This is a genomic window from Delftia sp. PE138 (genome assembly GCF_018320755.1).
Lineage (GTDB): Bacteria > Pseudomonadota > Gammaproteobacteria > Burkholderiales > Burkholderiaceae_C > Comamonas > Comamonas tsuruhatensis.
On record NZ_JABEPN010000001.1, the window covers coordinates 1,571,684 to 1,628,829 of the forward strand.

General features: G+C 69.7%; 45 protein-coding genes (2 of these 45 running past the window's edge). 13 read left to right on the forward strand and 32 right to left on the reverse strand.

What is annotated here, in order from left to right; genetic code table 11:
* The 14 genes from HFGMBDPB_RS07085 to HFGMBDPB_RS07150 form a co-directional block, all read right to left on the reverse strand.
* Positions 1–1,004 carry the 5' portion of an AbrB family transcriptional regulator gene (locus HFGMBDPB_RS07085; RefSeq protein ID WP_212645119.1) on the reverse strand. Its footprint begins 91 nt before the window's first position, so the window shows 1,004 of its 1,095 coding nt (coding positions 1–1,004); the start codon lies at positions 1,002–1,004; its stop codon lies off the left edge, out of view.
* Between the two features lie 72 nt (positions 1,005–1,076).
* Entirely contained in the window at positions 1,077–1,649 is a 573-nt protein-coding gene (locus HFGMBDPB_RS07090; protein WP_212645120.1) for a hemerythrin domain-containing protein, read from the reverse strand.
* Between the two features lie 52 nt (positions 1,650–1,701).
* Positions 1,702–2,355, reverse strand: coding sequence for a DUF4276 family protein (locus HFGMBDPB_RS07095; RefSeq protein WP_026062994.1), 654 nt, complete (start codon positions 2,353–2,355; stop codon positions 1,702–1,704).
* A 2-nt stretch (positions 2,356–2,357) separates the two neighbouring features.
* A complete protein-coding gene (locus HFGMBDPB_RS07100; protein ID WP_017407750.1) occupies positions 2,358–3,590 on the reverse strand; it encodes an AAA family ATPase in 1,233 nt (410 codons plus the stop codon).
* A gap of 102 nt (positions 3,591–3,692) precedes the next feature.
* Complete coding sequence (locus tag HFGMBDPB_RS07105) at positions 3,693–7,286, reverse strand: ribonucleotide reductase barrel domain-containing protein (RefSeq protein ID WP_212645121.1); 3,594 nt, start codon at positions 7,284–7,286, stop codon at positions 3,693–3,695.
* A gap of 55 nt (positions 7,287–7,341) precedes the next feature.
* Positions 7,342–8,019 (reverse strand): carbonic anhydrase, encoded by a 678-nt coding sequence (locus tag HFGMBDPB_RS07110; RefSeq protein WP_212645122.1) that lies wholly within the window; start codon positions 8,017–8,019, stop codon positions 7,342–7,344.
* 14 nt (positions 8,020–8,033) lie between these two features.
* A complete protein-coding gene (locus tag HFGMBDPB_RS07115) occupies positions 8,034–8,855 on the reverse strand; it encodes a peptidylprolyl isomerase (RefSeq protein WP_212645260.1) in 822 nt (273 codons plus the stop codon).
* A gap of 112 nt (positions 8,856–8,967) precedes the next feature.
* Positions 8,968–9,705: a respiratory nitrate reductase subunit gamma gene (gene narI / locus HFGMBDPB_RS07120; RefSeq protein ID WP_017405247.1), complete on the reverse strand. Its 738-nt coding sequence runs from the start codon at positions 9,703–9,705 to the stop codon at positions 8,968–8,970.
* Positions 9,702–10,415 carry a nitrate reductase molybdenum cofactor assembly chaperone gene (gene narJ, locus HFGMBDPB_RS07125; RefSeq protein WP_212645123.1) on the reverse strand — a complete coding sequence of 238 codons (714 nt, stop codon included), beginning with the start codon at positions 10,413–10,415 and terminating at the stop codon, positions 9,702–9,704. Before narJ ends, narI begins: the two co-directional genes overlap by 4 nt.
* 11 nt (positions 10,416–10,426) lie before the next feature.
* Positions 10,427–11,968: a nitrate reductase subunit beta gene (narH, locus tag HFGMBDPB_RS07130; RefSeq protein ID WP_212645124.1), complete on the reverse strand. Its 1,542-nt coding sequence runs from the start codon at positions 11,966–11,968 to the stop codon at positions 10,427–10,429.
* An 18-nt stretch (positions 11,969–11,986) separates the two neighbouring features.
* Positions 11,987–15,841, reverse strand: coding sequence for a nitrate reductase subunit alpha (locus HFGMBDPB_RS07135; protein ID WP_016446635.1), 3,855 nt, complete (start codon positions 15,839–15,841; stop codon positions 11,987–11,989).
* A gap of 47 nt (positions 15,842–15,888) precedes the next feature.
* Positions 15,889–17,349, reverse strand: a complete 1,461-nt coding sequence (locus HFGMBDPB_RS07140; RefSeq protein WP_043820416.1) for an MFS transporter — start codon at positions 17,347–17,349, stop codon at positions 15,889–15,891.
* Positions 17,350–17,365: 16 nt separating this feature from the next.
* On the reverse strand, positions 17,366–18,688 hold the full coding sequence (locus HFGMBDPB_RS07145) for an MFS transporter (protein WP_212645125.1): 1,323 nt from the start codon (positions 18,686–18,688) through the stop codon (positions 17,366–17,368).
* A gap of 156 nt (positions 18,689–18,844) precedes the next feature.
* Positions 18,845–19,807 (reverse strand): helix-turn-helix transcriptional regulator, encoded by a 963-nt coding sequence (locus HFGMBDPB_RS07150; RefSeq protein ID WP_212645126.1) that lies wholly within the window; start codon positions 19,805–19,807, stop codon positions 18,845–18,847.
* Between the two features lie 130 nt (positions 19,808–19,937).
* Between HFGMBDPB_RS07150 and HFGMBDPB_RS07155 the strand changes: the two genes are divergently transcribed.
* Genes HFGMBDPB_RS07155 through HFGMBDPB_RS07165 form a run of 3 tightly spaced genes read left to right on the forward strand, consistent with a single transcriptional unit; the run spans position 19,938 to position 24,276 of the window.
* Complete coding sequence (locus tag HFGMBDPB_RS07155; protein ID WP_212645127.1) at positions 19,938–21,932, forward strand: TonB-dependent receptor; 1,995 nt, start codon at positions 19,938–19,940, stop codon at positions 21,930–21,932.
* 26 nt (positions 21,933–21,958) lie between these two features.
* Positions 21,959–23,038 (forward strand): class I SAM-dependent methyltransferase, encoded by a 1,080-nt coding sequence (locus tag HFGMBDPB_RS07160; RefSeq protein ID WP_212645128.1) that lies wholly within the window; start codon positions 21,959–21,961, stop codon positions 23,036–23,038.
* Entirely contained in the window at positions 23,035–24,276 is a 1,242-nt protein-coding gene (locus HFGMBDPB_RS07165) for an MFS transporter (RefSeq protein WP_212645129.1), read from the forward strand. Before HFGMBDPB_RS07160 ends, HFGMBDPB_RS07165 begins: the two co-directional genes overlap by 4 nt.
* Before the next feature lie 4 nt (positions 24,277–24,280).
* Here HFGMBDPB_RS07165 and HFGMBDPB_RS07170 read toward each other — a convergent pair whose 3' ends face one another.
* Positions 24,281–24,952 carry a response regulator gene (locus HFGMBDPB_RS07170; RefSeq protein WP_012203037.1) on the reverse strand — a complete coding sequence of 224 codons (672 nt, stop codon included), beginning with the start codon at positions 24,950–24,952 and terminating at the stop codon, positions 24,281–24,283.
* Positions 24,953–24,980: 28 nt separating this feature from the next.
* Positions 24,981–26,879 (reverse strand): type IV pili methyl-accepting chemotaxis transducer N-terminal domain-containing protein, encoded by a 1,899-nt coding sequence (locus HFGMBDPB_RS07175; protein ID WP_212645130.1) that lies wholly within the window; start codon positions 26,877–26,879, stop codon positions 24,981–24,983.
* Between the two features lie 161 nt (positions 26,880–27,040).
* On the opposite strand from HFGMBDPB_RS07175, the gene HFGMBDPB_RS07180 reads away from it, so the two are divergent.
* A complete protein-coding gene (locus HFGMBDPB_RS07180) occupies positions 27,041–27,925 on the forward strand; it encodes a ChaN family lipoprotein (RefSeq protein ID WP_212645131.1) in 885 nt (294 codons plus the stop codon).
* 3 nt (positions 27,926–27,928) lie between these two features.
* On the opposite strand, the gene HFGMBDPB_RS07185 is transcribed toward HFGMBDPB_RS07180, so the two are convergent.
* Positions 27,929–29,884 (reverse strand): putative bifunctional diguanylate cyclase/phosphodiesterase, encoded by a 1,956-nt coding sequence (locus HFGMBDPB_RS07185; protein ID WP_016451962.1) that lies wholly within the window; start codon positions 29,882–29,884, stop codon positions 27,929–27,931.
* A 73-nt stretch (positions 29,885–29,957) separates the two neighbouring features.
* Between HFGMBDPB_RS07185 and purU the strand changes: the two genes are divergently transcribed.
* The 3 genes from purU to HFGMBDPB_RS07200 all read left to right on the forward strand — a co-directional run bounded on the left by purU (position 29,958) and on the right by HFGMBDPB_RS07200 (position 33,412).
* A complete protein-coding gene (gene purU, locus HFGMBDPB_RS07190; RefSeq protein ID WP_013804418.1) occupies positions 29,958–30,806 on the forward strand; it encodes a formyltetrahydrofolate deformylase in 849 nt (282 codons plus the stop codon).
* Between the two features lie 19 nt (positions 30,807–30,825).
* Entirely contained in the window at positions 30,826–31,749 is a 924-nt protein-coding gene (locus HFGMBDPB_RS07195; protein ID WP_016451963.1) for a LysR substrate-binding domain-containing protein, read from the forward strand.
* Between the two features lie 151 nt (positions 31,750–31,900).
* On the forward strand, positions 31,901–33,412 hold the full coding sequence (locus HFGMBDPB_RS07200) for an FAD-linked oxidase C-terminal domain-containing protein (protein WP_212645261.1): 1,512 nt from the start codon (positions 31,901–31,903) through the stop codon (positions 33,410–33,412).
* 59 nt (positions 33,413–33,471) lie between these two features.
* Here HFGMBDPB_RS07200 and HFGMBDPB_RS29885 read toward each other — a convergent pair whose 3' ends face one another.
* A complete protein-coding gene (locus tag HFGMBDPB_RS29885; protein WP_061287217.1) occupies positions 33,472–34,494 on the reverse strand; it encodes a hypothetical protein in 1,023 nt (340 codons plus the stop codon).
* 119 nt (positions 34,495–34,613) lie between these two features.
* Between HFGMBDPB_RS29885 and HFGMBDPB_RS07210 the strand changes: the two genes are divergently transcribed.
* Positions 34,614–35,036: a hypothetical protein gene (locus HFGMBDPB_RS07210; protein WP_016446649.1), complete on the forward strand. Its 423-nt coding sequence runs from the start codon at positions 34,614–34,616 to the stop codon at positions 35,034–35,036.
* Between the two features lie 69 nt (positions 35,037–35,105).
* Here HFGMBDPB_RS07210 and HFGMBDPB_RS07215 read toward each other — a convergent pair whose 3' ends face one another.
* The 7 genes from HFGMBDPB_RS07215 to HFGMBDPB_RS07245 form a co-directional block, all read right to left on the reverse strand.
* Entirely contained in the window at positions 35,106–35,456 is a 351-nt protein-coding gene (locus HFGMBDPB_RS07215) for a DUF4148 domain-containing protein (RefSeq protein WP_016446650.1), read from the reverse strand.
* Positions 35,457–35,642: 186 nt separating this feature from the next.
* Complete coding sequence (locus tag HFGMBDPB_RS07220; RefSeq protein WP_212645132.1) at positions 35,643–36,395, reverse strand: carbon-nitrogen hydrolase family protein; 753 nt, start codon at positions 36,393–36,395, stop codon at positions 35,643–35,645.
* Positions 36,392–37,879: a purine-cytosine permease family protein gene (locus tag HFGMBDPB_RS07225; RefSeq protein ID WP_212645133.1), complete on the reverse strand. Its 1,488-nt coding sequence runs from the start codon at positions 37,877–37,879 to the stop codon at positions 36,392–36,394. The genes HFGMBDPB_RS07220 and HFGMBDPB_RS07225 overlap by 4 nt, the downstream gene beginning before the upstream one ends.
* A gap of 200 nt (positions 37,880–38,079) precedes the next feature.
* Entirely contained in the window at positions 38,080–41,253 is a 3,174-nt protein-coding gene (locus HFGMBDPB_RS07230; protein ID WP_212645134.1) for a CusA/CzcA family heavy metal efflux RND transporter, read from the reverse strand.
* Between the two features lie 23 nt (positions 41,254–41,276).
* Positions 41,277–42,650, reverse strand: coding sequence for an efflux RND transporter periplasmic adaptor subunit (locus HFGMBDPB_RS07235; RefSeq protein ID WP_212645135.1), 1,374 nt, complete (start codon positions 42,648–42,650; stop codon positions 41,277–41,279).
* Positions 42,651–42,680: 30 nt separating this feature from the next.
* Positions 42,681–43,982 carry a TolC family protein gene (locus HFGMBDPB_RS07240; protein ID WP_154835959.1) on the reverse strand — a complete coding sequence of 434 codons (1,302 nt, stop codon included), beginning with the start codon at positions 43,980–43,982 and terminating at the stop codon, positions 42,681–42,683.
* Between the two features lie 176 nt (positions 43,983–44,158).
* Positions 44,159–44,557 (reverse strand): hypothetical protein, encoded by a 399-nt coding sequence (locus HFGMBDPB_RS07245; protein WP_016446656.1) that lies wholly within the window; start codon positions 44,555–44,557, stop codon positions 44,159–44,161.
* A 165-nt stretch (positions 44,558–44,722) separates the two neighbouring features.
* On the opposite strand from HFGMBDPB_RS07245, the gene HFGMBDPB_RS07250 reads away from it, so the two are divergent.
* From HFGMBDPB_RS07250 to HFGMBDPB_RS07260, 3 genes are read left to right on the forward strand one after another with little or no spacing between them, the layout of a single operon-like run.
* Positions 44,723–45,412, forward strand: a complete 690-nt coding sequence (locus tag HFGMBDPB_RS07250) for a heavy metal response regulator transcription factor (protein WP_026062596.1) — start codon at positions 44,723–44,725, stop codon at positions 45,410–45,412.
* Positions 45,409–46,788: a heavy metal sensor histidine kinase gene (locus tag HFGMBDPB_RS07255; RefSeq protein WP_043789226.1), complete on the forward strand. Its 1,380-nt coding sequence runs from the start codon at positions 45,409–45,411 to the stop codon at positions 46,786–46,788. Before HFGMBDPB_RS07250 ends, HFGMBDPB_RS07255 begins: the two co-directional genes overlap by 4 nt.
* Positions 46,789–46,823: 35 nt before the next feature.
* Complete coding sequence (locus HFGMBDPB_RS07260; RefSeq protein WP_212645136.1) at positions 46,824–47,252, forward strand: hypothetical protein; 429 nt, start codon at positions 46,824–46,826, stop codon at positions 47,250–47,252.
* A gap of 7 nt (positions 47,253–47,259) precedes the next feature.
* Here HFGMBDPB_RS07260 and HFGMBDPB_RS07265 read toward each other — a convergent pair whose 3' ends face one another.
* From HFGMBDPB_RS07265 to HFGMBDPB_RS07290, 6 genes are read right to left on the reverse strand one after another with little or no spacing between them, the layout of a single operon-like run.
* Entirely contained in the window at positions 47,260–47,697 is a 438-nt protein-coding gene (locus HFGMBDPB_RS07265) for a PaaI family thioesterase (protein ID WP_016451973.1), read from the reverse strand.
* Positions 47,694–47,918, reverse strand: a complete 225-nt coding sequence (locus HFGMBDPB_RS07270) for an acyl-CoA carboxylase biotin carboxyl carrier protein subunit (protein ID WP_012203026.1) — start codon at positions 47,916–47,918, stop codon at positions 47,694–47,696. Before HFGMBDPB_RS07270 ends, HFGMBDPB_RS07265 begins: the two co-directional genes overlap by 4 nt.
* Before the next feature lie 11 nt (positions 47,919–47,929).
* Positions 47,930–49,291 carry an acetyl-CoA carboxylase biotin carboxylase subunit gene (locus tag HFGMBDPB_RS07275; protein WP_212645137.1) on the reverse strand — a complete coding sequence of 454 codons (1,362 nt, stop codon included), beginning with the start codon at positions 49,289–49,291 and terminating at the stop codon, positions 47,930–47,932.
* Positions 49,288–51,396, reverse strand: coding sequence for an acetate--CoA ligase family protein (locus HFGMBDPB_RS07280; protein ID WP_212645138.1), 2,109 nt, complete (start codon positions 51,394–51,396; stop codon positions 49,288–49,290). Before HFGMBDPB_RS07280 ends, HFGMBDPB_RS07275 begins: the two co-directional genes overlap by 4 nt.
* A gap of 10 nt (positions 51,397–51,406) precedes the next feature.
* Complete coding sequence (locus HFGMBDPB_RS07285) at positions 51,407–52,426, reverse strand: tripartite tricarboxylate transporter substrate binding protein (RefSeq protein ID WP_016451976.1); 1,020 nt, start codon at positions 52,424–52,426, stop codon at positions 51,407–51,409.
* A gap of 28 nt (positions 52,427–52,454) precedes the next feature.
* Positions 52,455–54,002 (reverse strand): acyl-CoA carboxylase subunit beta, encoded by a 1,548-nt coding sequence (locus tag HFGMBDPB_RS07290; RefSeq protein ID WP_012203030.1) that lies wholly within the window; start codon positions 54,000–54,002, stop codon positions 52,455–52,457.
* A 222-nt stretch (positions 54,003–54,224) separates the two neighbouring features.
* Here HFGMBDPB_RS07290 and HFGMBDPB_RS07295 point away from each other — a divergent pair, with 222 nt between their 5' ends.
* A complete protein-coding gene (locus tag HFGMBDPB_RS07295) occupies positions 54,225–55,907 on the forward strand; it encodes a sigma-54 interaction domain-containing protein (RefSeq protein ID WP_017406245.1) in 1,683 nt (560 codons plus the stop codon).
* Positions 55,908–56,034: 127 nt separating this feature from the next.
* Positions 56,035–57,036, forward strand: a complete 1,002-nt coding sequence (locus tag HFGMBDPB_RS07300; RefSeq protein ID WP_212645139.1) for an arsenic resistance protein — start codon at positions 56,035–56,037, stop codon at positions 57,034–57,036.
* On the opposite strand, the gene HFGMBDPB_RS07305 is transcribed toward HFGMBDPB_RS07300, so the two are convergent.
* On the reverse strand, positions 57,012–57,146 hold the final stretch of the coding sequence (locus tag HFGMBDPB_RS07305; RefSeq protein WP_126311206.1) for a siderophore ABC transporter substrate-binding protein. 810 nt of this gene lie beyond the right edge of the window; 135 of the gene's 945 nt are visible here — the last part of the coding sequence; its start codon lies beyond the right edge, outside the window; the stop codon is at positions 57,012–57,014. The genes HFGMBDPB_RS07300 and HFGMBDPB_RS07305 overlap by 25 nt on opposite strands.

Here is a 57,146-nt window from a genome sequence, read left to right on the forward strand (position 1 = left end):
TGGAAGGCCGTGACCACGGGCACGCCCAGCTGCAGCACCTTGGCGGTGATGGCCATCTCGGTGATGCCGCCCGGCGAAGTACCCAGCAGCAGCGTGACCCAGGGCAGGTCCACGGCCAGGTGCAGCAGCCAGGCGAAGCTCGCGCAGATCGCCATGAGCCCCACGGTGCCCACGGCCACGGAGCCCAGCCAGCGCGGCGCGGTGTGCAGGAATTCGCGCTTGAAGCGCACGCCCAGGCTGATGCCGATCACCAGCTGCGCCGCATTGACCAGGGCCTGGGGCACGGCCGACAGTTCCTGGCCGCACATGGTCAGCAGCATGGACACCAGCAGCGCTCCCAGGAACCAGGGGTTGGCGCGCCTTAGCCGGTCCATGGCCCAGGCGCCCAGGCCCGTGAGCACGGCCAGCAGCGCCAGCCCCGGCCATTCGACGATGCGGATGCTGGGCGGCGTCAGCCCCTCCAGCCCGTGCAGGCCGCTCCACTGCAGCGCGAACGGAATGCTCACGGTGACGATGACCAGGCGCAGGCTGTGGCTGGCCGCCACCAGGTCGGTGCGCGCGTTCTCGCGCTCGGCCAGCAGCGTCATCTCCGACGCCGCGCCAATGGCGCCAGCGAAATAGGTGGTGGCGCGCATCTCGCCCGCCGGTATCTGCGGCATGCGCGGCGCATGCACGCGGTACAGCCAGGCGCCGAAGCCCCAGCCCAGCAGCAGCGCCCAGACGATGGCCACGGCAATCGCCCACCACAGCCCCGCGATCAACTGCACCACGGCCGGCGTGAAGTACAGGCCCAGCGAGGCGCCGATGATCCACTGCCCGCCGTTGCGCAGCCGGCCCGAACTGGCCGTGGGCGCGCCCAGGATGGAGGCCAGCGAGGTGGCGATCAGCGGCCCCAGCATCCAGGGCAGCGGCGTGCGCAGCCACAGGCACAGCTGGGCGGCGGCAAGGGCGCCCAGCAGGGTCAGTGCGATGCGAAGCAGGAAAATGGGGCGGCGCTCGGGCATGACAGGCGAGGCGGGGTCAGGTCCAAAGCCTGCGAGTATCGCCGCGCCGGCTCCCGCGCGCTGCCGGCGGCGCTATCTCCGTGACAGGTCCGCGCCCCGCCGCACCGCCATCTCGCGGCCCATGTCCGCCTGCGCTGCCTCTGGCAGCAGGCCGCGCGCCGGCGGGTAGGCCAGCCGCTCTTCATTCTCGACATGGCTGGCATAGCAGGCCGCGAAGCGTTCGAACACCGCCTCGTCAGCCGCGCCAAAGCCCTGGGACCGCCCCTCGGCCATGTCCAGCAGTGGCTGGCGCGCCAGCGCCCAGTCGGCGCTCATCAGGCCGTGCTCGTGCTGCAGGCGCTGCACCAGGGCCACGGTCTGCGCATCGCCCTGCTCCAGCAGCGGCGGGAAGACATGCAGCTCCTCGTCCTCATGGTGCAGCGGCGCCGCCTGGTCGAAGTAGCGCAGGATGTCGCGCGCCGCCTGGCGTGCGCTGTCGTCGCAACCTTTGGTCCGGAGATGCACGCACAGCCGGTCCAGCAGCGCCAGCATGCGCAGCACGCGCTCGTGGCAGGCTTCGAGCATCTCGAAGGGCTGGTCGAAGCCCACGGCCGGTGCGCTCCAGCCTGGAAGCGTGGAGGTTCGCTGTGCAGGATCGTGGTTCATTTTTTGTCCAGCAAGACTCTCGACAAAGACAGGGTAGCGCAACGCCTGCGCTTCATCCCTGCCCGGCAGTCAGCCGCCGCAAGCCATCGCGGAATTTGCCAAAGCTTGGCGATTCATTGCGCTCCACATCCAGGTGCGGGCCTATGTTCCTGGCCCACTCATGCTTGATCTGCCCCGGCAACGGCCAGCCGGCATGTTTGATGGCGGCGTGGCCGCCCGGATGGATTGCGTCGGCCAGCAGTTCCCAGGTGCCGCAAACGCTGTCTTGCCGGTAGCGGGCCAGCACATCCTTTTTTGCTTTGGGGTAGGCGGCAATCAGCGCCTGGCGATCGCCGAGGTACCAAGCCTCCATCTCCTCGATGGCGAGGCGAAACAGGGTTCGGGGCGCGGGGTCACATTGCTGGAGTATCGCGTCCAGTTCGCCAAGAAATTGCCTGCAGTCGCGTGTGTCGCTGTCAAGAACCACCACGACGGCATCAATGCCGTGCGTCTTGCCATGCGCTCGCAGAATCCCCGGCAGCCTGTCAAGCAAGGTCATCTTGACGGGATCGCCTTTCTTGCCGAGTCCTTTGGGGATGCGGCCGATCCCCTTGAAATCGTGGATTCGCCAGGTGTGCGGCTGGCCTTGTTCGCCAATGATCTGCGGCAGCAACGTTTCGACCAGCCGTGCGCCTGAACCATCCTCCACCAGCACCTCGATATGCATGCTCACCTCGCGTCCAGGTAGTCGCTGTACCAGAGCCCCCCCAGAGGCAGGCCCTCTTCCACGAGGTTGCGAACCAGTTCAATGTCGGAGGCGCGGCGGATGGCAGAGAAGCCGTCCTCACCCTTCTCCAGAATCCAGACCTCCTTGGGCGAGAGCGCATCCACAAAGTAAGGCTGGTGCGTGGTGACAAAGACCTGCGGAGCCCCTTTCTTGCCGGTGGCGTGGCTGCGCAGTTCGTTGGCCAAGGCTTCCAGCAAGCGGTGATACAGGCCGTTCTCCGGTTCTTCTATGCAGATGAACGGTGGCGGCTCGGGGTCTTCCATCAACAGCAGGTAGGCGAAGATTTTCAAGGTGCCATCGGACATCTGGGACGCATAGAACGGATCGGCAAACGCACCGTCGTTGAATCTCAGCAGCACGCGCTTGTCGTCCGTGACCTTGGTGTCGATGCTCGTCACCCCGGGGATCTTGGTGGCGATGCGGTCCAGGATGACCTGGAAGCGCGCCTTGTGCTCGCGCTCCATGTACTGGACCACGTTACCGATGTTGTCGCCATGCACATTGAGGTGGCGCTGCACTCCCGCCGGCTGGATGGTCCGCGCGGCATCGGGGTGGAAATAGGACAGGTACCAGCCCTTGAGGAAGTCCCGAAAGCGCTTGATGCGCGGGTGCTCTTTCAGGGTTCCCAGCGTGGCAATGCCAAGTTGGCGCAGATCTGTCAGCTCAACGTCTTCCTGGGCACGGTCTTCTTCGTCGCTCTCTGCCTCGACTGCCTCTTCCCCGGCCCAGACCTTGCCAATCCCGTGATTCAAGCGCAGAAACGGATAAGGCCTGCCGTGCTTCTGGCCTTTGCGGCGCTGTTTCAGGACTTCGGATTCCACAAACGGCCGGCCGCTCGCATCCATGTTGATGGCCAGCTCGTAGGTGATGGGGCGCTCGCCCGGCCCCTCGCGGTAGTAGATGTCGAACTGAATCGCTTCATTGACGCCAAGAGCGCGCATGCGCTCGAAGCCACCGCGCAGCTTGTCGTCACAGGCGGTCTCCACATCCGTGTTCAGGCAGTCAGCCACAAAGCCAAAGGCATCGAACAGCGTGCTTTTGCCCACCCCGTTCTTGCCGATGACCACCGTGAAAGGGGTCAGCGGATCACCTTTTTGATCGGTCGAAAGCTTGCCCAGCGTGATGTCACGCAGCGCCTTGTAATTGCGGACCCTGAAACCTTCGATCTGTGCCATCTCAACAACCTCTCCCGCGAATGCGACATCACCGCCACGGCGACCTGTGCAAGCCATTCCACAAAGGACTGCAGATTATGGTGCACGGGGCCACGGTAACTTTCACCCGCAGCTCCCCAGGTTGCCGCAGGCCGTGCAGTACTCGCAGCCGTCCTTGCGGATCACGGCATGGGCGCCGCATTCCTCGCATTTGCGGCCGGCCATGACCATGGGGTCGGTGGCCAGGGCCTCGGGCTCGGGCAGCGGCGATGGGGCGGGCGGTGCGCCGCTGCCGCGCCGGGCCAGGATGTTCTGCACCGCATAGGCGATGGCGGCCACCTCGGAGTCGTGCCACATGGGCACGCGCGCGCCGTCTTCGCGCTGGTGGGTGCCCAGGCGCACGGGACCCCGGTCCCAGGCCACCTTGCGCATGTCGCTGAGGGCGCGCTCCAGGAAGCCGCCGCGCGCGGCCAGTGACAGCAGGCGCATGCTGGAGGTCACCCACTGCTGGGATTCGCCGCTCTGGCCCACGGGCATGAAGAATTCGATGGCGCGGTCCACCGTGCGGCCATCGGGCACCACCACGGGCAGGAAGGAGACGACCAGGTACAGGCGCTTGGGGCCTTGCTGGGTCCAGTACTCGATCTTCTCGGCCACGGCGTCCAGCGCGCCCTGCGGGCGGCTTTCTATCACGGTGCGCAGCGGGTCGGGTGCGGAAGCCGCCGCTCCCGCCGGCGCGGGGGAGGCCGGCTTTTCAGCAGATTCGGGCGCATGGGTCTCGAGCACGGCGCCCAGGATGGTGTTGGGCCGGTAGGTGGCCAGGCCCTTGAGGCCGGCCTTCCAGGCCTGGCGGTACAGGTCCTTGAAGTCCTCGTAGGGATAGTCGGCGGCCACGTTGACGGTCTTGGAGATCGCCGTGTCCACGAAGGGCTGCACGGCCTGCATCATGGCGATGTGGCAGGCCGCAGGCATCTGCAGCGCGCTGACGAAGTACTCGGGCAGCTGCTGCACGTCGCCGCCCAGCGAGCGGTACAGGCGCCAAGCATGGTCCTCGACCGCGTACTCGGCGCTGCCGCCATCGGCCGTGCGTTTCTTGCGCTTGTAGGTCCAGGAGAACGGCGGCTCTATGCCGTTGGAGGCGTTGTCGGCAAAGGCCAGGCTGACCGTGCCCGTGGGCGCGATGGACAGCAGGTGGCTGTTGCGTATGCCGTGCGTGCGTATGCGCTGGCGCAGCGCATCGGGCAGGCGGCTGGCGAAGGTGCCTTCGGCCAGGTAGCCATCGGCGTCGAACTTGGGGAAGGCCCCCTTCTCGCGCGCCAGTTCCACCGAGGCGCCATAGGCCGCATCGCGCATGCGCTCGGCAATGCGCGCGGCCATGGCCCGGCCCTCGGGCGCGTCGTAGCGCAGGCGCAGCATGGCCAGCGCATTGCCCATGCCGGTGAAGCCCACGCCGATGCGCCGCTTGGCCTCGCTTTCCTCGCGCTGCTGCGGCAGCGGCCACCAGGTCAGCTCCAGCACGTTGTCCAGCGCACGCACCTGCACGCCCACGGCGCGCTCGAAGGCCTCGAAGTCGAACACAGGCTCGCCCGCGAAGCCGAACGGATGGCGCACGAAGCGCGTGAGGATGACGGGGCCGAGGTCGCAGCATCCGTAGGAGGGAAGCGGCTGTTCGCCGCAGTTGTGCACATACAGGCCATTGGCGTCGAAGGCGTGGCAGTCTGCCACCGTGACGTCATAGACCATTTCCTCGCCGTCGCTCTCCAACGCCTGGACGGTGGCAGTGAAGCGCTCACGGTTCGGGGTGCGCCGGTACTGGGCCAGGGCCTGCTCCAGCCGTTCGGCCTTGTCGGTATCCGCAAGGCCTATGCGGTCGGCAAAGATGCCAAGGTTGTCGCCGCTGATGACCAGTTCATGCTGTGCCTGGGTTGCATAGTCGCGCTGGCCGCCTTTGCCGTCGGGCATGGCGCGCAGTTGGGCTGGCCGACGGTTCTCATAAATCGTCGACGCCATGCCCTGGCGCAGCAGCATGCGCTGCACGGTACGCAGCAACTCAGAATCGCTCTGGGACAGGCGCAGGCTCACGCCCTTGTCCTGTGTGCCCTGGACCGATCCATCGGCATCAAACAGGCCGCGCAGCAGCCCTGCGGAAAATGCAGAAGAGGCCGCTTCCATGGACTTGGTGATGCACTTGCGCCCTGGCTCCATCCCCATGCCAAGCGCCAGATCGCGCAATGCGGCACTGGCCATGCGCGACTCGCCACGTCCCGCCACTGGCCGCTGGAATCCACGGAAATCCGCGCGGTGGCGCAAGCTGGCTGCTGCAGCCTCAGCGGCCTGCATGATGCCTGCCGCGCCCGTGGCGGCATAGGCCACCGCACTGCCGGCGTTGCCTGCAACCTGGCGCAGCTCGGGCGCCCATACGCTGATCACGGCCTTGTCGGCCTTGAGGGTTCCATCGCCTATCAGCAGGCCCAACAGGTAGCCTTCGGCCTCGGTGCCCTGCCCATCCCAGCCTTGAAACGCACGGTGGTTGTGCAGCAGTACCTCATCGCCTGCCTGCAGTTGGGCGGCCGGAGTCCATTCAGCCTGCAACGCATAGCGCGTACGGCGAGCGACACGCCGCACCAGATGGTCTGCGGTCAGGCGCAGCACCTGGCCCTCGCGTGTGGTCAGCCGCAGCACCGGCTTGCGGCCGGTGGCAAAGAAGCCCGCGCTTTCGGTGGCATAAACCTGGCCGTCGACCACGGCGCCAAATGTCTTTCCGACGAGGTCTGCAACCTGGGCTGGTCCCGACTCGGTGAGTACCCAGGTATCTGCCGTGACGCAAGGATTCGTCGCCGCGATCTCCTCGCAGTAGCGCAGGTTGTTGTCGTCGTTGATGTGGTCCAGGAAGAGGATGCCGGGCTCGGCGAAGTCGTAGGCCGAGCGCATGATGGTGTCCCACAGCGTGCGTGCGGGCAGGGTCTGGTAGACCCACTGGCCGTCGGCGCGCTGGTGGGCACCCTGCTCCAGCAAGGCGGTGCCGGGGCGGGCTCTGTGCACCAGGTGCCAGGGCTGGTCTTCGGCCACGGCCTGCATGAAGGCGTCGCTGACGCCGACCGAGACGTTGAAGTTGTTCCAGCGGCCCGGCGTGCGCTTGGCGGTGATGAATTCGAGCACGTCGGGGTGGTCGATGCGCAGCACGCCCATCTGGGCGCCGCGCCGCGCGCCCGCGCTTTCCACGGTGGCGCAGGACTGGTCGAAGACGTTGATGTAGCTGCACGGGCCCGAGGCCAGCGAGGCGGTGGCGCGCACCTCGGCGCCGCGGGGGCGGATGCGCGAGAAGTCGTAGCCCACGCCGCCGCCACGGCGCATGGTTTCGGCGGCTTCGCGCAGGGCTTCGTAGATGCCGGGGTAGCCGCCGTCGTCCACGCCCTGGATGCAGTCGCCCACGGGCTGCACGAAGCAGTTGATCAGCGTGGCCTGCAAGTCGGTGCCGGCCGCGCTCATGATGCGCCCCGCGCCTATGGCGCCGGCCTGCAGGTTGGCCAGGAACAGGGCCTCGCATTCGGCGCGGCGCGCCTCGGGCTCGACCGAGGCCAGGGCGCGGGCCACGCGGGCGTAGAGCTCGCCCACGCCGGTCTCGCCGTCCTTGAGGTATTTCTCGCGCAGCACATCGAGGCTGATGGGCTGCAGATCCGCCGCGTCCTGCGCGCGGCCCAGGTTTTCGCGATGCATTGGCATGGCTCCCGTGTTGACTTGCCTGCCGCCGTCCCTGGCACTTGCTCGGGCCTCAGTCGACAAGCACTTGTCCATCATGCTCCACGTAGGGCGGGTACGGCCCGGTGCCGCTGTGCGGAGCTTGAGATGCCGCAACAAAGCGGCCGGTCTGGACATCGAAGACATGGACTTCGCCATCTTCGATGACATAGTGCCATCCGTGCAGGCTGAGCTGCCTGGCCTCTACCCGCGATCGCACCATGGGATAGTCCATCAACCGTTCGAGCTGCAGCACGACGGCGCGCTGCTCGGTGCGGCGCAGCGCCTCGGGGCCAGCCTGCACGGGCAGCACGGCCTCGCGGCCCAGGTCCAGCCAGCGCTGCAGGTTGCGTGCCTCGGGCGAGACTTCTCCATACAGGGCCTTGATGGCCCCGCAGTGGCTGTGGCCGCAGACCACGATGCGGCTGACCTGCAGGTTGAGCACGGCAAATTCGATGGCCGCCGCCGTGCCGTGGTGGCCGTGCGATCCGTCGTACGGCGGCACGAAGGCGCCCACGTTGCGCACCAGGAACAGCTCGCCCGGCGGCGCCCCCGTGAGCAGGTAGGGAACCAGGCGCGAGTCCGAGCAGCCGATGAACAGCGTGGTCGGATGCTGGCCCTCTTCGACCAGGGTGCGGAACTGCGCGCGGTACTGCGGGAAGGCGTGCTCGTGGAAGCGCCGCAGGCGCTGCAGCAGTTCGTCGTCGGGCATGGGCACGTCCCCCGCTATTGCACCAGCGGCGAGTCGGCCGCAGCGATGCGCACGCCCACCACCTCGGACTGGCCGGCCAGCAGCTGCAGGTACTGGTGGAGCGCGCTCACCCAGGTCTGCTGGTGCAGGGCCTGGGCGACGGCCGGGCGCGCCTGCTGCCAGTCGGGCAGAACGCCCGTCTCGCGCGCGCAGACCTCGACCACGTGCAGGCCGAAGCGGCTGAGCACCAGGCGCGACAGCACGCCGATTTCCTGGGAGGCAAAGACATCGCGCGCGAATTCGGGCGCGCAATCGCTGCGGCCCAGCCAGCCCAGTTCGCCGCCGTGCTGGCCGCTGGGGCAGTTGGACCATTGGCGCGCGGCCTCGGCAAAGCGCAGGCCGGCGTCGTCGGCACAGCGCAGCTCGATCAGCAGGGCCTCGGCCCGCTGGGTGAGGGCACGCACGTCCACGCCGGGCGTGACGGCAAACAGCACGTGGCTCAGGCGCACGCGCTCGCCCTGGGCGAAGCGCGCGGGGTTGGCATCGAAGTGGCGGCGGCAGGCGTCCTCGCCGGGCTCGGGCAGGTGCAGCGATTGCTCCAGCAGCTGCTCTATGGCCTGGGAGGCGCGCTCGCTGATGACGCCGTCGTCGCCGGCCGCATCATCGGCGCCCAGCAGGCCTTCGCGCTGGGCCGCCTGGCGCAGCAGCTCGGTGCAGGCGCGCTGGCGCAGTTCGCGCTCGGGCGGACGCTGTCCGGGTGCGTGCAGCGGCGTGTGGTTGATGCGGGCCACCTCGGCACCGGCCTCGCCCACGGGCTGGAAGGCCGGCACTTCGGGAATCGCCGGGAGATCCCCCATCGGGGCAGAAGAAGAAGAAGAAGAAGAAGAAGAAGAAGAAGAAGGGGTTGAAGACGCGCAGCCGCAGTGGCCGCCGCCCGATCCGTTGCATCCATGTTCCATGTCGATCTCCTCAATGGCCGGGCTTGGCGTCACGGCGTGCCGACGATGCGGGCAGGCCCAGGCGGCGCGAGCGCACCAGCTGGTAGGGGCGCAGCAGGTAGACCAGGGTGCCGAAGCCGCTCCAGACGTGGACCAGGCGCGTGAAGGGGAAGACCAGGAAGATGCTCATGCCCAGGAACATGTGGGCCTTGAACACCCAGCCGGCCTCGGCCAGCAGTTCGGCCGCGCCGCCACGGAAGGTGACGATGCGCTGCGCCCATTCGGCCAGGGCCATCATCATGGAGCCGTCCATGTGCCTTGCCGACAGCGGGATGGTGGCCAGGCCCAGCAGCAGCTGCAGCCACAGCAGCCAGAGGATGGCGATGTCGCTGAACCTGGAGTGGGCGCGGATGCGCACGTCCGACAGCCGGCGGTGCAGCAAGATGGTGAGGCCGATGAAGCCCAGCGTGCCCGCGATGCCGCCGCTGACCATGGCCAGCAGCTGCTTGGCGCCTGCGGCCATGAATGGCTCGTAGACGAAGTGCGGCGTGAGCATGCCCACGGTGTGGCCGAAGAACAGGAACAGCACGCCGATGTGGAACAGGTTGCTGCCCCAGCGCAGGCTGCCGCTGCGCAGCAGCTGCGATGAATCGCTCTTCCAGGTGTACTGGTCGCGGTCGAATCGCAGCCAGCTGCCGATGAAGAACACGGCCAGGCAGATGTAGGGGTAGAGGCCGAAGAGCAGGTGGTCTATCCAGGAGGGGGTCATGTCAGGCTCCTTTGGCGGGGTACTTGGGCTTGGGGCGCCGCCGTGCGGCGCACGAAATGCACGGGCTGCTCGGCGCCGGGACGGGATTTGCCCTGGCTGCTGCAGCCGTCGAAGGCGGCGGGTTCGGCCCAGGCCTCGTCCATGGCGGGCTCGGGGCGGATTTCCACGCGCTCGGCCCTGTGGCCGGTGATCTCCAGCACGGCCGCGATCACGCTGGCGTAGGGGCTGTCGCGCCGCGCCAGCGCCGTGAACAGGGCGTTGAGGATGTGGGCCATCTCGCCCAGGAATTCACGGGCGATGGCCGGCGGCTGGGTGGAGGCGAACTCCAGCACCACGGCCAGGTGGTCGGGCAGTTCGTCGGCCTCGAAGGCCAGGCCCGCGCGCTCGTAGGTCTGCTGCAGGTCGATCAGCGCCGGGCCCCGGTCGGCCGAGTCGCCGTGCACATGCTCGAACAGGTGCAGCGAGGTCTGGTGGCCCCGGTCGAAGGTGTCCACGTAGCGGGCCTCGGCCTCGAAGGGGTCCATGGCCTGCAGCTGCTCGGCCAGCTGCTGCAACTCGCGCAGCCGCGCGGGCGCCACGGATTGCTCCAGGCGCAGGGCGTCGATCAGGCCCGGCAGCAGGGCGCGCAGCTCGGCGCCGGGGTAGCCGATGAGGCAGGCCAGCGCGCGCAGCGTCAGGCGCACGGGGGTGGAAGTGTTGTGATTGAACATGGCGGCAGTCCTCACATTTGCGCGCGGATGGGGATGGTGCGCGGCTTCTTGCCGCCGAACAGGCTGGCGTCGGTGCTGCCGTCGGAGCAGCCGTTGCCGAACGAGAAGCCGCAGCCGCCGCGCAAATCGAACGCGCTTTCGGCGTATTCGCGGTGGGCCGAGGGGATGACGAAGCGGTCCTCGTAGTTGGCGATTGCCATGGTCTGGTACATGTCCTCGACCTCGTGCACCGTCAGTCCCGCGTACTGGAGCACGGCCAGGTTCTGTTCCTGGTCCACGTGCTTGCTGCGCTGGTACGCGCGCATGGCCAGCATGCGCTCGAGCGCGCGCACCACGGGCGTGGTGTCGCCGGCGGTGAGCAGGTTGGCCAGGTACTGCACGGGGATGCGCAGCTGCGAGACATCGGGCAGGTCGCCATTGATGGGGCTGCGGCCGACACTGTCGAGATGCCCGGCGTTCGCCGCCGAGGTGATGGGCGACAGCGGCGGCACATACCAGACCATGGGCAGGGTGCGGTACTCGGGGTGCAGCGGCAGGGCCACCTTCCAGTCCACGGCCATCTTGTAGACGGGGCTGGACTGCGCGGCCTCGATCCAGGCGTCGGGGATGCCGTCGATGCGGGCCTGGCGGATGACCTCGGGGTCATTGGGGTCCAGGAAGATGTCCAGCTGCGCCTGGTAGAGGTCGCGGTCGCGCTCCACGCTGGCCGCTTCCTCGATGCGGTCGGCGTCGTACAGCAGCACGCCCAGGTAGCGGATGCGGCCCACGCAGGTTTCGGAGCAGACGGTGGGCTGGCCGGCCTCGATGCGCGGGTAGCAGAAGATGCATTTTTCGGCCTTGCCGCTTTGCCAGTTGTAGTAGATCTTCTTGTAGGGGCAGCCCGAGACGCACATGCGCCAGCCGCGGCACTTGTCCTGGTCGATGAGGACGATGCCGTCCTCCTCGCGCTTGTAGATCGAGCCCGAGGGGCAGGACGCCACGCAGGCCGGGTTCAGGCAGTGCTCGCACAGGCGCGGCAGGTACATCATGAAGGTGTTCTCGAACTGGCCGTAGATGTCCTTCTGGATCTGCTCGAAGTTCACGTCATGGCTGCGCTTGCTGAATTCGCCGCCCAGGATTTCCTCCCAGTTCGGACCCCATTCGATCTTCTCCATGCGCTGGCCCGAGATCAGGCTGCGCGCGCGCGCCGTGGGCGCGGCCTTGCTTTCCCTGGCCGACTGCAGGTGCTCGTAGTCGTAGGTGAAGGGTTCGTAGTAGTTGTCGATCTGGGGCAGGTTGGGGTTGGCGAAGATGCGCATCAACAGGCTCCACTTGCCGCCCTGGCGGGGCGCGATGGAGCCGTCCGTGCGGCGCATCCAGCCGCCGTTCCACTTGGCCTGGTTTTCCCACTCGCGCGGGTAGCCGATGCCGGGCTTGGTCTCGACGTTGTTGAACCAGGCGTATTCGACGCCGGGGCGGCTGGTCCAGACGTTCTTGCAGGTGACGGAGCAGGTGTGGCAGCCGATGCACTTGTCCAGGTTCAGCACCATGCCGATCTGTGCGCGGATTTTCATCGTGTTTCTCCTTGTTGTTCAGGCATGGGCGGCTGCGCCGGCCTCGGCTTCGTCATCCAGCCAGTCGATGCGGCGCATCTTTCGGACCAGGACGAACTCGTCGCGGTTGGTGCCGATGGTTCCGTAGTAGTTGAAGCCGTAGCTGTACTGCGCGTAGCCGCCGATCATGTGGGTGGGCTTGAGCACGATGCGCGTGACCGAGTTGTGGATGCCGCCGCGCGTGCCGGTGATCTCCGAGCCCGGCGTGTTGATGGTCTTCTCCTGCGCGTGGTACATCATCACCATGCCCGGCTTGACGCGCTGGCTGACCACGGCCCGCGCCGCGATGGCGCCGTTGGCGTTGTACAGCTCCACCCAGTCGTTGTCGGCGATGCCGGCGCTCTTGGCGTCGTCCTCGCTGAGCCAGACGATGGGGCCGCCACGCGCCAGCGTGAGCATCATCAGGTTGTCGCCATAGGTGGAGTGGATGCCCCACTTCTGGTGCGGCGTGATGAAGTTCAGCGCGATCTCGGGGTGGCCGTTGGGCTTTTGGCCCTGCACTTCCTGCAGCGCCTTCATGTGCACGGGCGGGCGGTAGCTGACGAAGCCCTCGCCGAAGTCGCGCATCCACGGATGGTCCTGGTAGAACTGCTGGCGGCCGGTGAGGGTGCGCCATGGGATCAGCTCATGCACGTTGGTGTAGCAGGCGTTGTAGCTGACCTTCTCGCTTTCCAGGCCCGACCAGGTGGGCGAGCTGATGATCTTGCGCGGCTGGGCCTGGATGTCGCGAAAGCGGATCTTCTCGTCCTCGCGGTGCAGGGCCAGGTGGGCGTGCTCGCGCCCCGTCTGCTTCGACAGCGCCTCCCAGGCCTTGACGGCCACGTGGCCGTTGGTCTCGGGCGCCAGCATCATCACCACCTCGGTGGCGTCGATGTCGGTGACGATGCGCGGGCGGCCCTGGCTCACGCCTTCCTCGCGCACCAGGCCGTTGAGCTCGCCCAGCTGCTCCACCTCGGTCTCGGTGTTCCAGCCGATGCCCTTGCCGCCGTTGCCCAGCCTGTCCATCAGCGGGCCCAGGGCCGTGAAGCGCTTGTAGAGGTTGGGATAGTCGCGCTCGACCACGGCAATCTGCGGCGCGGTCTTGCCGGGGATCAGGGCGCACTCGCCCTTCTTCCAGTCGCGCACGCCATCGGGCTGGGCCAGCTCGGCGGGGGTGTCGTGCATCAGCGGCGTGAGCACCACGTCCTTTTCCACGCCCAGGTGGCCCACGCAGACCTCGCTGAAGGACTTGGCGAAGCCCTTGTAGATCTCCCAGTCGCTCCTGGCCTGCCAGGCCGGGTCCACGGCCGCCGACAGCGGATGGATGAAGGGGTGCATGTCGCTGGTGTTGAGGTCGTTCTTCTCATACCAGGTGGCCGTGGGCAGGACGATGTCCGAGTACAGGCAGGTGGTGCTCATGCGGAAGTCCAGCGTGACCAGCAGGTCCAGCTTGCCTTCGGGCGCCTTGTCGTGCCAGCGCACTTCCTGCGGCTTGGCCGAATGGCCGGCGCCGGGCCGCCCCAAGCCGGCCGCCCCCTGGGGGGAGGCGCGCAGCGCATCGGGGGGGTCTTGTTCTCCAAGGTCTTTTCCTTGCACGCCATGGGTGGTGCCCAGCAGGTGCTTGAGGAAGTACTCATGGCCCTTGCCCGAGCTGCCCAGGATGTTGGAGCGCCACACGAACATGTTGCGCGGCCAGTTGGCCGGGTGGTCGGGGTCCTCGCAGCTCATGGACAGCGAGCCGTCCTGCAGGGACTGCACCACGTGGTCCTTCACGTCCAGGCCCTGGGCCTGGGCGTCGCGCACCAGCTGCAGCGGGTTGGCCTGCAGCTGCGGGGCGCTGGGCAGCCAGCCCATGCGCTCGGCGCGCACGTTGTAGTCGATCATGGCGCCGCCGTACTGGCTGCGGTCGGCCAGCGGGGACAGCACCTCTTCCACGCCCAGCTTCTCGTAGCGCCACTGGTCGGTGTGGGCGTAGAAGAAGCTGGTGGAGTTCATCTGGCGCGGCGGGCGCAGCCAGTCCAGCGCAAAGGCCAGCGCGGTCCAGCCGGTCTGCGGGCGCAGCTTTTCCTGGCCCACGTAGTGCGCCCAGCCGCCGCCGCTCTGGCCTATGCAGCCGCACAGCATCAGCATGTTGATGATGCCGCGGTAGTTCATGTCGCAGTGGTACCAGTGGTTCATGGCCGCGCCGATGATGACCATGGACTTGCCGCGCGTCTTCTCGGCGTTGTCGGCGAACTGGCGCGCAATGGCGATCACCTGGTCACGCGGCACGCCGGTGATCTTTTCCTGCCAGGCCGGGGTGTAGGGCGCATCGGCGTCATAGCCGCCATCAGCGCCCTCGCCTTCCAGGCCACGGTGGATGCCGTAGTTGCCCGCCAGCAGGTCGAACACGGTGGCCACGATGGCCTCCTCGCCGTCCAGCACCATGCGCGAGACGGGCACGCGGCGCAGCAGCACATCCGTGCCCTGCTCGTTGGCGTCGAACCCCGGCGACTGCAGGCCGCCGAAGTAGGGGAAGGCCACGTCGGCCACTTCACTGTCCACGCCCTGGCCGTCCAGCACCGAGAGCTTGAGCTGCACGTCGTTGCCCGTGCGCGCCTCCTTGGATTCGAGGTTCCACAGGCCCTCGTCGGCGCGGCCGGCCTCGCCCCAGCGAAAGCCGATGGAGCCGTTGGGCAGGGCCACGCCGCCGTCCTCGCCGTAGGCCACGGTCTTCCACTCGGGGTTGCTGTCCTGGCCCAGGTGGCCGTCGAAGTCGCTGGCGCGCACATAGCGCTCGGGAACCAGGGCCGTGCGGCCGTCGGGCAGTTGCTGGCGCTTGAGGCGGATCAGCAGCGGCAGGTCGGTGTAGCGGCGCGCATAGTCCTCGAAATAGGCCGGGCGGCCGCGCTCGCCGAAGTAGAACTCCTTGAGGATGACGTGGCCCATGGCCATGGCCACGGCCGCGTCCGTGCCCTGCTTGGGGTGCATCCACAGGTCGGCCAGCTTGGCGACCTCGGAGTAGTCGGGCGTGACGGCCACGACCTTGGCGCCCTTGTAGCGGACCTCGGTGAAGAAGTGGGCGTCGGGGGTGCGCGTCTGGGGCACGTTGGAGCCCCAGGCGATGATGAAGTTGGAGTTGTACCAGTCCGCGCTCTCCGGCACGTCGGTCTGCTCGCCCCAGGTCTGGGGGCTGGCCGGCGGCAGGTCGCAGTACCAGTCGTAGAAGCTCATGCACACGCCGCCGATCAGGCTCAGGTAGCGGCTGCCTGCGGCATACGAGATCATGGACATGGCCGGAATCGGCGAGAAGCCGATGATGCGGTCCGGCCCGTGCTTCTTGATGGTGTAGACGTTGGCCGCCGCGATCATGCGGTTGACCTCGTCCCAGCTGCTGCGCACGAAGCCGCCCAGGCCGCGCTGCTTTTGCCACTCGCTGCGCGCATCCTCGTTCTCGACGATGGCGGCCCAGGCATCGACCGGGCTCCTGGCCACGGCCAGGGCAGCGCGCCAGTGCTTGAGCAGCCGGCCGCGCACCATGGGGTATTTGACGCGGTTGGCGCTGTACAGGTACCAGCTGTAGCTGGCGCCGCGCGCGCAGCCGCGCGGCTCGTGGTTGGGCAGGTCGGCGCGCGTGCGCGGGTAGTCGGTCTGCTGGGTCTCCCAGGTCACGATGCCGCCCTTGACGTAGATCTTCCACGAGCACGAGCCCGTGCAGTTCACGCCGTGCGTGGAGCGCACCACCTTGTCATGCGCCCAGCGGTCGCGGTAGGCGTCTTCCCAGGTGCGGTCCTCGCCCGTCACCTGGCCATGGCCGTTGGAGAATTCCTGCCGGGGCAGGGAGAAGTAGGAAAGCTTGTCCAGAAAATGGCTCATCGCGGGACTCCTTGTTGTTCGTTGCGGTGCGGTCTGCGGCCCAAGGCTCAGCAGGGCATCTCGGCGTTCCTGCGCGCGTAGTACCACCAGGTCACGCCCACGCACAGCACATAGAAGGCGGCAAACACCCACAGCGCCAGCTCGGGCCCGCCCGTGGCGGCGATGGAGCTGCCGTAGCTCTTGGGGATGAAGAAGCCGCCGTAGGCTCCCAGCGCGCCCGCAAAGCCCAGGGCGGCCGCGCCTTCGGTATTGCCCTCCTTGAGGGCATGGGCCTGGGCTTCCTCGCTGGGATGGGCGCCGAGCTCGCGCTGCTTGAGGGCCAGGAAAATCGCCGGGATCATGCTGAAGGTCGATCCGTTGCCGATGCCCGTGGTCAGGAACAGCACCAGGAACATCAGGAAGAAGCCCATGAAGCTGCCCTCGGCGGGACCGAAGCCCAGCGCGTAGCCGCCGCTGCCCTTGGGCAGGAAATACAGCACGCCCACCACGGCCACGGCCATGACGAGGAAGTTCCAGAACGTCACGCGCGCGCCGCCCGCCTTGTCGGCCAGCCAGCCGCCAAAGGGCCGCGACAGCGCGCCCAGCAGCGGGCCCAGCCAGGCATAGGCCAGCGGATTGACCGCCGGGAACTGGCTCTTGATCAGCAGCGGAAAGCCGGCGGCAAAGCCGATGAACGAGCCGAAGGTGCCCAGGTACAGCAGGCACATCACCCAGTTGTGCTTGCGCCGGAAGATGGCGGCCTGGGCCGCGAAGCTGGCCTTGGCGTCGGCGATGTCGTTCATGCCGAACCAGGCGGCCAGCGAGGCGATGGCGATCCACGGCACCCAGATGAAGGCCGCGTTCTGCGCCCACACCCGGGTGGTCTCGCCGGCCTTGGTGATGGTCTGCGCATCGCCGCCGAAGACGCCGAAGATGCCGGCCGTGATCACCAGCGGGCTCAGGAACTGCACCACCGACACGCCCAGGTTGCCCAGGCCCGCGTTCACGCCCAGGGCCGAGCCCTTGCGCTCCTTGGGAAAGAAGAAGCTGATGTTGGCCATGCTGGAGCTGAAGTTGCCCCCGCCCAGGCCGCACAGCAGGGCCAGAATCAGCATGGTCGGATAGCCGGTGCTGGCGTCCTGCACGGCGTAGCCGATGCCGATGGCCGGGATCAGCAGCGAGGCCGTGGACAGCGCCGTCCAGCGGCGCCCGCCCATCAGCGGCACCATGAAGGAATAGAAGATGCGCAGCGTGGCGCCCGACAGCGCAGGCGCCGCCGCCAGCCAGAACAGCTGGTTGGTGGAGTAGGTGAAGCCCAGCGCGGGCAGGTTCACGGCCACCACGCTCCAGACCTGCCAGATGGCAAAGGCCAGGAACAGGGCGGGCACCGAGATCCAGAGGTTGATCCTGGCGATGGCCTCGCCCTCGCGCTCCCAGAACTGTTTGTCCTCGGGGCGCCAGAGGGTCAGCACGCTGCCGGGGCGGCTGCGCGCGGATGCCTTTGCGGCGGTCTTGGTGTTCGCATGCATGTGCAACTCCTGCGGTTCAGCGCGCGGTCGGCTGCACATCGCTGTGGCCGCCGTGGCTGTTGAGCACGTCGGTGCGGCGCACCTCGGTGAAATACATCCAGATCAGCGACACCCAGACCACGCCGTACAGCAGCATGAAGGCGCTGGAGCGGATGCCCGTCCAGTCCAGCAGCACGCCGAACAGGATGGGCAGGATGAAGCCGCCCAGGCCGCCGGCCAGGCCCACGATGCCGCTGATGGCGCCGATGTTTCCGGGGTAGTCGTCGCTGATGTACTTGAAGACGCTGGCCTTGCCGAAGGCCATGGCAATGCCCAGCACGAACATCAGCGCGGTGAAGGCATAGACGTTCAGGCCCAGGTGAAAGCGGGTGCTGCCCTCGGTGGTGAGTACCGTGAAATCCGTCTGCGGATAGGACAGCAGGAACAGGCAGATCCAGCACACCCACAGCACCCACCAGGTCACGCTGTGCGCGCCGTACTTGTCCGACAGCCAGCCGCCGATGGCGCGCAGCACGCCGCCCGGCAGCGAAAAGCAGGCCGCCAGCAGGGCCGCCACGCGGATGTCCAGGCCGTACTCGCCCACGTAGTACTGCACCATCCACAGGCTCAGCGCCACATAGCCGCCGAAGACGATGCTGTAGTACTGGCAGTACTTGAGCACGCGCGGGTCCTTGAGCGCCTTCAACTGGTCGCTGAAGCGCACGTTGCTGGGCACCAGGTGGGCCGGGTCGCTGTGGCTGAACAGCCAGAACAGCACCAGCGCGCCCAGCATGATGGCCGCATAGGCATGCGGCACGGCGGCCCAGCCGAAGGCCACCAGGATCACCGGCGCCACGAACTTGTTGACCGCCGCGCCCGAGTTGCCCGCGCCGTAGATGCCCATGGCCATGCCCTGGCGCTCCTTGGGAAACCAGCGCGCCACATAGGGCGTGCCCACCGAGAACGAGCCGCCCGCCAGGCCCACGAACAGGCCGATGGTCAGGAAGTGCCAGTACTCGGTGGCATAGCCCATCACCCAGATCGCGGGCACGGTGACGGCCATCAGCACCGCCATCACGATGCGCCCGCCGAAGCGGTCGGTCCAGATGCCCAGCGGCACGCGCACCAGCGAGCCCGTGAGCACGGGCATGGCCGTGAGCAGGCCGAACTGCGTGGCGTTCAGATCCAGCATCTTCTTGATGGGGATGCCGATGATGCCGAACATCATCCAGACCATGAAGCAGACCGTGAAGGCCAGGGTGCTGACGGCCAGGACCGACCAGGCCTGGCGGTCGTGGCGTGTGCCTGTGCTGGTGCTCTTTCGGGGGTCGCCCTGTGCGGTGGGCGCTGTGTTTGCCATTTTGTTTTCCTCGTGGGGGCTATGGCATCCATGGTCCCGCGCGAGGGCCGCGCCGCACATCCGCCAGCCGTACGCTCGGACAAGGCGGAAGAACTAGGAGCGCGCAGGCGGGCCTAGTTCCAAAGAACTATCGAGGACAAAAAGGCTTGACGCAGATCAGGAGCGGCGGCCGAAGACCGATTTCGGGCTGCGCCCGTAGAACCGCGTGAACGCGGCACTGAAGTTCGACGGATGGGCATAGCCCACCTGCCAGCCGGCCTGGGCGACCTGGCAGCCGGTCTCCAGCAACGCCCAGGCGCGGCGCATGCGCAGCTCCAGCAGCAGGGCCTGGGGCGTGGTGCCGAAGACGGCGCTAAATCCCTGCTTGAGCCGGTGCTCGCCCAGGCCCACGGCGGCGCTCAGGTAGGCCAGGGTCAGCGCGCGGTCCATCTGGGTGGACAGCAGTTCGCGCGCCTGCTCCAGCCGGGCCAGTTCGTCGGCCGACCAGCGCGGTGCCGCCTTGGCCGGCTGCGGCGCAGGCGCGAGATGCCGCAGCTCCAGCGCGGCCAGGCTCAGCATGGCGATGTGGCGGTCCAGCGCATCGGTGGGCTGGTGTCCGGGCGGCTGGGCCAGGCGCCGCGCCAGCGCCAGGCTGGCCGGCAGGCTGGCACGGTGGTCCAAGGGCCGCACGCCGGCCGCGCCGTCCACCTGGGTCAGGCGCTGCGAGAGTTCAGGCCCCAGATAGCGGTCCAGCGCCGCGCCCGACAGCAGCAGGCGCAGCTGGCGCACGGTCTGGCCTGCCGCATAGCGGCGCTCGCCCTGGCTGCCGCGAAAGGCTGCCAGCGTGGTCCGCCCTGCGCCGAAGCGCAGCGCCGCGCCCGTGCGCGCCACAAAGCCCGATTGCCCGGCCAGCCCCAGCGTGATGACCAGGGTGCGGCCCTGGTCCGAGGCATCGGCCTGCACGCTGTCCTCCACCAGGTCGCGCAGCGGGCAGTAGTGCGAGCGCGCCAGCACGATGCCGTCGCCCAGCGTGAAGCGCTCCGCATGGCAGTCGCCCAGCTCGGCGGGCAGGGCATGCCGCGTCCAGCCCGGCGCACAGGGCTGGGGCAAGGCAAGCGAGGAAGGGATGCGGGAGGTCATGTGAGAGGGATGGATGCGCGCTTCGCATAGGAAACGCTCCGGCGCGCATACGTTTTCAAATGATAGCGATTCTCATCTTCCATAGCATCGGTCTCCAACGAGATTCCCTTTTGGAGAGGACGAGAAAACCATGGCATTCCCCCTTCGCTGGCCGGCCGCGCTGGCCCTGGTCCCCTTCACGGTGGCGGCCCAGGGCCAGGCGCCCGAAGCGGCCCTGCCCGAGATCACGGTCACGGTGAACAAGCAGGCCGAGAGCCTGGACGCCGTGCCCGCCAGCGTCTCCGTCTTCGACGGCGCGGCGCTGGAGGCGGCCGGCGTGCGCGGGCTGGACGCGCTGTCCGCCCAGGTGCCGGGCTTTGTGTTCCAGGCCTTCGGCCAGTCGGGCGTGCAGCCGCCCGTGATGCGCGGACTGACGGCCAACTTCGTGTCGTTCTCCTCGTCCACACTGCTGCTGGTCGATGGCGTGCCCACGCTGATGGCCCAGGGCTTCGAGCACAACCTGCAGGGCGTGGACCGCGTGGAGGTGCTGCGCGGCCCGCAATCGACCTTGTACGGCCGCAATGCCGAAGCGGGCGTGGTCAGCATCGTCACGCGCCAGCCCGGCGACACGCCCTATGCATCGATCAGCGCCGAGGCCGGCAACCACGGCCAGCGCGCGGGCAGCTTCGAGCTGGGCCGCGCCCTGGTGCCGGGCCAGCTCTACATCGGCCTGTCGGGCGAGTGGCGCGCGCAGGACGGTTTCATACGCCAGCAGGCGACGGGAGCGCGCGTGGACGACCGCGAGCGCGCCAGCGGCCGCCTGGCCCTGCGCTGGACGCCCACGGCCGAGACCGAGGCCACGCTGCGCTACGCCCGGCAGCGCTGGGACGACGGCGCCGCGCAATGGGGCAGCATTGCCGCGCCGCGCGCCACGGTGAACTCGGGCACGGACAGCTGGAACCGCTCGCGCGGGCAGACGCTGTCGCTCGATGTCTCGCACCGCTTTGCCTCGGGCCTGCGGCTGCGCTCCATCACCGCGCGCAATGTCTTCGACGACCGCGTGCTGCAGGACACGGACTTCCAGCGCGCCGACCTGCTCCACGTGCGGCGCGACTACCGCCTGGCCACGACCTCGCAGGAACTGCGCCTGGAGGGCGAGGCCGCAGGCCTGTGGAACGCGCGCTGGCTGGCCGGCCTGTACCTGGACCGCGACGACCATGACCTGCGCTACGAGCAAAAGCTGCCCGCCGCACTGATGCGGCCCACGGCCGGGCTCAAGGGCAGCACGGCGGCGCTGTTCACGCACTGGACCGTCCCGCTGTCCGAGCGCTGGACGCTGGCGGCCGGCGCGCGCGTGGAGCGCAACCGCGTGGAACTGGCCCCCGTGGGCGCGGCGGCGCGCAGCGACGACTGGTCGCGCTTGAGCCCCAAGCTCTCGCTGCAATACCAGTGGTCGCCCCAGGGCCAGGTCTACACCAGCCTCAGCGAGGGCTACCGCGCGGGCGGCTTCAACGTGTTCTCTCCGGCCATGGGCTATGCGGCCTACGAGCCAGAGACCGTGCGCGCCTGGGAGATCGGCACCAAGGGCCGGCTGCTGGGGCAGCGCCTGCGCTATGCGGCCTCGGTCTACACCCAGCAGGTGCGCGACATGCAGGTGCAGCAGATGGGCCTGCCGGGTGTGGTCTACATCACCAATGCGGCGCGGGCACGCTCCACGGGCGCGGACTTCGAGCTGGACTATGTGTTCGGCGGCGGCTGGCAGCTGCAGACCGCCCTGGGCCTGAACCGCACGCGCTTCGGAAGCTTCCGCGACGGCGGCGCCGTCTACGACGGCCACCGCAACCCGTTTGCGCCCGACATGACGGCCCATGTGGCGCTGCGCTACGACGCGCCCGGCCGCTGGTGGGCGCAGGCCGCCGTGCAGGGCACGGGCAAGGTCTACCTGGACGCCGCCAACGCCTACCGCCGCCCCGGCTACGGGCTGCTCAACCTGGCGGCCGGCTATGCCCAGGCGTCCTGGGAAATCGCCGCCTACCTGCGCAATGCCGCCAACCGCCGCTACGACGCCGTGGGCTACCTCAACGGCCAGGTCGTGGTCTACAGCCCGCCGCGCGAGTTCGGCGTGCGGCTGACCTGGCGCATGTGACTCCCTTTCGTGAAAAGGACCTTCCGATGAATACACCCCGCTGTGAATCCCCTACCCACGCCCCCTCCCACGCCCTGCAGCCGCTGTGGGACCTGGCCGCCGCCCAGGTCCAGGCCGAGGCCCTGGTGCTGGCGCTCGAATCGGGGGCACTGGACCGGCTGGCCACGCCCCAGACGCCGGCCGAGCTGGCCCTGGCCCAGGGCTGGAACGAGGCCAATACCTCCCACTGGCTGGAATTGCTGTGGAGCATGGGCCTCCTGCGGCGCGGCCAGCACGAGCCCGTGAGCTACCTGTTGGCCACCGATGCGCTGCGCTACCTGCACAGCGCATCGCCCGAGTCCTGCGGCGCGGCCTGGCTGTTCCGCCTGCGCTCGCTGCGCCACTCCGCCACGCTGCTGCGCGGCCTGGTCGAGCACGGCCCTGCCGGGGACGGCATGGCCTGCAGCGCCCCCTTGGCCACGGGCAATGCCGAAGGCTGGGCCGCCGCCGCGCGCGCCCAGATCGGCCAGGAGCAGCGCGCCGTCAGCGTGCCTGCCGCGCTGCAGGTGCTGGACCAGGTGCCCGAGGCCGCTGCCGGTGCGGGTACCGCGCGCCGCATGCTGGACCTGGGCGGCGGCCCCGGCTGGATCGCGCTGGCCCTGCTGCGCCAGCAGCCCGCGCTGCAGGCCAGCGTCTTCGACTGGCCCGAGGCCGTGGCCGTGGCGGCGGACAACGCCCGCCAGTCCCGCCTGTCCGACCGCTTCACCGCCCTGGGCGGCAACCTGGCCACGGACGGCATAGGCAGCGGATACGACCTGGTCTGGTGCTCGTCCGTGCTGCATTTCGTGCCCGATGCGGCAGCCGTGGTCGCCAAGGTGTTCGACGCGCTGGCGCCCGGCGGCGTCTTCGTCTGCGCCCATGCCGAGGTGGATGAGACGCCCGAAGCCGCCCTGCGCACCCTGCCCTACTACCTGCCCATGCGCCTGCTGGGCCGCAGCGTGACCCGGCGCGGCGAGCTGCAGGCGCTGCTGGCGCAGGCGGGTTTCGAGCGCATAGAACGCATCGAGTCGCGCGAGTTTCCGATGGCGCCGCTGGCCGTGCTCGTGGCGCGCAAGGCCGCGCCATGAAGGCCGCAGCTCCCCGACCTGTCTGGCTGCTCCAGGCACTTTTCGGCTGGCTGCACCTGGCGCTCACCGCGCCCAGCGTCTACCTCTGGCTGGGCCTGCCCCTGGTCATGCGCCAGCATGGCTGGTCGGGCACGGCCATCGGCCTGTTCCAGCTGGCGGGGCTGCCCGCGCTGATCAAGTTCGCGTTGGCCGCGCCCGTGGAAGCGCGCAGCGCGAACGGCCAGCCGCGCTACCGCGCCTGGGCGCTGGCCCTGTGCCTGGCTTATGCGGCCGTGCTGCTGGCCCTGGGCTGGCAGCAGTTGCTGGCCGAGCGCCTGTGGCTGTTCGGCCTGGCCTTCGCGGCCGCGCTGGCCGCCACCTGGGCCGACATTCCCGTCAGCGCCCTGGCCATCCGCCTGCTGCCCGCGTCCGAGCGCATGCGCGCCGGGGGCGTGCGCGCAGCGGCGCTGTCGCTGGGCGCCATCGTGGGCGGCGGGATGATGCTGCTCATGCAGGCGAAATGGGGCTGGCGCGCGCCCTTCCTCTGCCTGGCCGGCGCGCTGGCCCTGGGCGCCCTGCTGCTGGCCTGGGTGGTGCGCCATGAGCCGGGAGATGCGCCCTCACCCCTGCTGCTGCCTGCGCCCAAAGCTGGACTGGCCGCCATGGTCAGCGGCTATGGCGCCCAGCCCGGCGCCTGGCGCTGGACCCTGGTGCTGGTCAGCTACTTCCCCTTCATCGGCGCGGCCTGGTTCTACCTGAAGCCGCTGATGCTGGACCATGGCTTCGCGCCCGCCCAGGCCGCCCTGCTGGCCGGCATGGGCGGCGGCGTGGTGGCTGCGCTGGCGGGCGCGGCCTCGCCCCTGCTCACGCGCCGCCTGGGCACCCGGCGCGCCCTGCCCCTGTATGCGGGCTGCAACGTGGCGGCGCTGGCCCTGCTGGCCGCCGTCATCGCAGCCGGCGCCCCGGCCCCGGGCCTGGTCGCGGCCGTGGCCTGCGTGGCAGCAGCCATGGGCGCCTCCTCGGCCTGCGTCTTCGGACTGATGATGCAATTCGCCCGCCCGCGCTGGCAGGCCTTCGACTACGGCCTGCAGGCCAGCCTGTTCGCCGCCAGCCGCATGCTGGTGCCGCTGGCGGCCGGCGTGGCGCTGGACGCCATGGGCGCAGCGGCCATGCTCACCGGGCTGACCGTGGCAGCCGCGCTGGCCTGGGTGTGGGCGATGCGGTGTGCGGGGGATGGTTGGGCTTCAGCCACAGCGTAGGCCGCTAATCCCGCTGCCGCTCCGACGCATACACCGCCGCCTGCACGCGCGAGCTCAGGCCCAGCTTGCGCAGGATGTGCTGGACGTGGATCTTGACCGTGGTCTCGGCAATGTCCAGCGTGCGGGCGATTTCCTTGTTGCTGGCGCCTCGGGCGATCTGGACCAGCACCTCTTCCTCGCGCGGGGACAGCGGCGAGGCCGGGGCCTCGTCCGGCTCGGGCGCCTGGGGCTCGGGCGCGCCCTGGGACTGGAAGGCGGCCACCAGCTTGCCCATCATCTCGGGGCTGACCACGGGCTCGCCGCGCGCGGCGCGGCGCAGGGCCTCGGACAGCAGGTCGCCGTCGATGGTCTTGAGCAGATAGCCCTGGGCGCCGTTGCGCAGCGCGGCCGCCAGGTCCTGGCCGTCCTCGCTCACGGTGAGCATGACGACGCGACTGCCGGGCGATGCGGCCCGCAGGCCCGCGATGGCATCGACGCCCAACACGCCGGGCAGGTGGTTGTCCAGCAGGATGACCTGGGGCGCCAGCGCGGGCACCAGGCGCAGGGCCTCGCCCGCGTCGCCGGCCTCGCCGACCACGCGCAGGCCTGCGTCCTGGGCGATGAGGGCGATCAGCCCGCGCCGGAACAGCGTGTGGTCGTCGATGACGAAGACGGAGATGGGGCTGGAGAAGGACATGGGGCGGCTTTTTTCTTCCGGGAGCGTGTCACGCGTTCGAGGGGAGGGCCTGCGCCGGCGCGCCGGCCGAGGCCGACGGCGGCAGCTCGATGAGCACGCGCGTGCCCTCGCCTGGGCGGGAGTGGACATGTACCAGCGCCTGCGCCAGCAGGGCGCGCTCGCGCATGATGCCCAGGCCCACATGCAGCGAGTCCGGCGCCACGGCGGCGGGGATGAAGCCGCAGCCGTCGTCGCAGACTTCGAAGCGCCAGGGGTGGCGCCCCACGCGCAGCTCCACATGCCTGGCACCCGCGTGCTTGCGCACGTTGGACAGCGCCTCCTGCACCATGTGCAGCACCTGGATCTGCACGTCGGGCGCCAGCGGCAGGCCCTGGCCCGACATGCTCAGCGAGGTGGCAATGCCCGTCTGGTGCTCGAACTTGGACAGCGTGGCGCGCAGCGCGGCCTCGATGTCCTCGGCGCTGGTGCGCGTGCGGAAATGCACCAGCAGCTCGCGCACGTCGGCATAGCATTCGCGCACGCCCACTTCCAGCTCGCCCAGGCTGCGGTCGCGCGCCTCGTCGCGGCCCTTGGCCACGGCGTCGCGCAGCAGCTGGGTCTGTATCTTGAGAAAGGCCAGCGACTGGGCAATGGAGTCATGCAGCTCGCGCGCGATCAGGCCGCGCTCCTCGGCCACGGCGGCTTCGCGCTCCAGCGCCGTGGCGCGCAGGCTTTCCATGGCGCTGGCCAGGTGGCGCGCCATGGCGGACAGCAGGTCGCGCATGTCGTCCGTGAGCACCACGGTGGAGCGAAAGAACAGGTTGACCTCGCCCAGCAGGCGCTGCTGCAGTTGCACGGGGATGCTGACCACGGTCTCGAAGCCGGCCTCGCGGCAGTGGGGCAGTTGCAGGTCGCTGGCCGGGGTGATGGGGATCACGCGCAGCCGCGCCTGCTCGCGCGGCTGGCCGCACAGGCAGGCGCCCGTGTGCAGGCAGTGCTCCTGCACCGACATGGACTGGGGCAGGCCGTCGCCGGCCAGCAGCACGTAGCGCTCGTTGGCCTCGTCGGACCAGCGCACCGTGGCCGCATCGGCCTGGGCTGCCACACGGATCTGGCGCACGAACCCTTCGGCCAGGGCCTGGAGGCTGGCCGCCTCCGACGCCTGCACGCTGACCGCGTACAGCGCCTGCAGCTGCTGGTGCTGCACGTTGAGGCTGGCGGTCTTCTCGCGCACCTTGTCCTCCAGCTCGGCGTGAGAGCTTTGCAGCGACTGGGCCATCAGGTTGAAGCCGGCCGCCAGCTGGCCGAACTCGTCGTCCACCTCCACGCTCATGCGCGTGTCCAGGTGTCCGCGCCGCATGCGCTCCAGCGCCGAGCGCAGCTGGCCCACGGGATGCAGCACCAGCCAGTAGCTGGTGGCCATGAAACTCACGGCCGCGATGATGGCCAGCGCCATCAGACACATCTGAAACAGGTGCAGGATGGCCGTCCAGCGCGAGAGCCGGTCCTCGATGGCTTCGACAAAGCCGTCCACCTCGCGCACGAAGGCATCGGCGCTGCCCATGATGGCCTGCGCATCGGCCTGGTCCTCGGCCTGCCACTGCGTGCGCAGCGCGCTCCAGTCGCGGCGTATGCGCTCGTAGCGCGCCCTGACCTCGTCGCTCCAGGGCACGAACAGCGGGCGCGACATGTCGCCGCTGCGCAGCAGGTCCAGGCTGGCGTCGAACTGCTGCGCGCGCGCCTGCCACTGCGCAGGCGCCTCGTTCTGGCGCGCCATGGCCATGCGCACCATGCTCATGCGCAGCCGCCCGGCCTCGTTCACGGCGGCCGCGCCGCCCTCCAGCTGCCAGGCCACCCACAGCGTGAAGCCGATCGATGCCACGGCCGCCAGCAGGCAGGCCGCGCCCATGAGCAGCAGCTTGGTCGAAAGCGAGGGCTTGCCATGCATGGTCGCACTGTAGCCACGGCACATTTGCGCGTCTTGACCTGAATCAAGCGCCACCCGTTTGCGCCGTGCCCCCGCCCCGATTCCTAGGATCCTTTCAACTGCCCCCAATGCCCACAGGGCCTATGGGGGCCCCGGGCAAGGCCAGTGTTTAGCATGGGGCCATGCAAGTCCGCTCCATCCCCCGCCCCTTCATCCGCACCCCGCGCCTTGCCGGCCTGGCTGCGGCCGCATGGCTGGCGGCAGCCCTTGCCGGCTGCGCCAGCTCCTCCACACCGGCGCGGGACTGGACGCAGCAGCTGCAGCGCTGGTCCGACGCACCCCTGGTGCTGCTGGGCGAGCAGCACGATGCGGCGGCCCACCAGGCCTGGCAACAGGCCACGGTGCAGCAGCTGGCCACGCAGGAGCGCCTGGCCGCGCTGGTGATCGAGATGGCGCCGCGCACGGGCTCCACGGCCAGCCTGGCGCGCGATGCCTCCGAGGACGCTGTGCAGCAGGCCCTGCAATGGCAGGACGCCGCCTGGCCCTGGCCGCGCTACCGCGGCGTGGTCATGGCCGCCGTGCGCGCAGGCGTGCCCGTGCTGGGCGGCAACCTGCCCCGCGCCGACATGAAGCAGGCCATGCGCAACGAAAACCTGGACACCCACCTGCCGCCCGAAGCCTGGCAGCGCCAGCTCGACGCCATCCGCGAAGGCCACTGCGGCCTGCTGCCCGACACCCAGCTGGCGCCCATGGCCCGCATCCAGCTGGCCCGCGACGCCAGCATGGCCGAGGTGGCCAGGGCCGCAGTCAAGCCCGGCAAGACCGTGCTGTTGGTGGCCGGGCGCGGCCACGTGCTGCGCGGCGTGGGCATTCCCACCTGGCTGCCCGAGGCCGCAGGCGCCAAGGTGGCCGTGGCGCAGGCGGGGGAGACATCGGTGGCGCAGGCCTCGGATGTGGATTGGCTGCAGAAGACGGATGCCCTGCCCGCCAAGGACCACTGCGCCGAGCTGCGGGAGAAGTTCAGGAACCCGCCGGCACCGCGGGCGGATGCGGGTCGGGTGGACTGAGCTTCACCCCTGCACGGCCCACATCCCCTCGTTGCCCGAGACCCACTCGCCGAACGCCTGCGCAGGCATGGGCTTGCTGCACAGATAGCCCTGGAAGAAGTCGCACCCCTTGCCGCGCAGGAATGCCAGCTGCTCGGCCGTCTCCACGCCCTCGGCCAGCACCTTCAGCCCCATGGCATGCCCCAGCGCGATCACCGACCCGCTGATGGCCATGTCGTCGGCGCTGTGCGGGATGTCGCGGATGAAGCCCTGGTCGATCTTGAGCAGGTCCAGCGGGAAGCGCTTGAGGTGGGCCAGCGAGGAATAGCCGGTGCCGAAGTCGTCGATGGCCAGCCGCAGGCCCTGGGCGCGCAGGCGGCGCATGACGGCCAGGGCCTCCTCGGGGCGCTCGGCCAGGGCGCTTTCGGTGATCTCCAGCTCCAGGCAGTGCGGAGCGAAGCCCGTGGCGGCCAGCGCGTCGGCGGTGGCACCGGCAATGTCGGTCAGCAGGAACTGGTGCAGCGAGACATTGACCGCGATGGTCATCTCGGGCAGGCCCTGATCGCGCCAGCGCTGGCCCTGGGCGCAGGCCTCGCGCAGCACCCACAGGCCCAGCGCGCCGATGACGCCCGAGCTTTCGGCCACGGGAATGAAGCGGGCCGGGGAGATGAGGCCCTCGTCCGGGTCCAGCCAGCGCACCAGGGCCTCGGCGCCCACCAGGCGGCCAGTGGCCAGGTCGATCTGGGGCTGGAAGTACAGGCGCAGGTGGCCCAGGTCTATGGCCTGCCGCAGCCGTGCCTCCATGGCCAGGCGCTCGCGCGCGGCCGAGGTCATGTCTTCCTCGAAGAAGCACCAGGCACGGCCGCTGCGCGACTTGGCGCCGTAGACGGCCGCATGCGCGCCCTGCAGCAGGTCCTGGGCATTGCCGGCGTGGGAGGGGTACATGCAGATGCCCACGCTGACGCCGGCCATGACGGACAGGCCGTCCGGCGAGCTCCAGGGCTGGCCGGCCGCCGCGATCAGTTGCCGTGCGCGGGCGATGGCGTCGCCGCGCTCGCTCATGCCCTTGCACAGCACGGCCAGTTCGTCACCGGCCATGCGACCTATGAGGTCCTGGGGACCCAGGGAGTCGTGCACACGGGCGGCGATGTGGCGCAGCACCTGGTCGCCGATGGCGTGGCCGTAGCTGTCATTGACGTCCTTGAAGCGATCGATGTTCAGCAGCATCACGGCCAGCGTGCCCTGCTCGGCGGCCGCCTCGGCCACGGCGTCTTCCAGCAGCGCTGTGAAGCGCACGCTGTTGGGCAGGCCGGTGAGCATGTCGCGGTGGGCCAGGAATTCGAGCTGGGCCTCGCGCGCCTTCTCGGCCGAGATGTCGGTGAACATGCACACGTAGTGCGTGACCTTGCCCTGTGCGTCCTTGACGGCGCTGAGCGACATGCGCTCGGGAAAGACCTCGCCGTTCTTGCGGCGGTTCCAGATTTCGCCCTGCCAGTGGCCCGTGGCCTGCATGCTGTCCCACATGGCCTCGTAGAAGGCCTTGTCGTGGCGGCCGGACTTGAACATGCGCGGGGTCTTGCCCAGCATCTCCTGCTCGGTATAGCCCAGCAGCCGCGTGAAGGCGCTGTTGACCGAGAGGATGCGGCTGCGCGCATCGGTGACGACCACGCCCTCCATGGTGTTGTCCACCACGGCGGCGGCCAGGCGCTGGCGTTCGTCGGCCTCCCGCCCGGCGGCCATCGCGGCATGGGCAGTGCGCTCTCCACGGCGCATGCGCCACAGCAGCCAGCCGCCGCCCACGGCCGTGACCAGCACCAGGGCCACCGAGGACAGCATGCGCCGCTGCGCTGCCGGCCCGGGCGGTATCTGCAGGTGCGCCAGCAGCCATTCCACGCCCCAGAGCCACAGCAGACCTGCGCACACATACAGGGTCAATGCGCCCCAGAGCGGTATTCGGGGCTGCTCTCCCTGATCTTGCATGTGATTCCTCAGAACGTTCCCAGAACGTGTGACTTGCGCAGGGTCGTGTGCATGCTGCGACAATTGCGCCGCTATGACCCAAGCCTATATTCTTACCCTTTCGTGCCCCGACCGGCTCGGTCTGGTACATGCCGTCTCGGGCTTTCTGCTCGAGCAAGGCGGCAACATCGAAGAGGCCGCGCAGTATAACGACCCGGCCACCGGACTGTTCTTCATGCGCGTGCAATTTGCCTGCAACGGCTGCGATCCCGCGGCTCTGAGGGCGGCCCTGGCCGACCTGGGCGGCCAGTACCAGATGAAGTGGCGCCTGCACACCAAGGCAGAAGCCATGAAGACCGTGCTCATGGTCAGCAAGGAAGGCCACTGCCTCAACGACCTGCTGTTTCGCTGGAAGAGCGGCCTGCTGCCGGTGGACATCCGCGCCATCATCAGCAACCACCGCGAGTTCTACCAGCTGGCGGCCAGCTACAACATCCCCTTCCACCACATCCCCGTCACGGCTGCCACCAAGGCCCAGGCCGAGGCAAAGCAGTTCGAGATCATCGAGGCCGAAGGCGCCGAACTCGTGGTGCTGGCGCGCTACATGCAGGTGCTGTCCAACGACCTGTGCACCAAGCTGGCCGGCCGCGCGATCAACATCCACCACAGCTTCCTGCCCAGCTTCAAGGGCGCCAAGCCCTACTACCAGGCCCATGACCGCGGCGTGAAGCTGATCGGCGCCACGGCCCACTATGTGACGGCCGACCTGGACGAAGGCCCGATCATCGAGCAGGACGTGGCCCGCGCCGACCACACCGACACCGTGGAGGACCTCACGGCCCGCGGCCGCGACACCGAGAGCCAGGTGCTGGCCCGCGCCGTCAAGTGGCACAGCGAGCACCGCGTCATCCTCAACGGCCACAAGACCGTGGTCTTCCGCTGAAGCCGGCTCCCGGCCGCCCATGGCGAACGTGACCCTTGCCGCCGGCAGCGGCTTTGCCCCGCCCGGCAGCGGCGCCCGCCGCATCCCGCCCATACAGTGCCTGCTCACTTTCGAGGCGCTGGCGCGGCTGCGCAGCGTGACGCAGACGGCCGAGGAGCTGTGCGTCACGCCCAGCGCCGTCAGCCACCGCGTGCGCCAGCTCGAGCAGATCCTGGGCACGCGGCTGTTCGGCCGCTCGGACTTTTCGCTCACCACCGAAGGCAGCGCCTACCTGTCCCACGTGCGCGAGGGCCTGGGCGCGCTGCAGCGCTTCCCGGGCGAGGTCACGGCGCCAGGCCGCCGCAGGCTCAAGCTGGCCGTCACGCCCACCTTTGCGCGCGTGATCCTGATCCCGCGCCTGCGCCAGTTCACGGAAACCTATCCCGAGATCGACATCGCCCTGCAGGTCTCCATCCCGCTGCTGGACGTGGTGGCCGAGGATGCCGACCTGATGGTGCGCTTCGGCCCCGGCCACTACGCCGACGTGGAGCACATCGAGCTGGCGCGCGACGTGGTCACGCCGCTGGCATCGCCGGCCTTCATCCGCGAGCACGGCCCCTTCGAGCAGCCCCAGGACCTGGAAGGCATGCCCCTGCTGCGCAGCCCGCTGGAGCCCTGGCGCACCTGGTTCGGCGCCACCGGCCTGGACTGGCCCGAGCCGCACGAGGGCTCGCAGTTCAACGACATCGGCCTGATGTGCGACGCGGCCTCGGCCGGCATGGGCATTGCCCTGGTGCGCCACAAGCTGGGCGCACCCTGGATGGACAACGGCACCCTGGTGCGCCTGTTCGACCTGGACACGGCCAGCCCCCATGCTCACTACCTGTGCTGGCGCACCGGCACCATGGACCGCTGGGAATGCGCGGCCTTTGCTGAATGGTTGAAGAGGGCGATGGCCTGCTGAGGCGCCCACAACGGAATTCACGGATTTCGCGGATTTCACGCGCCGTTGCAATAAACATCAGCGCAGTCCCGCTGCACAAAGACGGCGGCATCGCCTAAAGTCAGGCCCCATGACTTCCGCCAGCTCCCCAGCCAGCCCTGCCCCCGGCGCCATGGCGTCGGCCGCCGCCGATGCCGCCTACCAGCAGCCCACGGCCTCCGAACGTGCACGGCGCCAGGCCGAGGTCGTGGCCGCGCTGGCCCGCCATGTGCCCGCGCATGCCCTGCTGTGGAACGCCGAGGACACCACCCCCTATGAATGCGACGGACTCACGGCCTACCGCCAGCGCCCCCTGGTGGTCTGCCTGCCCGAGACCGAGGCCCAGGTCCAGGCCGTGCTGCGCGCCTGCCACGCCATCCAGGTGCCCGTGATCGCACGCGGCGCGGGCACCGGGCTGTCGGGCGGCGCCCTGCCCCATCCCATGGGCGTGACGCTGTCGCTGGCCAAGTTCAACAAGATCCTCCAGGTCGATGCCGCCAGCCGCACGGCCGTGGTGCAGTGCGGCGTGCGCAACCTGGCCATCAGCGAGGCCGCCGCGCCCCTGGGCCTGTACTACGCGCCCGATCCCAGCAGCCAGATCGCCTGCACCATCGGCGGCAACGTGGCCGAGAACTCGGGCGGCGTGCACTGCCTCAAGTACGGGCTGACCGTACACAACGTGCTCAAGGTGCGCGGCTTCACGGTGGCGGGCGAGCCGGTGGAGTTCGGCTCCACGGCACTGGACACGCCGGGCTTCGACCTGCTGGCCATCCTGGTCGGCAGCGAAGGCATGCTGGCCGTGACCACCGAAGTCACCGTGCGCCTGATTCCCAAGCCCCAGCTGGCGCGCTGCATCATGGCCAGCTTCGACGACGTGCGCAAGGCCGGCGACGCCGTGGCCGCCGTGATCGCGGCCGGCATCATCCCGGCCGGGCTGGAGATGATGGACAAGCCCATGACGGCCGCCGTCGAGGACTTCGTCAAGGCCGGCTACGACCTCACGGCCGAGGCCATCCTGCTGTGCGAGAGCGACGGCACGCCCGAGGAAGTCGAGGAAGAGATCGCCCACATGAGCGAGGTGCTGCGCGGCGCCGGGGCCACGGCCATCACGGTGAGTGAAAGCGAGGCCGAGCGCCTGCGCTTCTGGAGCGGGCGCAAGAACGCCTTTCCCGCCAGCGGGCGCATCAGCCCCGACTACATGTGCATGGACTCCACCATCCCGCGCAAGCGCCTGGCAGACATCCTGCTGGCCATCCAGGAAATGGAAAAGAAATACGGCCTGCGCTGCGCCAACGTCTTCCACGCGGGCGACGGCAACCTGCACCCGCTGATCCTGTTCGATGCCAACGACCCCGACGAGCTGCACCGCTGCGAGCTGTTCGGCGCCGACATTCTGGAGACCAGCGTGGCCATGGGCGGCACGGTCACGGGCGAGCATGGCGTGGGCGTGGAAAAGCTCAACTCCATGTGCACCCAGTTCACCACGGCCGAGAACGACCAGATGTTCGCGCTCAAGGCCGCCTTCGACCCGCAGGCCCTGCTCAACCCCGGCAAGGTGATTCCCACGCTCAACCGCTGTGCCGAATACGGAAAGATGCTGGTGCGCGGCGGCCAGATCTCACACCCGGACCTGCCGAGATTCTGAGGCGTGGTGCAACCGGCGACGTGCGGCGTGCAACCGGCGCCGTGCAGTCCTTCCCGCCATCAGGGCTGCTGCAGGCAGCGCGCCCACAGTCCGTCAAGCGCCCGGGCCAATGCGCCTCCCTGGCGGGGCACGGCCTGGCCCTCGCCCAGGTCTTCGACCAGGGTGTCCAGCGGCATGGCTTCGGTCAGCGTGCGCACGCCGCACTCCATGGCCAGGGCCGTGTCCAGGTAGACCACGCGTGCGCCGGCCACGCTCCAGCGCGTGAGCTCGCGCACGCGGCCCACCTGGCCCAGCCGCAGGCGCATGGCCTCCATGCGCGCGGCCAATGAGCGGCGTATGCGCTCGCCCGCCTCGGGGCGGTCTTCCTCCAGCCGGCGCAGCGCCGCCTCCTGCTGCTCCAGGGTGCGATCCATCGCCTGCAAGGCCGCCTCGCGGCCCAGCCGGGCCTCGTCGTAGCGCGGCAGGGCCGCGCGCAGCCGCACCAGCGTCCGCTCCCGCTCGCGCGCATAGACATGCCCGGCCGCGCGCCCGGCCTGCGCACAGGCCTGGGCTGCCAGCACCAGGCGCTGCGGCGCGGCCTCGGCACTGAGGCTTTGCGGACGGAAGCTGCCGCACTCCTTCATGTCCCCCAGCACACGCAGATCCTCCAGGTGCCGCTGCCTGTGGTCGGCATCCCTTTGCGCCTCCTGCGCGTGGCGCCGCAGCATCTCCTGCCGCTGCCGCTCCAGCACGAGCAGCTCACGCCATTCGCCACGCAACCGCGCCTCGAACCGGGCCTGTTCGCTTTCGGCGGCGCGCTGCAGTGGCCCGACCTCCTGGCGCAGACTGGCCTGCAGGTAGTCACGCACGCCTGCGCGCTCGCAGGCGTACTCGACGATGCGCCCGCCGCTGCCGTCTCCCACGCTGCGCCAGCTGCTGCGCGCGCAGGCCGACCTGTCCTGCAGCACCTGCCCTATCGACACGCCCGAGGCGGCGCCCCAGGGCGCAGCCCGCACGGTCAGCACCTCGCCATCGTCACCGCCGCAACCGCCCAGCAGCAGGGCCAGGCCCGCAGGCAGCAGCCACACTCCTTGCCAGCGCATGGGCCCTCCTGTGCTTGTGATTTCTGGTTGAGTCTTTGATGTTAACTATCAATCACATCGGATATGTGATTTTTCACAATACTCACTGCACAATCAGACTTATCCCATAGCGTGCCCGCATGCAGGATGCGAAGCAGCGGTTTGCGCAGAAATTACGTGATTCCCTGGAGGCCCGTGGCTATGAAGCCAAGCCCTCGGTGCTGGAGCGCGAATTCAACACACGCTTCTGGGGCAAGCCCATGTCGCAGCACGGCGTGCGTCTGTGGCTGCTGGGCAAGACCATGCCCAACACCAAGAAACTTGCTGCGCTGGCCGACTGGCTGCAGGTGCCGCTGGAGGAGTTCCTGCGCGCGCCGCAGCCGGCGCGTGAGGTGCGTGAGCCCAAGGGCAGCTGGTCCGCCGGCCTGGGCTACGAGGACAACGAGCTGTTCAAGATCTACCTGCGCCTTCCCGTACCCAAGCGCCGCCTGGCGCGCGACGTGATCCTGGCCATCGCACGCGCCCATGAGGCCGAGGAAGCGGAACGCGCCGCAGGCTCGTAGCCGCGCGGCGCGTCGATCATCCCCTGATACGGCTGCTGCGGGGCAGCACTGCATCGCCCCGCACGTGCATCAACCACCCATGGCACGCTGGCGTGCATCGCGCTGGGCAGGCGTTTCGTTGATCAGTTCATTGATCACTTCCTGCCGCGTCTTGCCGCCACCGGTCTGCGGTGCAGGCGCCGGGTAGACGCCGGCATTGAAGCGCGAGGTGCCGCCCTGGCGCACGGCCGCCTCGGCCTCGGCCGTCACCTGGGCGCGCGTCTTGCTGCTCTTGAAATGTTCGGGATGGACGACGGCACCCGCCTCGTTGTTGGCCGGGTGGATGTAACCGGCCGCCGATGCCATGCCCGGCAGCAGCAGCGCTGCCGATGCGACCAGGCCGGCGATCAGGGTAGCGGGGGTGAAACGGCGTTGCGACATGGTGTGTCCCTTTCAAAGAACGTTGGTGATTCGTTCTCCCCACGCCCCGCAAGGCGGAACGCCGGGGAGAGGACTCCAATGTAGAAATCGCCCCCCCACGCCACCCCCACAGGATGGTGACATTGCTGTCATACAACCGACACAGATGACCGCGATGACCGAGACACTGCGGCGCCTCGGCGCTCGTCAGCCCCGGTACTGCGCACGCGCGCGGCCGGGCGCCAGAGGGTCCAGGCGCACGTCCAGCAGGCCCTCGGCATCGCCCGCGATGCGCGCCAGCGTCTGGCCGAAGGGATCGGCGAACTGGCTGCCTCCGCTGAAAGCGTAGCTGTCGCCAGGGCCCACGCGGTTGGCCATGGCGATGTAGCACTGGTTGTCCATCGCACGCACGGGCACGGCGTGGCGATGGATGTGGCCGTGGGGGTGCATCATCCCGTCCATCAGCACGATCAGGTCCACGCCCTGCGCACCCAGCGCGCGGGCCGGTGCCGCAAACTCGATGTCGAAGCAGATCAGCATTCCCAGCCGCAGGCCGCGCCATTCGCATGTGGGCCAGCGCTCACCTGCCTCGAACACGCCCTGGTCCGAGTCGTAGAGCATGGTCTTGCGGTAGTGCAGCAGCACCTGCCCGTCGGCATCGATCAGCAGGCCGGCATTGAAGCGGCGGCCCTGGTCTGCTTCGGCCAGGCCGATGGCGACAGCCACGCCGGCTTGCCGCGCGGCCTCGCGCAGCGCGGTGGCCGAGGGGCCGTCCAGCGGCTCGGCCAGCTGCGCCACGTTGTCGGGCCGGGGAAATCCGCTGATGCAGGTTTCGGGAAAGACCAGCAGGTCGGCCTGCCCCGCGCTGGCCTTGATCGTCTTCAGCGTCATCGCCAGGTTGCCGGCAATGTCGCCGTCACGCAGACGGGGCTGGATGATGCGGATGCGGTGCTCCGTCATGGTGTGCGCTCCTTGGGATGCAAAGGGTGGCTGTCCTGCCGCGGCTGGCAACGGGCGGCCTCCTCGGCCTGCAGATCCAGGTTGCGGGCCAGCCCCCAGTAAAGGCTGCCGGCGACGAGAATGCCCGGCAGCCAGGCGAAGTCCACGCCGCCCAGCCGCTGCGCAGCCCAGCCGATGAAGACCGCATGGCCATCGGTGGCGTCGTGGATGTGCATGAACGGCACCATGGCTGCAAAGCCGCCCAGATAGGCGCAGATGCCGCGCCAGCCCCAGGCGCCGTAGATGCCCTGTGGCGTGAAGAAATCAGCGATGGCGTAGCGGCCCTTGCGCACCAGGAAGTAGTCCACGAGGTTGACCGCCGTCCACGGCACCAGGAAGTACAGCAGCAGCGCCAGGAAGGAATGCAGCAAAGCCACGCCGCTGCCCTGGATGGACAGCACGCACGCGAGGATGCCGACGCTGATCGCCGCGATGGCAAAAATACGGGCGGCGCGCGTGGGGCGCAGGCCGCCCAGCGAATCCGCCGCCGTGAGCACGGTCAGTGCCGCGCTGTACGTGTTCAACGCGATGATGGGCAGGAAGGCCACGACGGCCAGGGCAGGCAGCAGCCGGTCCGCGCCCGGGAACAGGCCGGTGCCGATCCGTCCCAGCGCCGCCAGCGCGTCCCCGGCCTGCAGCCGCTGCGCCATCCATGCGCCCAGGCCGATCATCCAGGCCCCGGACAGCGAGGCACCCAGGAAGATGGCCGCGATCAGGCGCCGGGGCTCAGTGTGGCGCGGCAGGTAGCGCGAATAGTCGGACACATAGGGCGCATAGGAGATGTTGTAGCTGGCCGCGATGGTGAACTGCGCGGCAAAGGCGCTCCATGCGAATCCTGGCAATGGCTCCGACCGAACGTGCAAGGCGGGCTCGCCCACGCCTGCCAGCAACGCCAGCGTGGCCAGCGCATACAGGGGCAGTGCCAGCACCAGTGCATGGCGAAAGGCCTTGTGCATCACATCGTGGCCGCAGACCGCCAGCAAGGCGCCTGCCGCCACGGCCACGCAGGCCGTGGGCGCTGGCGGCAGGCCGAACACGGCCTGCATGCCCTGCATGATGAGCGAGACGTTGACGACGTTGAACCCCGTGAACACCAGCAGCGTGGCGCAAAGGGCCAGGGTGACGCCACGAAAGCCGAACTGGGCGCGCGACTGGATCATCTGTGGCAGCCCCAGCTGCGGCCCCTGCGCGCCGTGCAACGCCATGAACAGCGTGCCGAACATGATGCCCAGCGTCCCGGCCAGGGCGCTCCAGGGCGCCGACAGCCCCAGCGACGGGCCGACGAAGCCGATGGAAAGCGTGAAGAAGTGGAAGTTGCCCAGGAACCAGAACGGCCCCTGGTCGGCGAGCCGCGCATGGCGCTCGCTGTCGGGAATGCAGTCGATGGACCGGCTCTCCAATGCGATGCGGGCACGGCCGTGCTGTCCGCTGGCGGGGCTGTTCATGGCCTTGTCCCTCCCGTTGTCCTTGCTGTTGTGGGACGAATTCTAGGCAGGGGCTCGCAGCCGCTCCATGCCAAATGCGCGAGGTTCACATCGATGAAAGAAGATGTGTGGCCCGGGATATCCCGGGCATGAAGAAACCCGCGGCAGCCAGGCTGCAGCGGGTTCCAAAGTGGCCGCCCGGGTGCTGCCCGGGCGCCGCGTCACACGGCAGGTGCCGGCGCGGCGGGCGCGGGGTCTGTGCCGCTGGCCTCCGACGGATCATTGCGATGCACCAGCCGGTACAGCAGCGGCAGCACCAGCAGGGTCAGCAGCGTGGATGACAGGATGCCGCCGATCACCACCGTGGCCAGCGGCCGCTGCACCTCGGCGCCCGTGCCCGTGGCAATGGCCATGGGCACGAAGCCCAGCGAGGCCACCAGGGCCGTCATCAGCACGGGGCGCAGCCGGGTGAGCGCGCCTTCGGTCACGGCGTCGGGCACGCTGGCGCCCTGTTCGCGCAAGGTTCTGATCCAGGAGATCATGACCAGGCCGTTGAGCACGGCCACGCCCGACAGCGCGATGAAGCCCACCGCCGCCGAGATGGACAGCGGTATGTCGCGCAGCCACAGCGCCAGGATGCCGCCCGTGAGCGCGAACGGAATGCCCGTGAAGACCACCAGCCCGTCGCGCACATTGCCGAACATGGCGAACAGCAGCACGAAGACCATCAGCAAGGCCACGGGCACCACGATCTGCAGGCGGCGCGTGGCCGACTCCAGGTTCTCGAAGGTGCCGCCCCAGCGCGTCCAGTAGCCGGGCGGCAGCGACAGGCCCTGCAGCTTCTGCTGTGCCTCGCCCACGAAGGAGCCCATGTCGCGCCCGCGCACATTGGCGCTGACCACGATGCGGCGCTTGCCGTCTTCGCGGCTGACCTGGTTGGGGCCGGGCGCGGTCTCGAACGTGGCCACGGCCGACAGCGGCACGAAGCCGATGCGCCCGTCCGCCCCGCGCGGCAGGGCGATGGGCAGGCGGCTCAGGGCCTGCAGGTCGTTGCGCACGGCGTCCGGCAGGCGCACCTGGATGTCGAAGCGCTTGTCGCCCTCGAACACCGTGCCGGCCTCGGTGCCGCCCATGGCGGTGCTGATGGCGTCCTGCACATCGCCCATGTTCAGGCCGTAGCGCGAGGCCTTTTCGCGGTCGATCTGCACGGTGAGCATGGGCAGGCCCGTGGTCTGCTCGACCTTGACCTCGGAGGCGCCCGCGATCTGCTGCAGCATGCCGGCCACGGTCTGGGCGCTTTTTTCCAGCACGGCCATGTCGTCGCCGAAGATCTTCACGGCCACGTCGCTGCGCACGCCCGAGATCAGCTCGTTGAAGCGCAGCTGGATGGGTTGGGAGAACTCGTAGTTGTTGCCCGGGATGCGGTCCACCGATGCCTGTACGGCGGCCAGCAGCTCATCGCGCGGGCGCGCCGGGTCGGGCCACTCGCTGCGGGCTTTCAGCATGATGTAGCCGTCGGAGATGTTGGGCGGCATGGGGTCGGAGGCGATCTCGGCCGTGCCGGTGCGCGCGAACACGCGGTCGATCTCGGGGAACTCCTTCTTGAGCGCCTTCTCGATCTGCATCTGCATTTGCAGCGACTGCGTAAGGCTGGTGCCCGGGATGCGCAGCGCCTGGATGGCGAAGTCCCCCTCGTTGAGGTTGGGCGCGAACTCGCTGCCCAGGCGCGTGGCCAGCAGCAGGCTCAGCGCCACGGCCACGGCGGCGGCCGTGAGCACCACGGCGGGCGCGGCCATGACGCGCGCCAGCACGGGCGCATAGCCGCGGCGTGCCCAGCCCATGAGGCGGTTTTCCTTCTCGGCCACCTTGTCGCCCATGAACAGCGCAATCGCCGCCGGGATGAAGGTGATGGACAGCAGCATGGCGCCGGCCAGCGCGATGACCACCGTGAGCGCCATGGGATGGAACATCTTCCCCTCCACACCCGTGAGCGCGAAGATGGGCAGGTAGACCACCATGATGATGAGCTGGCCGAACAGCAGCGGGCGGCGCGCCTCCTTCGCGGCGGCGAAGACTTCATGGAAGCGTTCGCTGCGCGTCAGCGACCGTCCTCGCGCCTCCTGCGCATGCGCCAGGCGGCGCACGCAGTTCTCCACGATGACCACGGCGCCGTCGATGATGATGCCGAAGTCCAGCGCCCCCAGGCTCATGAGGTTGGCGCTGACCTTGTAGTGCACCATGCCCGTGAAGGTGAACAGCATGGACAGCGGGATGATCAGCGCCGTGATCAGCGCCGCGCGCAGGTTGCCCAGGAACAGGAAGAGGATGACCACCACCAGGGCCGCGCCCTCCACCAGGTTCTTCTTGACCGTGGCGATGGCCTTGTCCACCAGGTTGGTGCGGTCGTAGACGGTGATGGCCTTGACGCCCGGGGGCAGGCCCCGGTTGATCTCGGCCATGCGCTGGTCCACGGCGCGCGAGACGGTTCGGCTGTTCTCGCCGATCAGCATGAACACCGTGCCCAGCACCACCTCGCGGCCGTTGTCGGTGGCCGCGCCCGTGCGCAGCTCCTGGCCCAGCCCCACCTCGGCCAGGTCGCGGATGCGGATGGGCTGGCCCTGGGCCGAGCCCACGATGACCTCGCGGATGTCGGCGATGCCGCCGACCTGGCCCGGCGCGCGGATCAGGTACTGCTCGCCCTGGCGCTCGATGTAGCCGGCGCCCACGTTGGCGTTGTTGCGCTGCAGGGCGGTGACGATGTCGGCCAGCGTGAAGCCGTAGGCGGCCAGCTTCTCGGGCGCGGGCGCCACCAGGTACTCCTTGGCGTAGCCGCCGATGGAGTTGATCTCGGTGACGCCGGGCACGTTGCGCAGCTGCGGCTTGATGACCCAGTCCTGGATCTCGCGCAGGTCCATGGGCGTGTAGGGCGTGCCGTCGGGCTTTTTCGCACCGTCCTCGGCCTCCACGGTCCACAGGTAGATCTCGCCCAGGCCCGTGGAGATGGGGCCCAGCGTGGGCGTGATGCCCGCAGGCAGGCTGTCGCGCGCCTGCTGTATGCGCTCGCCCACCAGCTGCCGCGCGAAGTAGATGTCCGTGCCGTCCTTGAACACCACGGTGACCTGGGACAGGCCGTAGCGCGACAGCGAGCGCGTCTGCTCCAGGTGGGGCAGGCCGGCCATCACCGTCTCTATGGGATAGGTGACGCGCTGCTCGGTCTCCAGCGGCGAGTAGCCGCTGGCCTGGGTGTTGATCTGCACCTGGACATTGGTGATGTCGGGCACGGCGTCGATGGGCAGGCGCTGGTAGTTGTAGATGCCCAGGCCCGCCATGGCCAGCACGGCCAGCAGGACCAGCCAGCGCTGCTCTATGGCGAATCGGATGATGCGTTCAAACATGGAGTTCTCCGTTCATGCCCGCATCAATGGGAGTGCTCGGCCGTGGCCTTGCCCAGCTCGGCCTTGAGCATGAAGCTGCCCTCGGCCACGTAGGATTGGCCGGGTTTCAGGCCTTCCAGCACCTCGGTGGTCTTGCCGTCGGCGCGGCCCACGCGTACCGGCTGGGCGCGAAAGCCCCCCTGCACGGGCACGAAGACCACGGTCTGCTGCTCCATCTTCTGCAGTGCCTGCGTGGCCACGGCCAGCGGCGCCTGCCGGGACGATGCCGTCAGCTCCACATTCACGAACAGGCCCGGGCGCCACACGCCGTCGGGGTTGGGCAGGGTGATGCGCGCGGGGGCCGTGCGCGTGTCCTGGCCGATCAGTGCGCCCACATAGGCCACTTCGCCCGTGGCCGAGGAGTCGAAGGCCGTGGCGCGCACCGTGGCCTTCTCGCCCACGCGCACGGCGGGCAGGTCGGGCGCGGCCACGCGCATCTCGGCCCAGACGCTGCGCAGGTCGGAGATGGTGAAGACCTGGGTGGTGTCCTGCACGGCCTCGCCCACGGACAGGTGCTTTTCCACGATCACGCCGTCAAACGGCGCGCGCAGCTCGAAGCGGTTGAGCCCGCCCGCACCACCGCCGGCACCGGCGCCCGTGGCGGCCAGCTTCTGCTGGGCGTTGGAGACGGCGATCTCGGCCTCGCGCAGCGCCTGGCGCGCCTGCAGGTAGTCCTGCTCGGCCGAGACCTTTTCCTCCCACAGCTGCTTTTCACGCGCATAGGTGGTGCGGGCCAGCTCCAGGCGCTTGCTGGCGGCCAGCAGTTCGCTGCGCTGCTCGGACACTGCGGCGCTGCTGAGCACGGCCAGCAGCTGGCCCTTCTTCACGTTCTGGCCCAGGTTGGCGGGAACGCTCTCGGCAATGCCGGCCACGCGCGGGACGACGTGGGCCGTGCGGTCTTCGTTGAAGCGGATCTCCCCGGGCAGCTGCAGCACGGAGCGCACGGTGGCCGGGCCGGCCTCGGCCAGGCGCACGCCGGCCGCCTGCATGCGCTGGGCGTCCATGGCGATCAGGCCTTCGTCGTCGCCATGGCCGGCTTCGGCGGCGGCTGCGGGTTTGGCGGCGGGCTTGGCCTCGGCTTTTTCCGCCTTGGAATCTTCATGGTGCTCATCGTCGGCATGGCCTTCGTCGTGCTTGTGGCCATCGGCTGCGGCTGCGGCTGCAGCGCCGTGGTGCTCGCCATCGGCATGGCCTGCGGCCTCGCTGTGGCCGTGGCCATGGCTGTCGGCCTTGGCGGCACCCGGCGGGCCGCTGCGCAGGATCAGCGTGGCGGCCAGCGCGCCCAGGGCCAGGATGACGGCAATGGCCACAAGGGTGCGGCGCGGTCCGAGGGGGGAGGAGGAGGGCTTGGTGTTCATGGTCTGGATGCAATCAGGTGGCTATCGGGGTCAGAGGCCGGCTTCTGTGCCGAGCAGGCGGTCGATGTCGGCGGCGGCGCGGTGCGTGGCCAGCAGTTGGTCCAGGTACTGGCTGCGCGCCTCGGACCAGGTGCGCTGCGCGTCCAGCACGTCGAGGTAGGCGAACTTGCCCAGCGCAAAGCCGCGCGAGGCCAGCTCGTAGGCCGTGCGCGCCGTGGGCAGCACCTCCTCGGCCAGCTGGCGCGCCTGCTCGCGGCTGGACTGCAGCAGCTCGCGCGCCTCGAACAGCTGGGCCTGCAGCTGAACGCGCGTGGCCAGCAACTGCTCCTCGGCCTGGTCGGCCAGGCGCAGGGCCTGCAGCTGGTTGCCCCGGTTGCTGTCGAGCACGGGCAGGGGCACGGAGACGCCGACCACGAGCTGGTTGCGCCCGACCTCGGTGGCGCGCTTGACGCCCAGGCTGACGGTGGGATCGGGCAGGCGGCGCGCACGCTCCAGCTCGGCCGTGGCGCGGCTTTGCTCCAGCGCCTGGCGCGCACGCAGCACGGCGGGAGCCTGTTCGATGCGCTGCTGCAGGGCCGCCAGTTCCGGCAGCTGGGGCAGCGCGTCCACGGCGCCCTCGGCCTGGCCGAAGGGGCGCACGCTCTCGCCCCACAGCGCCTGCAGCTGGCCGCGCGCCACGCGCAGGGCAGAGCGGGCCCGGGCCTGCTCCAGCAGGGCGCCGGACTCGGCCACGCGGGCCCGGGTCTCCTCCAGCGGCGCCACCTTGCCGGCCGCCACGCGCCGGGCCGCCGCCTCGCGCGCGCTGCTGGCGATCTCCAGCGTCTGCCCGGCCAGGACCACGCGCTGCTGCGCGGCCAGCACGCCGAAAAAGGCCGCGCCCACATCGGCGCGCAGCGCGGCCTCGGTCCCTGCCAGTTCGGCGCGGGCCAGGTCGCGGCCGCGCTCGGCCACGCGCATGCGGGCCTCGCGCTTGCCGCCCACTTCCAGGGTCTGGTTCAGCTGCACGGTCAGCGTGCGGGTGCTGCGGCGCGTGTCCTCCTGCGACCAGGCCAGCTCGGGATTGGGCCGGGCCTGGCTTTGCAGCACGGCCCCCTCCGTGGCGGCCAGCGCCTGGCGGGCCGCGCGCAGGCCGGGATTGCCGTCCAGCGCCAGGGCCAGTGCCTGCTGCAGGTCCAGCGGCGGGCCATCAGGAAGGGATGCGCCTGCAAAGGCGGGTGGCGCCACGGAATCGGCCGGTGGCTCGGCGGCCTGCACGACGCCACAGGCGGCCAGCGCCGCCAGCACCCACGGTGCGAAGGCTGTCCTCGACGGAAAGGACGAAGGAAAAGACATACACGGGCTCCTTGCCCGCAGCGCGGATCAGGCGTGATCGCTTGGTCGATCAGGCCCCACGCCACAGGGCGCGCACGGACGAGGGCCGCTGCGCGCGAAGGGATTTCTGGAAAATGCCGGTCCGGGGCGAAACAGGGCGATGAACGCCGAATGCCCGGCCGGCGGCTGCAGGAGCGTCAGCCCTGCCAGCGGGGCCGGTCGGGGCGCAGCAGCACGGCCGAGGCATGCCGGCGCAGCGGCTCGGCGAATTGCGCGGGCGGCGGGGCCACCGGCGCCGCCTGCCAGTGCTGTGTGGCAGCGGCCACCCAGGCGTGGCACATGGAGCAGTCCACGCTGAGCGAGGACTGCAGGCCCTGGTCGGCCTTTTGCGCAGGCGGGCCGGACTCGGCATCCGTGCCCGTGCCCGCATGGCGCTCGGCGCCCATGCCGTGCAGGCTCACGCCATGGACATGGTGGCCGAAGTGCCGGGTCTCATGCCCGTCGTGGCGGCACAGCGCAGCGGCCGCCATCCAGGTCCACTGGAACAGCAGCGCGATCACGAGGATGGCAAGGGCGGCAAGACGGGGCCGGGTCATGGAAGAGGGCATGGCAGAAGTGCGGGATTGTCGGGCATGGCGTTTGACCCCAATCGCGACTGCCCCATGCCGGCGAGTCTAGGGCGGCGCAGCGACCCGGCGCTGTCGGGCACATGACAAATTTGTCATCTCCGAAAACCCTTGCCTGCCCCGACAATGCTCGGCATGAAAGTCCTGGTCATCGAAGACGAAACCAAGCTGGCCGACTACCTCCGCAAGGGCCTGACCGAGGAGGGGTTCGTGGTCGATGTCGCGCACAACGGCATCGACGGACTGCACCTGGCCACCGAGCTGGCCTACGACCTCATCGTGCTCGACGGCATGCTGCCCGGCATCGACGGCCTGGCCGTGCTGGCGGCGCTGCGCCAATCGCGCCAGACGCCGGTGCTGATGCTGACGGCGCGCGGCCAGGTGGAGGACCGCGTGCGCGGCCTGCAAGGCGGCGCCGACGACTACCTGGTCAAGCCCTTCGCGTTCTCCGAACTGGTGGCGCGCATGCATGTGCTGCTGCGCCGTGGCGGCGGCACGGCCCAGCCTGCGGCCGAGGCCACCACGCTGCGCATGGCCGACCTGGAGCTGGACCTGATACGCCGCCGCGCCACGCGCGCCGGCCAGCGCCTGGACCTGACGGCCAAGGAATTCAACCTGCTGAGCCTGCTGCTGCGCCGCCAGGGCGAGGTGCTGTCGCGCACCGAGCTGGCCTCCCAGGTCTGGGACATGAATTTCGACAGCGAGACCAATGTGGTCGAGGTGGCCGTGCGCCGCCTGCGCCTGAAGCTGGACCAGCCCTTCGCGCAGCCGCTGCTGCACACGGTGCGCGGCATGGGCTATGTGCTGGAGTCGCGCGCACCGTGAGCGTTGCCCCTGCCGACATTCCCCATCTGGGCCGGCGCCTGTCGCGCTGGCTGGCCCTGCAGACCATGCTGGGCCTGGGCCTGGTGTGCGCGGCCGTCTACGGGGTGGCATCGATGACGCTGGAGCAGCACCAGCACGAGACGCTGGACCTCAAGCAGCAGGCCGTGCTGCACCTGATGACCGAAAGCCGCAGCGCCCACAACGAAGCCGGGCTGGCCCACATGCTGGACGACTTTCTCACGGGCCTGGACGAGATGTCGCTGCGCATCACCGACCTGCAGGGCCGCGTGCTCTACGAACGCCTGCGCACGCCCAAGAATCCCGGCCGCACGCTGCAGCGCAGCTTCGAGGTCGTGCTGGCCGACTCCGGCCAGCAGGCCCGTGCCCAGCTCACGCTGGACCGGGCCGAAGACGACCGGCAACTGTCCCTGCTGGCCTGGACGCTGGCCCTGGCTGCCGTGGGCGGCGCGCTGCTGGTGTCGCTGACCGGCATCTGGCTGGTGCGCCTGGGCCTGGCGCCGCTGCGACAGCTGACCGAGCAGACGCGCCAGCTGTCGGCCCAGGACCTGCAGCGGCGCCTGGACGACAGCGGGCAGCCGCAGGAGCTGCGGCCGCTGATCGCACAGTTCAACGCCCTGCTGGAGCGGCTGTCCGTGGCCTACCGGCAGATGGAGGCCTTCAACGCCGACGTGGCCCATGAGCTGAACACGCCGCTGACCACGCTGATCAGCAGCTGCGAGCTGGCCCTGCGCAAGCCGCGCAGCGAGGCCGAGCTGCGCGAGGTGCTGGCTTCCAACCTGGAGGACCTGCGGCGCATGGCCGGCATCGTGGCCGACATGCTGTTTCTCTCCCAGGCCGACCGGGGCCAGGGCGCGCGCCTGGCGCCCTGGGCCAGCCTGGCCGCGCTGGCCCACGAGGTCATCGACTTCCACGAGGCCGCGCTGCAGGAGGCCGACCTGCAGGTCGTCGTCCAGGGCGACGCGGCCGCCGAGGTCGATGCGCGGCTGCTGCGCCGGGCGCTGTCCAACCTGCTGGGCAATGCCACACGCTATGCACAGCGCGGCTCCACCATCACCGTGCAGATCGGCGCGCGGCCCTGTACCCACCACGGGGGCGCCGGCGATGTGGCGCTGGCGGTGCTCAACCGGGGCCCGGCCATCGATCCCGTCCACCTGCCGCGCCTGTTCGACCGCTTCTACCGCGCCGACGCCGCGCGCAGCCAGGCCGACCGCAACCATGGCCTGGGCCTGGCCATCGTGGCCGCCATCGCGCGCATGCACGGCGGGCGCTGCTTTGCCGAGTCCGAGGGCGGCTTCACGCGCATCGGCCTGGAACTGCCCGACAGCCCGAGCCCGCCGCGCGATTCCCCGGCCTGAACACAGGCACCGGAGCGGCGGCACAATGGCGCCCCATGACGCAAGACGCCCCCTCCTCCTACGCAACGCTGCTGGCCGAAGGCAATGCCCTGGTGGCCCAGGCGCAGCGGGCCGCCACCCAGGATTTCGCCCAGGCCCGGGCGCTGTGGCAGCAGGCCGGCAAGCATTTCTATCTGGCCCATAAGGCCGACCCCGACCAGGCCGAGGGCGCGTTTCGCCTGGCCCAGGCCTGGATGGCCGAAGCCCATGCGCTGCAAAAGGAAGACTCGCCAGACGCCGTGGTGATGTGGCGCAACGCCGCAGCGCAATGCGAGCTGGCGTTCGACCTGGAGCCCGAGAACGGCCGCCTGGCCATGACGGCCGCCAGCTGCCACATGTTCGGCGGCCAGCATGACGCGGCCAAGGCCTGGCAGCAGATCGGCCAGCATCTGCTGCCGCCGGCGCCCGAAGGCGACGGCGCCTGAAGCCAGGCTACAGCGCGATCAGCTTGAACACGGCCCGCGCCGTGCACACGGCCTGGCCCGCGCTGTCCAGCACATTGCCCTCGCAGAACACGGTGCGCGCGCCTGCGCGCAGCACGCGGGCCTCGATCAGCAGGTCGGTGGTGGCCGATGCCAGGAAATGCGTGCTCATCTCGATGGTCACCACGCCCAGCCCCAGCGGGTTGGACGAGCGCGCGGCCGCGCTCAGCGTGAAGTCCAGCGCGCTCATCAGCGCGCCGCCATGGCCATGCCCCCGGCTGTTGGCCAGGTGCGGGCGCATGGGCAGCCGCGTGCGCGCCAGGCCGGGCGCCAGGCTCACGGGCTCCAGGCCGATGTGGGACATGAAGGGCACGTCGATGCCGAAGTAGCCGCGCGCCAGCGCGGCGGCCTCCAGGTCCGGGGTGGTGGAGATTCCAACGGCGTTCATCCGATCTCCGCAATCGCCTGGCCTTCGGCCACCGGCTCGCCCACGGCCACGAGCATGCGGCGCACGACGCCTGCCACCTCGCTTTCCACGGGAATCTCCATCTTCATGGACTCCACGATGATGAGGGTGTCGCCCAGGGCGACGGTGCCGCCTTCGGCGGCTTCCACAGCGGCCACGAGGCCGGCGATGGGGCTTGTGATCATGTTCGGGGTGGTGGTCATGGGTAGGGCTTTCAAAGGGGGGCCAGCACGCGCTGGGCGATGCCGGTGTCGATGCGCAGGTCCAGGAAATCGGCGTGGCCCAGGATGCGTTCGATGAAGGGGATGTTGGTCTTCACGCCCTCGATGCGGGTCTGCGCCAGTGCCTGGCGCAGCCGTGCGATGGCCTGGGTGCGGTCGCTGCCATGGGCCACGAGCTTGGCGACCATGGGGTCGTAGAAGGGCGTGACGCTGCAGCCCTGGGCATAGCCGGTCTCCACGCGCAGGCCTTCGCCCCGGGGCATCTCGAAGCGGTCCAGGCGCCCCGGCGAGGGCAGGAAGCGCACGGGGTCCTCGGCATAGATGCGCGCCTCGATGGCATGGCCGCGGGCCACGGGTTCGGCGGGCAGCACCTCCCGCATGCGCTCGCCGGCGGCCAGGCGGATCTGGGCCTCGACGATGTCGATGCCCGTGATCTCCTCGGTCACCGCATGCTCGACCTGCAGCCGCGTGTTCATCTCCAGGAAGACAAAGCCGTGCTGCGGCGTGTAGAGCATCTCCACGGTGCCGATCACGTCATAGCCCGTGCGCGCCAGCAGGCCGGCCAGCAGTTGCCGCATGTCGGCCAGGGCCTGCGCGGGAATGCCTGCGGGGCGGGCCTCTTCCACCACCTTCTGGTGGCGGCGCTGCACCGAGCAGTCGCGCTCGAACAGCACGCGCACCTCGCCATGGCGGTCGGCCAGCACCTGGAACTCGATGTGGCGCGGCGCCTCGATCAGCTTTTCCAGGTACAGCTCGGCCGTGCCGAAGTACTTGGCGGCCATGCCGCTGGCCTTGGACCAGGCGGCCTCCAGCTGCGGTGCATCGTGCGCGGGCAGCATGCCGATGCCGCCGCCCCCGCCTGCGGGCTTGACCAGCACGGGAAAGCCGATGCGCGCCGCCTCCGCCTGCGCCTCCTGCACGCTGTGCAGCACGGCCGAGCTGGCCGCGTGCGGCATGCCCTGGGCGGCCATGAAGGCCCGCGCCTGGGTCTTGTGGCCCAGCGTGCGTATCCAGTGCGGCGAGGGGCCGATGAAGCACAGGCCCTGGCGCTGCACGGCCTCGGCGAAGTCCGCGTTCTCGGAGAGAAAGCCGTAGCCCGGGTGCACGGCATCGGCGCCGGTCTCGCGCGCCACCTGCAGCAGCCGCGCCTGGTCCAGATAGCTTTGCGCGGCGGGCGCAGGGCCTATGCACACGGCCTGGTCGGCCGCGCGCACATAGGGCAGGCTGGCATCGGCCTCGGAGTACACGGCCACGGATTCAAGGCCCATGCGCCGCAGCGTGCGGATCACGCGCGCGGCCACGGCGCCCCGGTTGGCGACCAGCACGCGGCCGATGGGGTGCGGGGCGCCGCTCATGCCGCCTCCGAGGACGCCGCTGGCGTGGCGGCCACGGCCACCACCGCATCGACGATCACCGGCGCCTGCGCGCCGCGCGCCACGAGCACGGGATTGGCGTCGACCGACTGCACGCGCCCGCCCTGGGCCAGCATCCAGTCGCCCAGCCGCACCATCATGGCGGCCACGGCATCCAGCTCCACGGCCGGCATGCCGCGCACGGCCGCAAAGGCCGGGGCGACGGCCAGGCGCGCAAGAGCATCCAGCGCCTGCCGCGCACTGAAGGGAGCCACGAGGAACTGCACGTCCCTGAGCGCCTCCACCAGCACGCCGCCCTGGCCGACCATGACCACCACGCCGAACTCGGCATCGACATGGGCACCCAGCGCCAGCTCGAAGTCGGCCCTGTGCTGGGCGCCCAGCAGCAGGCCGCCATCGGCCGCGCCCAGGCGGGCCAGCGTGGCGGCGAAGTCGCCAAAGGCCTGCAGCGCCTGCTCCGCCTCGTGGATGTTGAGCCGCACCAGGCCATGCTCGGACTTGTGCGAGAGATCGGCGGACACGCCCTTGGCCACCAGGGGCCGTGGCAGGGACTCGATGGCGGCGCGCACCTCGTCCTCGCTCCTGCAGACCAGATGGCGCATCACCGGCAGGCCGGCGCGGGCGAGTTCGGACAGGCTGGAGGGCTCGTCCAGCGTGAGGGAGCGGGAGGCCGCCACCGGCACCGATGCCTCGGCAGACGGCACCTGTGCCTGCCTGCCACCGGCCTGCTCGGCCAGCAGCGCCAGGCCGCGCATGGCGGCGCGTTCGCTCCAGAAGGTGGGCACGCCCTGGTCCTGGAAGGCCTGGGCCACCCAGTCCTGGTTGACGCTGACCGCAATGGGCACGCCGGTATCGCGCGCAAAGCGGCTGGCCTGGCCCGCGAAGTCGGCGAAGTCATAGCCCTCGCCGCCGATCGGGAAGCCCACGTGAACGAGGTCCGCCGCACCGCTGCCCGACAAGGCCCGCAGCGTGTCGCCAAAGGTCTGCGGCCTGCCCAGCAGGGCCGTGGTCATGTCGATGGGATTGCGCGCCGTGACATAGGACGGCAGGGCCTGGGACAGGCCGTCCAGCGTGGCGGCATCGAACGGCTCCAGGGCCAGGCCGTATTCCTCGGCCGCGTCGGCCGACAGCACGCAGGTGGCGCCCGAATTGCTGATGCTGACCACGCGGCGACCGCGCGGCGCAGGCTGGGACAGGAACAGCGGCGCGTAGTCGATCAGCTCGCGGAAGTCGGCCAGGCGCGGTATGCCGTGCTGGCGCAGGAAGGCATCGGCCAGCGCGTCCTCGGCCGCCAGCGCGCCCGTGTGCGAGCTGGCCGTGGCCTGGCCTGCGCGCGTGCGGCCGGCCTTCACGGCCAGGATGGTGACGCCGCGCGCATGGGCCAGGCGCGCGGCTTCGCTCAGCCAGGCGCTTTGCCGCAGCGTCTCGATGTAGAGCACGACCAGGCGGATGCCTTCGTCCTCGACCACGGCGCGCACGGCTTCGGCCGCGCAGACATCGGCCTCGTTGCCCGTGGACAGCATGTAGCGCACGCCGATGCCCGCGCGGCGCAGGCCGCCGTAGAGAATGGCCGCGCCCGCACCGCTCTGGCTGACGATGGCCACGGGGCCGTCGGCCGGCGCGTTCTCGTTGATCATGGTCGAGAAGTTGAGGATGGCGCCCGTGGCGAAGTTGGCCACGCCCTGGCAATTGGGGCCGAACAGGCGCAGCCCGCCGCCTGGCGCCCGGCGCGCCCGCGCCACCAGGTCGGCCTGCTGCCGGCGACCCTCCTCGCCCAGCTCCGCAAAGCCGGACGAATAGATCACGCCCAGGCGCGCACCCACGGCCACGCAGTCGTCGATGGCGGCGGCCACGTCCTCGCCGGGCAGGCTGATGACCACGGCATCGGGCGCCTCGGGCAGCGCGCGCAGCGAGGGGTAGGCAGCCAGGCCCTGGACCTCGGCGCGCTTGGGATTGACGGGCAGGATGCGGCCTGCGAAACCATGGCGCCGCAGGTAGTCGATGGGCCGGCCACCGGCCTTGATGGGGTTGTCGGATGCGCCGAGGATGGCGACGGAGCGGGGGTTCAGTGCTTGCAACAGAGACATGCGTACCTCATCAATCCAAAGACAAGGCTTCGCGCTGGATGACTTGGCCCCAGTCGGCCACTTCCTTGGCGATGCGCTGGCCGAACGGCGCGGGCGGCATCATCACGGGCTCGCCCTGGCTGCTGAGCACGGCGCGGATGCGGGCGTCCTGCAGCACGCCCCTGGAGGCCTCGTAGAGCCGGTTGACGATGGCCGGCGGCGTGCCCGCGGGCGCCAGCAGGCCGGCCCAGAAGGTGACGTCGAAATCGGCATAGCCGGCCTCGGCCATGGTGGGCACCTCGGGCAGCTGCTGCATGCGCCGGGGCGCGGTGACGGCCAGCGCCACGAGCTTGCCGCTGGCGATGTGGGGCAGCGCGCTCCAGGTGTCGAACTGCGTGTCCAGCTCGCCGCTGAGCACAGCCATCTGCGCCTGCGATGCGCTCTTGTAGGGCACATGCGTGGTCTTCACGCCCGTGCGGTTGCTCCAGGCCGCATAGGCCAGGTGGGCGATGTTGCCGGGGCCGGCCGAGCCGTAGCTGAGCTTGTCGGGATGGCCCTTGGCGAAGGCGATCACATCCTTGGCCGAGCGGATCTGGTGCTTCTGCGCCCACTCGGGGTTGACGGTGAGGATGAAGGGCGCATCCAGCACCATGGTGATGGGCGCGAAGTCCTTGGCGCGGTAGGTGATCTTCTTGTAGATCTGGGGGTTGATGGTGATGCTGCTGGAGTTGGTGACCAGCAGGGTGTAGCCGTCGGGCGCGGCGCGCGCCACCTCGCCCACGCCGATGGCGCCGTTGGCGCCGGGCTTGTTCTCCACCACCACGGGCTGGCCCAGCGACTTGCTCAGCGGCTCGGACAGCGCACGTGCAATGGTGTCGGTGAACGAGCCTGCAGGGAAGCCGACCACGATGCGCACGGGGCGCGTGGGCCACTTGTCCTCCTGGGGGGCCTGGGCCTGGGCCGCCGTCGCGGCGCAGATGGTCAGGCACGGCGCCAGGCACAGGGCCAGGGCGGTGCGGCGCGAGGGCGCGCGCGGTTGTCTGGTTGCCATTGCTTTGTCTCCTTGGGTTTTTATGCGTTCAGGGCCGCAGGCCGAACTGCGGCGCTCCGGCCTCGCGCAGCGGCGCGGCCAGTTCCACGAATTCGCTGAGCAGGGCGCGCGTGTCGCGCGGATCGATCACCTCGTCGATGCCGAAGGCCTCGGCCGTGCGGAAGGGCGAGGTCAGGCTGCGCACGCGCTGCTCGATCTCGGCGCGCTTTTGCACGGGGTCGTCGGCGCCTTCGATCTCGGCCTTGTAGGCCACCTCCAGCCCGCCCTCGATGGGCAGCGAGCCCCAGTTGGCCGAGGGCCAGGCATAGCGGAAGTTGAAGCGGCCCATGTGCTGGTGGCCCGCCGCCGCCACGCCGTAGGCGCGGCGGATGAGGATGCTGCACCAGGGCACGGTGGCCTGGTAGACGGCGGCCAGGGCGCGCACGCCGTAGCGCATGACGCCGGCCTTCTCGGCCTCCACGCCGATCTGGAAGCCCGCGATGTCCACCAGGTTGACCACGGGCAGGTGGAAGGTCTGGGCCATGTCCACGAAGCGCGTGAACTTCTCGGCCGAGGGGCCGTCCCAGCCGCCACCGTAGAAGTACGGGTCGCTGGCCACCACGGCCACGGGCCAGCCGTCGATGCGCGCCAGCCCCGTGACGATGGCCCGGCCCCAGTGGCGGCCCGTCTCCAGGAAGGAGCCCTCATCGACCAGGCATTCGACGATGGGCCGGATCTTGTAGACCTTGCGGCCATCACGCGGAATGGCCGACAGCAGCCATTCGTCGCGCCGCCGCGGATCGTCCTGCGGCGCGGTGCGCGCAGGCAGCTCGTACACCGACGATGGCAGGTAGGACAGGAAGCGGCGCACGCGCTCGAAGGCCTCCTGCTCGGTGGCCACTTCGTCATCGACCACGCCGTTGCGCGTGTGCACCTGGCTGCCGCCCAGCTCGTTCTTGGTCACGTTCTGGCCGATGCGCGCCACCACGGGCGGGCCGGCATTGAACAGCTGGGCGGTCTCCTTGACCATCACCGAGTAGTGGCTGGAGGCCACGCGCGCTGCGCCCATGCCGGCCACCGAGCCCAGGGCCAGCGAGACCACGGGCACGGTGGACAGGTTCTGCACCACCTGGCTCCAGACCTTCATGGTGGGCACGCTGGTGTAGCCCTTGGTCTCGATGTTGCGCACCGAGCCGCCGCCGCCCGTGCCGTCCACCAGGCGCACCATGGGCAGGCGCAGGTCGTGCGCCATCTTCTCGGCAAAGATCAGCTTGTCGCCCACGGCGCCGTCGTTGGCGCCGCCGCGCACCGTGAAATCGTCGCCCACCACGACCACGGGCCGCCCGCCCACGCGCGCCCGGCCCATGATGAGGTTGGAGGGCGTGAAGTCCGTCAGCCTGCCCAGGCCGTCGTACTGGCCCGAGCCGGTGAGCGAGCCCACCTCCACGAAGGACTGCGCGTCCGTGCAGGCATCGATGCGCTCGCGCACCGTGAGCTTGCCGGCGGCCTTGTGCCGCGCCACCTTGTCCTCTCCGCCCAGTTTGGCCGCCAGCGCGCGGCGGTATGCGATCTCGTCCACTTCGGGTTGCCAGCTCATGTCGTCGTGTCTCCTTGTGCCTGTGGAGATGCACAAGGCGTGCCAGACTGCAGCGCGTTGAATTCAAAGGACTTTTTTCACATTCGACCTTCACGTGTCCACAACAAGGACAACCTCGAAGACACGGGTTGGGCACTGTCTTCAATGGAGACACCACGGGGACAGACCCGTGGCCTGCGCGCCGCTAGAGTGCGTTCACCCCAGCCACTGCCCGCCCTGCCCATGCCCAGCTCCCCCGACCACCGATTCGGCGTTCTCGTCTGGCGGCGCGACTCGCCCGAGCCCGTGGCGCGGCTGGGCCTGGCGCAGGAGCCGCTGCTGCATGCAGCCGTCACCGAGGCCCTGGCCCGCGCGCACGGCGACGGGCACAACCCCATCGGCCATGGCCAGTTGCTGCACGTGGAAACACCGGGCCCGCGCGGCACGGTGGCCCGCCATGTGGCCGTGGTGCTGGCCGATGCCGAGGGCGAGGTCGCCCTGCTGCGCCCGGCCGACGAGGCGGCGGCGCTGTTCGACATGGTGGCCAGCGTGCCCTTCGCCTTCGCCATCCTCAACATGTTCCTGACCAACCCGTACCAGGCGATCACGGTGGCCGACCATGAAGGGCTGATGCGCTACATCAGCCCCGTGCACGAGAAGTTCTTCGGCCTGGCGCCAGGCACGGCCGCAGGCCGGCGCGCGGAGGACGTGATCCCCAACTCGCGCCTGCCCCATGTGGCACGCAGCGGCCGCGCCGAGATCGGCGACCTGCAGCAGCTGGGGCCGGGCGTGAGCCGCATCGTCAACCGCATGCCGGTCTACGAGGGCGGCGCCGTGGTGGGCGCCGTGGGCCAGGTCAGCTTCAGCGGCGTGGAGGCACTCAACCGCATGCAGCAGCGGCTGAACCAGCTGCATGACGAGGTGCAGCACTACAAGCGCGAACTGAGCCAGTTGCGCGGCGGCACGCCCACGGCGCAGATGGTGGGCGCCAGTGCCCCCATGCAAAGGCTGGCCCGCGAGATCGACGCCGTGGCGCGGCTGGACGTGCCCGTGCTCATCCTGGGCGAGAGCGGCAGCGGCAAGGAACTGGTGGCCCAGGCCCTGCATGCGCGCGGGCGCGATGCCGACGCGCCCCTGGTCAGCCTCAACCTCGCGGCGCTGCCGGCCACGCTGATCGAGTCCGAGCTGTTCGGCTACGAGGCCGGCGCCTTCACGGGCGGGCGCAGGCAGGGCCAGCCAGGCAAGCTGGAGCAGGCCGAGGGCGGCACCCTCTTCCTCGACGAAGTGGCCGACATTCCCATGGAGATCCAGGTCAAGCTGCTGCGCGTGCTGGAGGACCGCCAGGTGCAGCGCCTGGGCGCGCACAGCGGCCGGCAGGTGAACTTCCGCATCGTGGCCGCCACGCACCGCGACCTGCGCGGCCTCATCGACAGCGGGCGCTTCCGGCTGGACCTGTTCTACCGCCTCAGCGGCGTGGTGCTGCATGTGCCGGCCCTGCGCCAGCGCCTGGAGGACATCCCGGCCCTGGTGCAGCGCTTTGCCCAGTCGTTCTGCGAGCGCAACGGCATTGCGCTGCCCCGCATCGCGCCCGGCGTCATGCCCTACCTGGCCCGGCAGGCCTGGCCCGGCAATGTGCGCCAGCTGCGCCAGCGCGTGGAAGAGGCCCTGGTGTTCTGCGACGGCCACCTGCTGGGCGTGGACAACTTCGCGCGCCACGAGGACCCGCTGGCCGGCGCACGGCCTTCGCCCGTTGCCGAGCCCGGCCTGCCCGCCACCGGCGCCGTGGCCCCGCTCAAGGACCAGGAGCGCAACGCCATCCTCGACGCCATTGCACGCTGCGGCGGCAACAAGAAGCTGGCCGCGCAGGAGCTGGGCATCTCGCGCTCCTATCTGTACAAGGTGCTGGGCGCGGCAAACCAGGGCTGATCCCTGCGGGCCCAGGGCCTGCAGGGGAATGAAGCAGCGGGCCGGCTGTGCCGTTGCCATACTAGGCGCCCCACATCCGCCCCACATCCGCGTACCCGCCCCGTACCCGCCGCCATCGGCCTCCTGAATGCAAGACACCCGAGACGCGCTCGAACAGCGCCAGATCCCCATCTACTTCGCCGCCGTGGCCCTGGCCGCAGTTGCCGCCTGGGCGCTGCCCGGCACGGGCGTGCTGGAGCGCGCCATCAACCCCGCGCTGGCACTGATGCTCTATGTGACCTTCTTGCAGGTGCCCTTGGCCGAGCTGCGGCGCGCCTTCGGCCAGGTGCGCTTCCTGGCGGCGCTGATGACGGCCAACTTCATCGTGGTGCCGCTGCTGGTCTGGGCGCTGCTGCAGTTCCTGCCCGCCGCCCCCCTGCTGCGCCTGGGCGCGCTGCTGGTGCTGCTGGCGCCCTGCATCGACTACGTGGTCACCTTCTCCCACCTGGGACGCGCCGATGCGCGCCTGCTGCTGGCAGCCACGCCGGCCCTGCTGATCGCGCAGATGCTGGCCCTGCCCGGCTACCTGGGCCTGTTCCTGGGCGACGATGCGGCGCGGCTCGTGCAGGCAGGGCCTTTCCTGCATGCGTTCGTGTGGCTGATCGCCGTGCCGCTGGCCCTGGCCGCCGCCACCCAGTGGTGGGCGGCCCGCAGCCGTCGCGGGGCCAGCGCCTCGGCATGGCTGGGCCTGCTGCCCGTGCCGGCCACCGCGCTGGCGCTGTTCGTGGTGATCGCCTCCGTGCTGCCCCAATTGGGCCCGGCCACGCAGGCCGCCTGGAGCATGGTGCCCGTCTATGCGGCCTTTGCGGTGGCGGCACCCGCGCTGGGCTGGCTGGTGGCGCGCGCCTTCCGGCTGCCTGCGCCCGCAGGCCGCGCGGTCGCGTTCAGCGCGGGCACGCGCAATTCGCTGGTCGTGCTGCCGCTGGCCCTGGCCGTGCCTGGCGCCATTCCCGTGCTGCCGGCCGTCATCGTCACGCAGACGCTGGTGGAGCTGCTGGCCGAGCTGGCCTATGTGCGCGTGATTGCGCTGTGGGGCCAGGACCGGGAGCCGGCCCTGGCCCGCGGTCAACGCGATGACGCCGCGCCATAGGCCTGGCGCAGCTGCGCCATGTTGTCCAGCAGCGCCGTCGGCCCGGCGCTGCCCATCAGGTACCAGCCCTTGGGATCGAGGAAGACGACCTGCCCCTTGCGGCCGGCCGC

Coding starts and splice junctions, on each gene's coding strand:
- HFGMBDPB_RS07090 (WP_212645120.1), bottom strand. CDS start 1,649: ATGAACCACGATCCTGCACAGCGAACCTCCACGCTTCCAGGCTGGAGC.
- HFGMBDPB_RS07095 (WP_026062994.1), bottom strand. CDS start 2,355: ATGCATATCGAGGTGCTGGTGGAGGATGGTTCAGGCGCACGGCTGGTC.
- HFGMBDPB_RS07100 (WP_017407750.1), bottom strand. CDS start 3,590: ATGGCACAGATCGAAGGTTTCAGGGTCCGCAATTACAAGGCGCTGCGT.
- HFGMBDPB_RS07105 (WP_212645121.1), bottom strand. CDS start 7,286: ATGCATCGCGAAAACCTGGGCCGCGCGCAGGACGCGGCGGATCTGCAG.
- HFGMBDPB_RS07110 (WP_212645122.1), bottom strand. CDS start 8,019: ATGCCCGACGACGAACTGCTGCAGCGCCTGCGGCGCTTCCACGAGCAC.
- HFGMBDPB_RS07115 (WP_212645260.1), bottom strand. CDS start 8,855: ATGGGGGATCTCCCGGCGATTCCCGAAGTGCCGGCCTTCCAGCCCGTG.
- narI (WP_017405247.1), bottom strand. CDS start 9,705: ATGACCCCCTCCTGGATAGACCACCTGCTCTTCGGCCTCTACCCCTAC.
- narJ (WP_212645123.1), bottom strand. CDS start 10,415: ATGTTCAATCACAACACTTCCACCCCCGTGCGCCTGACGCTGCGCGCG.
- narH (WP_212645124.1), bottom strand. CDS start 11,968: ATGAAAATCCGCGCACAGATCGGCATGGTGCTGAACCTGGACAAGTGC.
- HFGMBDPB_RS07135 (WP_016446635.1), bottom strand. CDS start 15,841: ATGAGCCATTTTCTGGACAAGCTTTCCTACTTCTCCCTGCCCCGGCAG.
- HFGMBDPB_RS07140 (WP_043820416.1), bottom strand. CDS start 17,349: ATGCATGCGAACACCAAGACCGCCGCAAAGGCATCCGCGCGCAGCCGC.
- HFGMBDPB_RS07145 (WP_212645125.1), bottom strand. CDS start 18,688: ATGGCAAACACAGCGCCCACCGCACAGGGCGACCCCCGAAAGAGCACC.
- HFGMBDPB_RS07150 (WP_212645126.1), bottom strand. CDS start 19,807: ATGACCTCCCGCATCCCTTCCTCGCTTGCCTTGCCCCAGCCCTGTGCG.
- HFGMBDPB_RS07155 (WP_212645127.1), top strand. CDS start 19,938: ATGGCATTCCCCCTTCGCTGGCCGGCCGCGCTGGCCCTGGTCCCCTTC.
- HFGMBDPB_RS07160 (WP_212645128.1), top strand. CDS start 21,959: ATGAATACACCCCGCTGTGAATCCCCTACCCACGCCCCCTCCCACGCC.
- HFGMBDPB_RS07165 (WP_212645129.1), top strand. CDS start 23,035: ATGAAGGCCGCAGCTCCCCGACCTGTCTGGCTGCTCCAGGCACTTTTC.
- HFGMBDPB_RS07170 (WP_012203037.1), bottom strand. CDS start 24,952: ATGTCCTTCTCCAGCCCCATCTCCGTCTTCGTCATCGACGACCACACG.
- HFGMBDPB_RS07175 (WP_212645130.1), bottom strand. CDS start 26,879: ATGCATGGCAAGCCCTCGCTTTCGACCAAGCTGCTGCTCATGGGCGCG.
- HFGMBDPB_RS07180 (WP_212645131.1), top strand. CDS start 27,041: ATGCAAGTCCGCTCCATCCCCCGCCCCTTCATCCGCACCCCGCGCCTT.
- HFGMBDPB_RS07185 (WP_016451962.1), bottom strand. CDS start 29,884: ATGCAAGATCAGGGAGAGCAGCCCCGAATACCGCTCTGGGGCGCATTG.
- purU (WP_013804418.1), top strand. CDS start 29,958: ATGACCCAAGCCTATATTCTTACCCTTTCGTGCCCCGACCGGCTCGGT.
- HFGMBDPB_RS07195 (WP_016451963.1), top strand. CDS start 30,826: ATGGCGAACGTGACCCTTGCCGCCGGCAGCGGCTTTGCCCCGCCCGGC.
- HFGMBDPB_RS07200 (WP_212645261.1), top strand. CDS start 31,901: ATGGCGTCGGCCGCCGCCGATGCCGCCTACCAGCAGCCCACGGCCTCC.
- HFGMBDPB_RS29885 (WP_061287217.1), bottom strand. CDS start 34,494: ATGCGCTGGCAAGGAGTGTGGCTGCTGCCTGCGGGCCTGGCCCTGCTG.
- HFGMBDPB_RS07210 (WP_016446649.1), top strand. CDS start 34,614: ATGCAGGATGCGAAGCAGCGGTTTGCGCAGAAATTACGTGATTCCCTG.
- HFGMBDPB_RS07215 (WP_016446650.1), bottom strand. CDS start 35,456: ATGTCGCAACGCCGTTTCACCCCCGCTACCCTGATCGCCGGCCTGGTC.
- HFGMBDPB_RS07220 (WP_212645132.1), bottom strand. CDS start 36,395: ATGACGGAGCACCGCATCCGCATCATCCAGCCCCGTCTGCGTGACGGC.
- HFGMBDPB_RS07225 (WP_212645133.1), bottom strand. CDS start 37,879: ATGAACAGCCCCGCCAGCGGACAGCACGGCCGTGCCCGCATCGCATTG.
- HFGMBDPB_RS07230 (WP_212645134.1), bottom strand. CDS start 41,253: ATGTTTGAACGCATCATCCGATTCGCCATAGAGCAGCGCTGGCTGGTC.
- HFGMBDPB_RS07235 (WP_212645135.1), bottom strand. CDS start 42,650: ATGAACACCAAGCCCTCCTCCTCCCCCCTCGGACCGCGCCGCACCCTT.
- HFGMBDPB_RS07240 (WP_154835959.1), bottom strand. CDS start 43,982: ATGTCTTTTCCTTCGTCCTTTCCGTCGAGGACAGCCTTCGCACCGTGG.
- HFGMBDPB_RS07245 (WP_016446656.1), bottom strand. CDS start 44,557: ATGACCCGGCCCCGTCTTGCCGCCCTTGCCATCCTCGTGATCGCGCTG.
- HFGMBDPB_RS07250 (WP_026062596.1), top strand. CDS start 44,723: ATGAAAGTCCTGGTCATCGAAGACGAAACCAAGCTGGCCGACTACCTC.
- HFGMBDPB_RS07260 (WP_212645136.1), top strand. CDS start 46,824: ATGACGCAAGACGCCCCCTCCTCCTACGCAACGCTGCTGGCCGAAGGC.
- HFGMBDPB_RS07265 (WP_016451973.1), bottom strand. CDS start 47,697: ATGAACGCCGTTGGAATCTCCACCACCCCGGACCTGGAGGCCGCCGCG.
- HFGMBDPB_RS07270 (WP_012203026.1), bottom strand. CDS start 47,918: ATGACCACCACCCCGAACATGATCACAAGCCCCATCGCCGGCCTCGTG.
- HFGMBDPB_RS07275 (WP_212645137.1), bottom strand. CDS start 49,291: ATGAGCGGCGCCCCGCACCCCATCGGCCGCGTGCTGGTCGCCAACCGG.
- HFGMBDPB_RS07280 (WP_212645138.1), bottom strand. CDS start 51,396: ATGTCTCTGTTGCAAGCACTGAACCCCCGCTCCGTCGCCATCCTCGGC.
- HFGMBDPB_RS07285 (WP_016451976.1), bottom strand. CDS start 52,426: ATGGCAACCAGACAACCGCGCGCGCCCTCGCGCCGCACCGCCCTGGCC.
- HFGMBDPB_RS07290 (WP_012203030.1), bottom strand. CDS start 54,002: ATGAGCTGGCAACCCGAAGTGGACGAGATCGCATACCGCCGCGCGCTG.
- HFGMBDPB_RS07295 (WP_017406245.1), top strand. CDS start 54,225: ATGCCCAGCTCCCCCGACCACCGATTCGGCGTTCTCGTCTGGCGGCGC.
- HFGMBDPB_RS07300 (WP_212645139.1), top strand. CDS start 56,035: ATGCAAGACACCCGAGACGCGCTCGAACAGCGCCAGATCCCCATCTAC.